General features: G+C 46.5%; 42 protein-coding genes. 21 read left to right on the top strand and 21 right to left on the bottom strand.

The features are described from left to right. Positions 1-518 precede the first annotated feature (518 nt). The 4 genes from QUB39_RS11790 to QUB39_RS11775 all read left to right on the top strand — a co-directional run bounded on the left by QUB39_RS11790 (position 519) and on the right by QUB39_RS11775 (position 4,189). The gene (locus tag QUB39_RS11790; protein WP_333053631.1) at positions 519-1,778 is read left to right on the top strand and encodes an ABC transporter substrate-binding protein; all 1,260 of its coding nucleotides are present in this window, start codon (positions 519-521) and stop codon (positions 1,776-1,778) included. A 162-nt stretch (positions 1,779-1,940) separates the two neighbouring features. Then, entirely contained in the window at positions 1,941-2,891 is a 951-nt protein-coding gene (locus tag QUB39_RS11785) for a branched-chain amino acid ABC transporter permease (RefSeq protein ID WP_333053637.1), read from the top strand. Positions 2,892-3,114: 223 nt separating this feature from the next. Further along, entirely contained in the window at positions 3,115-4,050 is a 936-nt protein-coding gene (locus QUB39_RS11780) for a branched-chain amino acid ABC transporter permease (RefSeq protein WP_333053630.1), read from the top strand. Between the two features lie 10 nt (positions 4,051-4,060). After that, positions 4,061-4,189, top strand: a complete 129-nt coding sequence (locus QUB39_RS11775; RefSeq protein WP_333053629.1) for a hypothetical protein — start codon at positions 4,061-4,063, stop codon at positions 4,187-4,189. 1 nt (position 4,190) lies between these two features. On the opposite strand, the gene QUB39_RS11770 is transcribed toward QUB39_RS11775, so the two are convergent. After that, positions 4,191-4,541 carry a hypothetical protein gene (locus QUB39_RS11770; RefSeq protein ID WP_333053628.1) on the bottom strand — a complete coding sequence of 117 codons (351 nt, stop codon included), beginning with the start codon at positions 4,539-4,541 and terminating at the stop codon, positions 4,191-4,193. 191 nt (positions 4,542-4,732) lie between these two features. Here QUB39_RS11770 and QUB39_RS11765 point away from each other — a divergent pair, with 191 nt between their 5' ends. Continuing rightward, entirely contained in the window at positions 4,733-5,242 is a 510-nt protein-coding gene (locus QUB39_RS11765; protein WP_333053627.1) for a hypothetical protein, read from the top strand. 54 nt (positions 5,243-5,296) lie between these two features. Further along, entirely contained in the window at positions 5,297-5,938 is a 642-nt protein-coding gene (locus QUB39_RS11760) for a Uma2 family endonuclease (RefSeq protein ID WP_333053626.1), read from the top strand. 131 nt (positions 5,939-6,069) lie between these two features. Here QUB39_RS11760 and QUB39_RS11755 read toward each other — a convergent pair whose 3' ends face one another. The 6 genes from QUB39_RS11755 to rppA all read right to left on the bottom strand — a co-directional run bounded on the left by QUB39_RS11755 (position 6,070) and on the right by rppA (position 13,509). Next, complete coding sequence (locus QUB39_RS11755; RefSeq protein WP_333053625.1) at positions 6,070-7,941, bottom strand: serine/threonine-protein kinase; 1,872 nt, start codon at positions 7,939-7,941, stop codon at positions 6,070-6,072. Between the two features lie 225 nt (positions 7,942-8,166). Beyond that, positions 8,167-9,126 carry an aldo/keto reductase gene (locus QUB39_RS11750; protein ID WP_333208873.1) on the bottom strand — a complete coding sequence of 320 codons (960 nt, stop codon included), beginning with the start codon at positions 9,124-9,126 and terminating at the stop codon, positions 8,167-8,169. A gap of 383 nt (positions 9,127-9,509) precedes the next feature. Further along, entirely contained in the window at positions 9,510-10,061 is a 552-nt protein-coding gene (locus QUB39_RS11745; RefSeq protein ID WP_333208875.1) for a DUF3124 domain-containing protein, read from the bottom strand. Positions 10,062-10,103: 42 nt separating this feature from the next. Beyond that, positions 10,104-11,372: a transposase gene (locus tag QUB39_RS11740; RefSeq protein WP_333208877.1), complete on the bottom strand. Its 1,269-nt coding sequence runs from the start codon at positions 11,370-11,372 to the stop codon at positions 10,104-10,106. 160 nt (positions 11,373-11,532) lie between these two features. Further along, complete coding sequence (locus QUB39_RS11735; protein ID WP_333053622.1) at positions 11,533-12,813, bottom strand: HAMP domain-containing sensor histidine kinase; 1,281 nt, start codon at positions 12,811-12,813, stop codon at positions 11,533-11,535. 18 nt (positions 12,814-12,831) lie between these two features. Beyond that, entirely contained in the window at positions 12,832-13,509 is a 678-nt protein-coding gene (gene rppA, locus QUB39_RS11730) for a two-component system response regulator RppA (protein ID WP_333053621.1), read from the bottom strand. A gap of 172 nt (positions 13,510-13,681) precedes the next feature. On the opposite strand from rppA, the gene QUB39_RS11725 reads away from it, so the two are divergent. After that, positions 13,682-14,068 carry a hypothetical protein gene (locus QUB39_RS11725; protein WP_333053620.1) on the top strand — a complete coding sequence of 129 codons (387 nt, stop codon included), beginning with the start codon at positions 13,682-13,684 and terminating at the stop codon, positions 14,066-14,068. Between the two features lie 260 nt (positions 14,069-14,328). Here QUB39_RS11725 and QUB39_RS11720 read toward each other — a convergent pair whose 3' ends face one another. Next, the gene (locus QUB39_RS11720; protein WP_333053619.1) at positions 14,329-14,733 is read right to left on the bottom strand and encodes a BON domain-containing protein; all 405 of its coding nucleotides are present in this window, start codon (positions 14,731-14,733) and stop codon (positions 14,329-14,331) included. Positions 14,734-15,168: 435 nt separating this feature from the next. On the opposite strand from QUB39_RS11720, the gene QUB39_RS11715 reads away from it, so the two are divergent. The 3 genes from QUB39_RS11715 (at position 15,169) to QUB39_RS11705 (ending at position 20,790) form a co-directional block, all read left to right on the top strand. After that, the gene (locus QUB39_RS11715; RefSeq protein ID WP_333485066.1) at positions 15,169-17,883 is read left to right on the top strand and encodes a cation-transporting P-type ATPase; all 2,715 of its coding nucleotides are present in this window, start codon (positions 15,169-15,171) and stop codon (positions 17,881-17,883) included. Positions 17,884-18,180: 297 nt separating this feature from the next. Then, complete coding sequence (locus tag QUB39_RS11710; protein WP_333053617.1) at positions 18,181-18,708, top strand: hypothetical protein; 528 nt, start codon at positions 18,181-18,183, stop codon at positions 18,706-18,708. Positions 18,709-19,158: 450 nt separating this feature from the next. Further along, positions 19,159-20,790, top strand: a complete 1,632-nt coding sequence (locus tag QUB39_RS11705) for a sodium:proton antiporter (RefSeq protein ID WP_333053616.1) — start codon at positions 19,159-19,161, stop codon at positions 20,788-20,790. On the opposite strand, the gene QUB39_RS11700 is transcribed toward QUB39_RS11705, so the two are convergent. The 3 genes from QUB39_RS11700 to QUB39_RS11690 form a co-directional block, all read right to left on the bottom strand. Then, on the bottom strand, positions 20,747-21,463 hold the full coding sequence (locus tag QUB39_RS11700; protein WP_333053615.1) for a TrkA family potassium uptake protein: 717 nt from the start codon (positions 21,461-21,463) through the stop codon (positions 20,747-20,749). The genes QUB39_RS11705 and QUB39_RS11700 overlap by 44 nt on opposite strands. A 205-nt stretch (positions 21,464-21,668) precedes the next feature. Next, complete coding sequence (gatC, locus tag QUB39_RS11695) at positions 21,669-21,950, bottom strand: Asp-tRNA(Asn)/Glu-tRNA(Gln) amidotransferase subunit GatC (RefSeq protein WP_006635952.1); 282 nt, start codon at positions 21,948-21,950, stop codon at positions 21,669-21,671. A 238-nt stretch (positions 21,951-22,188) separates the two neighbouring features. Then, positions 22,189-22,710, bottom strand: a complete 522-nt coding sequence (locus tag QUB39_RS11690; protein WP_333039118.1) for a photosystem I assembly protein Ycf3 — start codon at positions 22,708-22,710, stop codon at positions 22,189-22,191. Positions 22,711-23,340: 630 nt separating this feature from the next. Here QUB39_RS11690 and QUB39_RS11685 point away from each other — a divergent pair. Beyond that, complete coding sequence (locus tag QUB39_RS11685; protein ID WP_333208882.1) at positions 23,341-24,654, top strand: hypothetical protein; 1,314 nt, start codon at positions 23,341-23,343, stop codon at positions 24,652-24,654. 191 nt (positions 24,655-24,845) lie between these two features. Here QUB39_RS11685 and QUB39_RS11680 read toward each other — a convergent pair whose 3' ends face one another. Next, positions 24,846-25,070, bottom strand: coding sequence for a hypothetical protein (locus QUB39_RS11680; RefSeq protein ID WP_015174403.1), 225 nt, complete (start codon positions 25,068-25,070; stop codon positions 24,846-24,848). A gap of 334 nt (positions 25,071-25,404) precedes the next feature. Further along, complete coding sequence (locus tag QUB39_RS11675; RefSeq protein WP_333208884.1) at positions 25,405-26,580, bottom strand: SpoIID/LytB domain-containing protein; 1,176 nt, start codon at positions 26,578-26,580, stop codon at positions 25,405-25,407. Between the two features lie 264 nt (positions 26,581-26,844). On the opposite strand from QUB39_RS11675, the gene QUB39_RS11670 reads away from it, so the two are divergent. The 4 genes from QUB39_RS11670 to QUB39_RS11655 all read left to right on the top strand — a co-directional run bounded on the left by QUB39_RS11670 (position 26,845) and on the right by QUB39_RS11655 (position 32,979). Next, positions 26,845-27,783, top strand: coding sequence for a ribonuclease Z (locus tag QUB39_RS11670; RefSeq protein ID WP_333053612.1), 939 nt, complete (start codon positions 26,845-26,847; stop codon positions 27,781-27,783). A 404-nt stretch (positions 27,784-28,187) separates the two neighbouring features. Next, complete coding sequence (gene secA, locus QUB39_RS11665) at positions 28,188-31,004, top strand: preprotein translocase subunit SecA (RefSeq protein WP_333053611.1); 2,817 nt, start codon at positions 28,188-28,190, stop codon at positions 31,002-31,004. Positions 31,005-31,866: 862 nt separating this feature from the next. Continuing rightward, entirely contained in the window at positions 31,867-32,808 is a 942-nt protein-coding gene (locus tag QUB39_RS11660; protein ID WP_333053610.1) for a hypothetical protein, read from the top strand. Between the two features lie 48 nt (positions 32,809-32,856). Beyond that, positions 32,857-32,979 carry a hypothetical protein gene (locus QUB39_RS11655; protein WP_333208887.1) on the top strand — a complete coding sequence of 41 codons (123 nt, stop codon included), beginning with the start codon at positions 32,857-32,859 and terminating at the stop codon, positions 32,977-32,979. Between the two features lie 184 nt (positions 32,980-33,163). Here QUB39_RS11655 and QUB39_RS11650 read toward each other — a convergent pair whose 3' ends face one another. From QUB39_RS11650 to QUB39_RS11635, 4 genes are all read right to left on the bottom strand, one after another. Then, positions 33,164-33,457, bottom strand: a complete 294-nt coding sequence (locus tag QUB39_RS11650) for a DUF3288 family protein (protein WP_333053608.1) — start codon at positions 33,455-33,457, stop codon at positions 33,164-33,166. A 157-nt stretch (positions 33,458-33,614) separates the two neighbouring features. Further along, a complete protein-coding gene (locus QUB39_RS11645; protein ID WP_333053606.1) occupies positions 33,615-34,577 on the bottom strand; it encodes a hypothetical protein in 963 nt (320 codons plus the stop codon). 55 nt (positions 34,578-34,632) lie between these two features. After that, entirely contained in the window at positions 34,633-35,202 is a 570-nt protein-coding gene (locus tag QUB39_RS11640; protein WP_333208890.1) for a tetratricopeptide repeat protein, read from the bottom strand. 388 nt (positions 35,203-35,590) lie between these two features. Beyond that, positions 35,591-37,636 (bottom strand): serine/threonine-protein kinase, encoded by a 2,046-nt coding sequence (locus QUB39_RS11635; RefSeq protein ID WP_333053604.1) that lies wholly within the window; start codon positions 37,634-37,636, stop codon positions 35,591-35,593. A 497-nt stretch (positions 37,637-38,133) separates the two neighbouring features. On the opposite strand from QUB39_RS11635, the gene msrP reads away from it, so the two are divergent. Continuing rightward, on the top strand, positions 38,134-39,117 hold the full coding sequence (gene msrP / locus QUB39_RS11630) for a protein-methionine-sulfoxide reductase catalytic subunit MsrP (RefSeq protein WP_333053603.1): 984 nt from the start codon (positions 38,134-38,136) through the stop codon (positions 39,115-39,117). Positions 39,118-39,255: 138 nt separating this feature from the next. Continuing rightward, on the top strand, positions 39,256-39,393 hold the full coding sequence (locus QUB39_RS11625) for a hypothetical protein (RefSeq protein ID WP_333053602.1): 138 nt from the start codon (positions 39,256-39,258) through the stop codon (positions 39,391-39,393). A gap of 68 nt (positions 39,394-39,461) precedes the next feature. On the opposite strand, the gene miaA is transcribed toward QUB39_RS11625, so the two are convergent. Continuing rightward, the gene (gene miaA, locus QUB39_RS11620; protein WP_333208893.1) at positions 39,462-40,355 is read right to left on the bottom strand and encodes a tRNA (adenosine(37)-N6)-dimethylallyltransferase MiaA; all 894 of its coding nucleotides are present in this window, start codon (positions 40,353-40,355) and stop codon (positions 39,462-39,464) included. Between the two features lie 257 nt (positions 40,356-40,612). Here miaA and QUB39_RS11615 point away from each other — a divergent pair, with 257 nt between their 5' ends. From QUB39_RS11615 to QUB39_RS11605, 3 genes are all read left to right on the top strand, one after another. Then, positions 40,613-41,896 (top strand): ATP-binding protein, encoded by a 1,284-nt coding sequence (locus QUB39_RS11615; protein WP_333053600.1) that lies wholly within the window; start codon positions 40,613-40,615, stop codon positions 41,894-41,896. A 181-nt stretch (positions 41,897-42,077) separates the two neighbouring features. Further along, positions 42,078-45,323 carry a DNA topoisomerase (ATP-hydrolyzing) subunit B gene (gene gyrB / locus QUB39_RS11610; protein WP_333208895.1) on the top strand — a complete coding sequence of 1,082 codons (3,246 nt, stop codon included), beginning with the start codon at positions 42,078-42,080 and terminating at the stop codon, positions 45,321-45,323. A 709-nt stretch (positions 45,324-46,032) separates the two neighbouring features. Then, positions 46,033-46,749: a heme oxygenase (biliverdin-producing) gene (locus tag QUB39_RS11605; RefSeq protein WP_333208897.1), complete on the top strand. Its 717-nt coding sequence runs from the start codon at positions 46,033-46,035 to the stop codon at positions 46,747-46,749. A 261-nt stretch (positions 46,750-47,010) separates the two neighbouring features. On the opposite strand, the gene QUB39_RS11600 is transcribed toward QUB39_RS11605, so the two are convergent. The 3 genes from QUB39_RS11600 to QUB39_RS11590 form a co-directional block, all read right to left on the bottom strand. Beyond that, positions 47,011-47,676, bottom strand: a complete 666-nt coding sequence (locus QUB39_RS11600; RefSeq protein WP_333208899.1) for an S-layer homology domain-containing protein — start codon at positions 47,674-47,676, stop codon at positions 47,011-47,013. A gap of 120 nt (positions 47,677-47,796) precedes the next feature. Continuing rightward, the gene (gene mfd / locus QUB39_RS11595; protein ID WP_333208900.1) at positions 47,797-51,354 is read right to left on the bottom strand and encodes a transcription-repair coupling factor; all 3,558 of its coding nucleotides are present in this window, start codon (positions 51,352-51,354) and stop codon (positions 47,797-47,799) included. A gap of 12 nt (positions 51,355-51,366) precedes the next feature. Beyond that, the gene (locus QUB39_RS11590; RefSeq protein WP_333278891.1) at positions 51,367-51,489 is read right to left on the bottom strand and encodes a hypothetical protein; all 123 of its coding nucleotides are present in this window, start codon (positions 51,487-51,489) and stop codon (positions 51,367-51,369) included. Positions 51,490-51,872: 383 nt separating this feature from the next. Here QUB39_RS11590 and QUB39_RS11585 point away from each other — a divergent pair, with 383 nt between their 5' ends. Next, positions 51,873-53,207 carry a hemolysin family protein gene (locus QUB39_RS11585; protein ID WP_333053595.1) on the top strand — a complete coding sequence of 445 codons (1,335 nt, stop codon included), beginning with the start codon at positions 51,873-51,875 and terminating at the stop codon, positions 53,205-53,207. The last annotated feature ends 190 nt before the right edge of the window (positions 53,208-53,397 follow it).

Below are 53,397 nucleotides of genomic sequence, written 5' to 3'. Positions count from 1 at the left end.
GTTCATCCTGAGCCAGGATCAAACTCTCCGTGTTGGATTGTTTTTTTTGGCTTAGGTCAAGTTCTTTCTACTCAGCACAAAGGCTGGCTTTTTTCCCTTGACTTTTTTCTCGTTGTTTGCGATATTGAGTATCAGCGATGCCTTTACTCTCAATCTTAATTTTTTGACGAGGTTAATATTGCTTTAAGCTTTCAAACTATTCTTTTTTCTAGGTTCAGTTTTTTACCTTTAGTTCGCGGTTGTTTGAACCGCTTCCCTTCTGGCGCTTTATTAATGTATCAACTCTCCCCAGAGTTGTCAAGCGTTTTGTGAAAATATTTTTGACTTTTTTTGGAAACTATACACACCAAGGGTTTGAGCTACTGATTTCCGATCCTGCCTCCGCTGGCTGACTCCTTTTTCCGGGAAGGGGTCTTTTTTTTGGGCAAGATTGGACTTTTGAGGGGAGTATCTACCGCGCATGGGTAGAATATCTCTACGTGTAGCTGTTTTATATATAGATGTTCGATCGCCCGCTTATGAAAAAACCTACAGCCCGCCCTAGTGGCTTATTCATTACCTGCGCTTCACTGCTGCTGGCTTCTTGCAGTCAGACGAACACTCCCCAAACCTCTACTACAGTATCTCCGGCGACTTCGCCATCTCCCGGTGCTTCCCCAGAGGGTTCGCCTGGGGGGAGTTCCAACACTATATCTATAGGTATTGGGGTGGCGCAAACTAGCAATGTGGCTTTACTGGGTCAGGAACAGGTGGCTGGCGCGAAAATTGCTGAGAAGTATTTCAACGATAAGGGCGGTGTGGATGGGACGCCGATTAGACTGGTGTTCCAAGATACCGGTGGAGACGAACAAGGGACGATCAATGCTTTCAATACTCTGATCAATCAGGATCAGGTGGTTGGTATTGTGGGCCCAACTCTGTCACAGCAAGCTTTTAGTGCCGCTCCGATCGCCGATCGAGCAAAAGTTCCCGTACTCGGCCCCTCCAACACGGCTAAAGGCATTCCCCAGATTGGCGATTATGTGGCCCGAGTCTCTGCGCCTGTGGCCGTGGTAGCACCAAATGCAGTTAAAGCCGCCCTCAAGCAAAATCCCAATATTAAGAAAGTAGCCGTGTTTTTTGCTCAGAATGATGCTTTTAGCAAATCTGAGACTGAAACTTTTCAGACAACGGTTAAAGATATGGGACTGGAATTGGCAACAGTCCAAAAATTCTTGACTACTGATACAGATTTCCAATCTCAAGCCACTAATGGGATAAATGTCAAGCCGGATTTAATCATTATTTCTGGGTTGGCCGCGGATGGAGGCAATTTAATTAAGCAATTGCGGGAGTTGGGTTACAAAGGCGTTATCATTGGGGGCAACGGTCTGAATACTTCTAATGTATTTCCTGTTTGCAAGGCTCTTTGCGATGGGGTTTTGATTGCCCAAGCCTACAGCCCGGAATATCAGAATGAGATTAATAAGGCTTTTCGTGATGCTTATCGCGCCCAATTCAAGAAAGAACCGCCTCAGTTTAGCGCTCAAGCTTTTACTGGTGTACAAGTTTTTGTTGAGTCATTAAAGGCAATTAATGCTAAGTCTAAGGTTAGCGAAAAGCCATTGGCAGAGTTGCGTACAAATTTGAATCAGCAGTTGTTGGGTGGCCAGTACGATACGCCTTTGGGGGAAATTTCTTTTACGCCTGAAGGTGAGATTAATCAGAAAGAGTTTTATGTGGCACAGATAAAAATGGATGCTGATGGAAATAATGGTAAGTTTGAATTTTTGAAATGAAGGCACTACACGGATTCTAACACGGATACACGGATGAGTTATTGAGTGTGAGTCTGAGGTCAACCCCGCTGCCCCTTTGGGGGGAAGTCAGAAATCAGAGTAAAAATTGTATGCTGTTTGTTTTTGAATGATTTAATGTTGATGCCGAATCTCTAACTGGTGATGGACTTAACTCTGTTTTTGCAACAATTTTTGAATGGTTTGTCGATCGGCAGCGTGTATGCTATTTTTGCCTTGGGATACACGCTGGTGTTTTCTATTCTGGGAATTATTAATTTTGCTCACGGTGCAGTATTTACTTTGGGTGCTTATTTCACCTATGCGCTGATGGGAGGTACTTTCGGTTTTAATGGGTTGTGGGCTAATGCTCGAATTCCCCTGCAGTTGCCTTTTGCTGTGGCGTTAATTTTGGGAAGTGTCATGGCTGGTTTGGTAGGAGTAATTGTTGAACGAATTGCTTTTTTACCTTTGCGCCGCCGACTCTCTGATCCTCTGCTGACGGTGGTTTCTAGTTTGGGTGTGGCAGTTGCGATCGCCAATCTTATCCAATATCTTGTAGGGGCGGAAATTTACACTTTTCCTGCTAACACTTACGGCTATTTGCCCGCTGCCATTAACTTTGGGACGGCGGATAAACCAATTCCGATTCGGACTGTTCAAATAGTAATTTTTGCGGTATCAGTTGCGATTGTGGCTGTCTTAACTTACTTAATAAATTTTACTAAATTTGGCAAAGCAATGCAGGCTGTGGCTGAAGATGCTACTACTTCTAGTCTGTTGGGTATTGATACTGATAGATACATTGTTTTGACGTTTTTTGTGAGCAGTTTTCTGGCTGGTTTGGCGGGAAGTTTGGTGGGTTCGAGTGTGAGTATTGCTGGGCCGTATTTTGGTATTGCTTTTGGTTTGAAGGGTTTGGCGGTGATTGTGCTGGGTGGGTTGGGGAGTATTCCTGGGGCAGTTTTGGGTGGGTTTATCATTGGTTTGGTGGAGGCTTTTGTGCCGGGAGATTTTTCGGCTTATAAGGATGCTGTTGCTTTTGCCATATTGTTTATTATGCTATTGGTTAGACCGCAGGGTTTGTTTGGTCGGCGTTTGATTCAAAAGGTGTAAAAGAGATAATTAGGTGATTAAAATTGGGGCGATGGTTCGACGCTTCGCACGCACCAACGGCCACGGGGGATTGCCCCCTAAAGAAACTAATTATATCGGAATGATTTAACCGCAGAGGACGCAGAGAACGCAGAGAAAGAGAAGAGAGAAATGAATTATTATGAGGGGACTGGATTTGAGATGAAGTTGGTATTTAAGTATTTTTATTATTTAAAATAAAATTATGGCTGCATTTTTTACTACTTACGGGTTTTTGATTGTCTCGATGTTGTTGGGTGCAATGTTGGGAATGTCGCTATATTTGCCTTTAATGACTGGACAGTTGTCTTTGGCTAGCCCTGGTTTTTATGCGTTGGGTGGGTATATTGCGGCGATTTTGTCTACGACGGTGTTTAAGCCGACAGGGGGTTTGTTTCCTCTACCATTGCTGTTGGTGGAGATGATAATTGCAGGGGTTGTTTCGGGGTTGCTGGGGATTTTGGTGGGAATTCCGGCGCTGCGGTTGAGTGGGATTTATTTGGCGATCGCAACTATTGCTTTTGTGGAAATTTTGCGGGTTTTATCGCTGAATCTGGATATCACTGGCGGGGCTGTGGGCATTTTTGGGATTCCGCAACCGTTTGGGACGCCGATCGAGTATTTGTGGATTGTACTACCTTTACTGTTGGTGAGTATGGCGATTGTCTATCGGCTGGAACGGATTCGGGTGGGGCGGGCTTTTGCGGCGATTCGGGCTGATGAGTTGGCGGCTGATGCGATCGGCATTAACCCAACTTTTTATAAGGTTTTGGCTTTCACGTTAGGTGCTGTTTTAGCTGGGGTTGTGGGTGCAGTTAGTGCCCATTTTTTGAATACTTGGAACGCGCGTCAAGGGACTTTTGATGCTAGTATTATTTACTTGACTTCTGTGTTGATTGGTGGTAGCAGAACGTTTCTGGGAGCAGTTTTGGGTGGGATGGTGTTTACTGCTTTACCGGAGGTTTTGAGGGGGATGGCGACTATTCAGGGATTGCCGATTTGGTTGGCGCAATTTCTGCGGGATGGGCGGTTAATTATTTTTGGATTGCTGATTGTTTTGGGGACGATATTTTTTCCGCAAGGGTTGGTGACGCCGGAGTTGTTGAAGAGGTGGAGGAAGGGCGATCGTACTTCTGTTTAAAATTAGATTTTTGGTAAAGAAAGGTGCGATCGCATCCCCACTCCTTATCGATCGCCTATCCATAAGAAAAGTAAGGGGCGATCGCCTATCAGTAAAAAAAGCAAGTGCGATCGCCAGAAAACTGAAAATCAGCCAATGAATTAATCACGATCGGGAAATACATCTTCTCCAAATTCGGAGAGCAACCATTCCATATGAGCTACTCCTTCTCGTTCCACATAAATCCTATCAATTTCATTTTCTTCTTGTGCCTTATAAATCATAATAGTTTCATCTTCGACCCGACTAAGTTCAGCCAAGTCTGCTAGATGTTGGGCAGCCTCTTGTTTGTTGAGGAATGTTTGACTCTCGTAGTTATTACTATTAGGTTTAGCTACTAGCCACGAACTGCCTTGTCGAATAATAATGCCTACTTCACTTCCATTAACCAAGACCTCGTACTGCCCACTTTCCGTACCAGTCCCAGTTATGTCTCTGTACACGAAGCTCATGATATGTCTCCAATCTTCTAACGAAGCTGCTTTTTTGCTCTTCCGTATCTTAAACCGATCGCTCAAAACTGCAAAGCGAAAAAAGACGGAAAAAGACGGGTCTTTCTAAAATCGCTATGCAAGGCGGATAAAGACGGATAAAGACGGATAAAGTCGGGTATACTAACTATAGTTCTCCGACCCCCCTACTGATGGACACTGCCCATATCTTGCAATTTGTAGATAAAGTGCTCAGTGCGAAGACAGGCAAACATCTAAATGACTTGCAGCGTAAAATTATCAAGGGAATACTCAATCGACAAAAGTATTCTGATATTGCAGATACTTACGGGTGTACGGCGGGTCATGCTAAGGATGTAGGTTACGAGCTTTTGCAAATGCTATCTAATGCTTTTGATGAACCAGTTGATAAAGGGAATCTGGAATCTGTTCTAGAACGGAAATTAAATCTGAATATAAATTTTGGCGATCGCAACACTACTAATTTTGGTGATAGCAATACAATTAATTATATCAATGGCTGCTCAGAACTACCCACTCCTACCCCAGATAAAAGTCAGCCTCCGACTCCCGACTACCAGGATGGCACGAATCAAGTTAAAATTGAAATGGTTGGTAAATTACGACAGTTGGGATTGAAGGATGAGCAAATTGCAGAGGTGCTAGGGTTGGCCTGGGAGGTGGTGAAGCAGATAGATTGATAATAGCTTTTAGTTGTTTAAAACACACATCCTCAGTCAGGAGGTATAAGTTTTATGTTTGCAGTTGTCACGCCAGAAAAAATTCATTTGCCCCCAGGAACACTTATAAAATTTCCCGCAAACTGGCAGGATTACCAATCACTTGTAGCACAATTGGGCGATCGTTCAATTCCGCGCATCAAATATCGACCAGGAGAGATTTTATTAATGTCCCCTTTACCAGTACACGGAAAACAATCTCATATTATTGCAATGGTGGCAATGGTTTTCCTAGATTACTTGGGGCGAGATTATGAAGCTTTTACACCAATTACGATGGATTTGCCGGAGGTAAGAGGAATTGAACCAGATTATTGTTTTTATATCGATAGTTGTGCGACAATTATTGGTAAAGATCGGATTGCTTGGGGTGTTGAACCGCCGCCGGATCTAGTAATCGAAGTAGACGTAACTAGCTACACGGATTTAGATGATTACTTGCCTTATCAAGTGCCTGAAGTGTGGCTGTTTAAGAAAAATAAGCTCAGAATTTACGACTTGCAAAACGATCGATATGTCGAAAATTCAGTTAGCCGTTATTTTCCCAATTTTAATGTATCAGAAATTGTCGAGGAATGCTGGCAAATGTCGCGCGATCGCCCTACAAGTACAGTCATTCGGGAGTTGCGGCAAAAAATTGAAAGGGAGAACGGTTGAATCATATCGTGTCCGGTGAATTGACCATAATTCCTGTAGGGGCAGGTTCACCAACAATAATCGCCTAAAACCCACAATTATCATAAACCTGCCCCCGCCCACCGACTACAAACAATTTTGATTGCGGGTAATTAAACAAACATGGTATTCTGCCAAATCTTAATACTTTTGTCACTACTGCCGCTAGCCATAAACTCTCCTTCTGGGCTAAAATTAACCGAATAGACAGAGTTATTGTGACCCGCAATATTACAAATTTCTTGACCGTCTTTCACTCGCCAAATTTTAATAGTTTGATTGCTGCTGCTAGCCAGAATCTCGCCATCGGGACTAAAAGCAATAGAATCAACATACCAAGAATGTCCTGTGATAGTTAAAACTTCTTGCCAATCTTTGACCCACCAAATTTTAATAGTATTGTCATGGCTACCGCTAGCCAAAAACTCTCCATTTGGACTAAAAGCTATGCAGCGAACGGAGTCTGTATGACCTGTAAGTGTGCGAATTAGCTTCCCATCTTTAACTCGCCAAATTTTGACGGTTCTGTCCCAACTGCAACTAGCAATAGTTTCGCCATCCGGGCTAAAAGCAACCAAATAAACTAAGTTGGTGTGACCCGCAAGGGTGCGAATTTCTTGCCCGTCTTTGACGCGCCAAATCTTGATTGTTTTGTCCCAACTGCTGCTAGCAATAATTTCGCCATCGGGACTGAAAGCTGCGCTGTAAACTGAGTTAGTGTGACCCACAAACGTGCGAATTTCTTGCCCATCTTTCATCCGCCAAAGTTTGACAGTTTTGTCGTGGCTGCTGCTGGCTAGCATCTTTCCGTCAGGGCTGAAAGCTACTGTATAAACTGAGTTAGCGTGTCCTGTGAGGGTGACAATTTCTTGCCCGTCTTCAACTCCCCACAGCTTGATTGTTTTGTCATCGCTGCCGCTGGCTACAACTTCTCCGTTGGGGCTGAAAGCCACAGAGTAAATTAAGTTTTTGTGGCCTGTTAGGGTGTGAATACATTGCCAGCTATAGGTTTGCTGTTGGGGCTGGGCGGGAGTTTTTCCTGGTTTAACTAACTTGGAACTTGTTTTAGGAATTGCTAGATCGATCGCAACTTGGGGATTAATTTCTTTTAATACTTCAACAGCCGTTTGATAGCGGCGGTTGGTAGCATTGGCAATCATTTTGTCTAAAATTTTTCCGAGTTGTTCACTCACGGGGTTGTTAGCCAAATACTGTCGCCATATCCAGGAATCTTCACCAGGATCAAACAGGTCAAAAGGGGAAACTTGAGTTAGCAAGTACAAACAAGTTACGCCTAAACTGTACAAATCGCTGGTAAAAAATGCTTTGCCTCTAGCTTGTTCGGGGGCGATGTATTCGGGGCTGCCGATGCTGGTTCCTGTTTTGAGTAATGCTGTACCTGTAGCAATTTTGGCAGCGCCAAAGTCTACTAAGACTAATTGTTTGTCGGCGCGGCGAATGATGTTTCCGGGTTTGATGTCTCGGTGAATAACGTTGTGGGAATGGATGAAGTGAAGGACGGGTAATAGGCTATTGAGTAAGTCTTGAATTTGATTTTCTGTAAATCTGCCTTCTGTTTCTACAATTTGTGCTAAATTTTGCCCGTCGATAAATTCTTGGACTACATATTGTCTGCTGTCTTGGATAGAATAGGCTAATAGTTCGGGAATTTGAGGGTGTTTTCCCAACTCGTCTAATCGCATTGCTTCTTGTTCAAAAAGTTCGGCGGCTTTTTTGCTGTTGCGATTGCTTGCTGATGGGATGAGTGGGGTTTCTGCAGGTAAAAATTGTTTGATGACGCAGCGAGGTTTTGAGGGTTTGTCTTCGTCAACGGCGAGGAATGTTCTACCAAAACCGCCTTGTCCGATCGCCTTTATCGCCCGGTAGCGATCGCGCAGCAGCAGTTTTGAACGGCAATGTTTGCATAATTTGACTGCGGGGGGATTTTGCGGCTTGGAACAGTTGGGGTTTAGGCAGTAACTCATTCGATTTTAGATTGCGGATTTTTGATTTTTGATTTTAACTTTTTGAATATTTCCACAGCGCAGTAGATATTATACCTCATTAGCTTTTTAGGAACGGGCTAGAAGCCCATTCCACAAGAAATTCACTCTTTGTGGAATGGGCTTCTAGCCCGTTAAGCGAGAATGGTGATCTGGGCGTGAGTTCCGGGGTACCTTACTATATATGCCAGTTGCGTCAGTTCTGTTTTAGAAATTCCACATGACGGGGTTGTCGTCTAAACGATCGGTGACTGTTCGCCCGATCGCGTCAATTTCTTTTAATTCCTCTTCACTCAATTTTACCTCAGCAGCTTTAGCATTTTCGGCTGCTTGTTCCCCGTCGCGCGCGCCGACAATTGCATTTGTTTGTGGCTGGGAAATCAACCAAGCTAAAGCTAAGTTGCCCAAGCTTGTCTGGTGGCGATCGGCAATTGGCCTGAGTTGATTTAATGCTGTTTGCACTCGGTCGTAATTTTCTTTGATGAACAGCTTATTTTTGGCGCGGTGGTCGCCTTCTTCAAACTTGTGTTCTGGCCCGAATTTACCTGTCAATATTCCTTGAGCTAGAGATGAATAAGCAATAATTGAGATATGATTGTCAACACAATAGGACATAACATCTTTTTCTACCCAGCGCCAAAACAGAGAATAGGGCGGTTGCAGGCTGTCGATGCGTCCGTATTGGGCGGCTTCTTCTATTTGGGCACGGGAGAAGTTGGAAACGCCGATCGCCCGAATTTTCCCCTGTTCTTTTAACTTGTTCAGGGCGTCCATTGTTTCTGCAATTGGCACTAACTCGGAATTCCAACTGCCAGCGGGCCAGTGGATTTGGTAAAGGTCGATATAATCGGTGTTGAGGTTTTTTAGGGATCGATCGCACGCTTCGATTAACAAATCGGGTTTCAGGTGGTTGGCGAAAACTTTGCTAGCATAAACTACTTGCCATCGCACATCTGAAAGTGCTTGACCGATAATTTGTTCCGAATGCCCTTCTCCGTAAACCTCAGCCGTATCAAAGGTGGTAATACCTGCCTCAAAAGCCGCGCGCATTGCTTTGACAGTTTCAGCATCCTCAATTCCCACCCACATCCGCTTCCCAGCTTGCCAAGTCCCCATAATTATCGGGGTAATCTGAATTTGTGATGTCCCCAATTGTCGCTTTTGCATACCCTAAGTCCTCATTTATATTTTTAGTATTCACCCTCAAGCTCTCTAATCTTAACAGAAAACAGTTGGGTAGTCTCCACATTAATGCTATCGTTTTATTTTGCAATAAATAGCGATATACAAAGTTAAAAATTAAAAATGGGATAATCTCGCTTGTGCAGCTAAGGATCGCGAATTAAATAACTTACAATTTTAATTATTATTGTGGAAGTTATTTAATTCTCATTCCTAAGCTAGAAATTGGAATTAGGAGTCAGGATCCAGTAGGAAACAAGTCAGAATGAAGAAGGAAGAAACCAGAATAAGTGTTTTTACAAATATGAGATGCTCCCATTATAAGAGTCTAAACCTACCTTATAAAGCAATAATTTAATCCTCTAAAATCACTTCTGCATCTTGTGTTGCTTGAGAACTTTAGCGGGACTGATAAATGAAATACCCTGAGAAGATGAGGTACTAATCATGACAGCTTCAATGACAGGATCGTAAACCGTTTTTTCTGCAACCCACTCCACAATAAAGTTTGCACCTGAGCCTCCACTTGTATCATCTGCTGCAATAAAAAAGTCTGTGGAAGCAAGGGGCTTGAGTTCTACTGGACTCTTAATGTCGTGCCTAATCAATTTCCCATCGCTATCGTAGTAACGCACCGAAGTAATAATAATCGAATTTGTCAGATCCGTATTGCGGATACTGAGGGTGGCTGACAAATTCATGACTTGATCCTTGCTATTGTAGTGATAAATATGTGAGTAAATAGGGACATATACGGTTTGTCCCATCACAACTTTTGTTTTATCTAACGGGACTGCTTTCAGTGAAATTTCACGTTTTATATCGGGTTGTTGTCTTGGTGAGGTAGTTTGGTCCCAGCAAGAGCTCAGGACGATCGCCCCTAGCGCCCAACCAATCCAGAAATCATGTTTCAACTTCATCGCCATTCATCCAAATACACCACATAGCTGGCAAAAGTATAGTCATTTATAGACATGGGAGGCTTCAAGTCCCTCCCCCTTCGCTTTTACTTTGAGCGGATTGACCCGCCTCGGCTGAACTACGCAGCTCCCTATCCCATCGCTGAAGGCATTTGGGATTGCTTTTCTGAGGATGTTGTACGAAGCGTTGATATCAGAATTAATTAATTGACCAGTCGATGTTTTGTACAAACCCCGCTTAACCCGCTTACCAGTAAACACAGGCTCTTTTTCGGTTTTTCCATAAACAGGAATTGGGTCTAAACCTAAAAAACTGGAGCGGGATGTGTAGGATTCTTCCTGCACAATTACTGTGATTCCCGCCAAGCGAGCTTTGTACTCCAACATTTCAATTAATCGAGAGTGAGGAATACTGACAAAATTTTGGTTGGTTTGTTTACCGAGATTGATATCGGTTTTCCACTGTGCATTTTTGCCGATTACCAGCGTTCCAATTTGGTTCACTACCAAATCGTCAACAATCACACGACTAGCATGATGCAAGTAATTATCAACTTTCTGATTTCGACAGCGAGTTGATCGCTGAATTCTGGGTGAGGTTTGACGATTCCCTTTTAACTGGGATTGTAATCGGGATTTGCGTTTGTTGTAGAACTGGTTAATCGATTTTAATGGTCGCCCGTTGATCAACAAAGGGATAAATCCCGGTTGATTTGAAGTTAACGCCACTAAATTGTCCAATCCTAAATCAATACTAGCTACAGAGTTGGCATTGCCAAGGCTGGACTCCGCTTCATCATAAATCACCTCAATTACATAGGAATCACATTTCGGAACCAGTCTAACTTGACAAATCTGGTTGGGATTGAGTTGGGTTTTAATTGAAAGTTCAGTGCCGGAAAGTTTAATGATTCCTTTCTTCAACTGTTTGCTGCTAATTGATTGAATCGTGTAAACGAGAAGGTTACGCCCTTTAGTCTTATCTTTGTACTTTGGCAATTTTGGGCTACCCGTTAATTTTGAAGAGTCAGCTTTGTAAGCTTTAACGGCTTCAAAAAACGATTTCCAATTCTTGTCTAGCACCATCAAGATTTGCTGACTTACTTTAGCAGGCAAAGCCTTATATGCTTCGTGAGACCTCATCAATCGGTTCATTTCGTTATAACTGACATAACCCCATCCATAAATAAAGCTCTGACGAATGACGTAATTGGCGGCATTGTAGAGGTTTTTGGACTTGAAAGCTAGTTCGTCTATTTGGGCGAAACGGTGTGACGTTGATTTAATGATGTGCCTCTCTGTTAGTTGCATTTGAGACTTGCGTTTTTTGGGCGATGCGTATTCCTTGTTCAACACTCACAACAATAGAATACCATTATTGTTTATAATTGCTTATAAACTCAATGAAGTTTTACAATACATTGCAGTTACGTCTAAAGCAGAGTGCACCTTCTCTCTCGTTTGAGGCGGCTTAGTGATAAGGTTTGAGCGGCAGTTCAACCTGGAAAGTTGAGCCTTTGCCCACTTCACTCGTCACCTGTATTTGTCCGCTGTGTGCCTTGACAATTTGTTCGACGATCGCCAACCCCAGCCCAAAGCCTCCACTATCCTGCGAGCGATCGGTGTCTACTCGATAGAAGCGATCGAAAATATAGGGTAAGTCCACTTCTGGAATACCGATTCCCGTATCGATGATCTGAATGACTGCCAAATGGGAATGAAGAACTAAGCGTATCTTTACAGTTCCGCCAACAGGAGTATATTTACAGGCATTGTAAAGCAAGTTTTCGACTACTTGCCGCAGCAAATCAGGATCGGCCAATAATTCAATCCGTTGTGCCGGTGATTCGCAGGTTAGTTTGATATTTTGGACTTCTGCAAGTGCGAGAAACTGGGTTGCTAAATTGCTCAGCAACTCGTTGAGATTGATTAACTTGAGCGATTCCGGCGCAAGTCGCCCCTGATGACGAGCCAACAGCAGTAAATTATTCACCAAGGCTCCCATGGATTTTGCGCTATCTACAATGTTTTCTAAGGGAGGATGGTAACGTGTATCATCAGCCGCGATCAGCAACCCAAGCTGGGCATTAGTGAGAATGGCAGACAGGGGCGATCGCAACTCGTGAGAGGCATCGGCTGTAAAGCGCTGAAGCTGCTGATAGGCTTGCCGAATCGGTTGCATGGCCAGCCCACTGAGAAACCAACCTGTGAGGGCAATTAAGCCCAGTGTCAGCGGGACAGCGAGAGTTAGCACAATCTGAAGCTCAGTGAGCCTGTTTTGAGTTTCTGTCAGGGGAGTTGCAACCTGAAGATAACCGAGTACCCCTGTTCTACCTTCAACGGGTAATGTCACCTGACGCAGCCAGATTCCTTTTCCCAAAAGTGGATCGGTCGATCGAACTGTGAGATAACCAAAAGGCGTATTTAACTGCTGGGGAGGAGAATTCCCAAAAAAACGAACTAACCGCCCTTGTGCGTTATACCAGCGCACGTAAATCAGATCTTCAGCAAGGGGATGGGAACCACTGCCTAACAAGGAAACATGATTCAGATCGACCTGGTTCTGGTTTTGGCGAACTTCATAATGTACGCTGGCAGCCATGACTCTAGTTTTGTCATACAGCAGTCGATCGAGCGCCTCTAGTTTATCTTTTACCTCAATCTGATAAATCGCCCCAGCAAACAGCACGAGAATGCTTCCCATTGAGAGGGTGAACCAACGAGCCAGATTGCGACGACTTTGATTAAACACGACTTGCCTTTACGATCTTTACTTGAGAGGGGAAGTGAGGCGATAACCCATACCGTAAATGCTCTCAATCCAGTCTGCCGATCCTACAGCCTGCAAGCGTTGGCGGAGTTTGCGAATTAGAACAGTGATCGCATTGCTCTCTGGTTCAGTCCCCCATTCCCACACACCTTGTTCAATCTGATTCCGAGTCAAAACTTGCCGGGGATGACGCATAAAATACTCCAACAACTGAAACTCGCGACTGGAGAGGGAAACGGTTGCACCTTGTCGCTCAACAGTAAGAGTATCGAGGTGGAGGTGCAGATCCTCAAGGCTGAGCGTATCTCCTTGCCAAAGGGGCGATCGCCGTCTTAAGGCCCGCACTCGTGCCATGAATTCAACCAAGTCGATCGGTTTCACCAGGTAATCATCTGCACCTGCGTCTAACCCGGTCACTTTTTCCGGCGTGGTGTCTCTTGCGGTGATCATCAAAATCGGCGCTGTTTTCCCTGCCGATCGATATTGACGACAGAGATTTACCCCACTGATATGTGGCAACATCCAGTCCAAAATCAACAAATCATATTCTTTTTCTGATAACAGCCACTGTGCCGTCTGTCCATCTTTTACCCCATCCACGCTATGTCCTGCTTGAGACAGCACTGTTTGAAGTGGCATCAGTTGCTTTGGGTCATCCTCCACAAGTAAGATTCTCATATTTTTCTTTAATTGGGCCTATCGAACTGAAACATTTGACGCATCGTCCTTGAGTAGGATTTCAGGAGACCGCTAACTCCACTAAAGTGCAAATATAGCAATCCTAAATCATTGGTGAATTTCTTACTCCCTCCCCTTGATAAGGGGAGGGTTGGGGTGGGGTAAAAAATTTATGTGGCAGGTTACTAAACGTTGGCTAAAAGCATCAGGCGCAGAGTTTTGGTTGCCATTGCCGTTTGTGGCGATCGCGTTTTGGGTTTGCTCTAGTTTCCTAATGGCTCAAGAATTACAACAACCCCAGATAGTAAAGAATAAACTTCAGGCAGATACCCAGCTTAAAGCAACGGTGTCTGTCAATATATTGCTGATCAACGCGGTGATTAACCGAAAACAAGGAACCACCCAGGTTGCGGTAGAAACAGCAGAACCCATTTTGAAGCGATTGGAATTAGAATTGCCAATGACTGACGCAACCCAGATAGAGGCAGCGATCGCGCAAGAACTCCAGTTATCACGTCAAAATGTTCGCCAGTTAGTCCGTTACGAAATTGTTGAATAAGTTTAGTGTTTCAATATTGCGATCGTATCCAGTAGACCTCTTGCAAAAATCCTTTTCATCAATTGATGGGACGGGCTATCCGGCCCATCCCACAAGAGTTATTTTTTTTTGTGGGACGGGCCGGATAGCCCGTCCTATTTATTTTTGCGATCGCATCCAGTCAAATAAGGTTGCCAAATCCATAGGTTTCCTGGCTGGGATCGAGCAATTCCTCAAGCACCAAGAAGCGTCCCATACTCTTGCCGCTTGAGGATTAATAACTACTGAGTAACGATTTCGTTAGTGATGGAAACATTCGCTGCAGTTTGCCGAGCAATTTGTTCTGCCAATGCTTTTTGTTCGGCCGTTTGAACGCGCCCTGTTAACACAATCGAATTATCCCGATCGTCTGCGTCCAAATCGAACGGCTTGAGGGTGGTATCGGAGTCCAAGGCATCTTCTACGCGATCGGCAATATCGTCAATGTCTTGATTTTGAGGCGTCTGTGCGGTCGTGGTTGCAGGCGCTGGAGTGGTTGGAACAGTCGTATTTCCAGTGGCAGTTGTGGGAGCAGAAGTAGATGGAACAGTTGTCTGTGGAGTATTGGGGGAGGTGCAAGCACCTAAACCCAAAATAGCAACAGTGCTGACGCTGATTCCTTGCACCAATAGCTTTAATAATTGCATATTCTTTGTTTGTTTGTTTTGTTTGTTGTGAAACGCAATTTTGCCGATAAACCTCAGCATGAAGTCTTTGAGGATTTGAACTCAATATAGCCTTTCGAGCTCTCCTATGAGGTACTCATGGGCATAGGCCTCCGTGGGCATAGGGCATACCTCACTTTTTTGAGAACTCGTATAAGTAAATGTACCATAGTTCATCCATCAAAAGTAATGCTTTTTACAACCCTTTTAATAAAAGGTAACAATAAATCAAATCGAGTGAACTAAGGTTGGCAAGTTTATAAGTTATCTTAATCGGTTCTCTGCCTAAGTATAGGGAGCAAATGTGATCCAAATGTGAGTAACAGAAATCAGTCGCTCACTTTTCCCTCACTTTCATCAATGACGCTAGAAACAAGACGAAATAACAGATAAGCAGTTGGCTTGACAAGAAACGTTATGACTGCAACCAATGTAGAAAAATTAGTAGAACACTCTTGGCATCACATTTCTGTCGAGAAAGTGGCTCGGATTTTAGAGACTGACCTGGAAATAGGTCTATCTTCCGACGTGTCAGCCGAACGGCGCGAAATCCTCGGCCCCAATCAACTAACGGCTCAGAAGCCGCAAAGTGCCTGGTTGCGATTTTTTCAGCAACTGAATCAGCCACTAATCTACATTTTGTTAGCTGCTGGGATAGTAACAGCATTTCTGAAAGAGTGGATTGATTCAGGGGTAATTTTGGGGGTTGCTCTGACGAACGCCACCATTGGTTTCGTTCAAGAGTCAAAGGCAGAGAATGCGATCGCCGCTTTAGCAAAATCTGTTGCAACTGAGGCAACCATTCTCCGCAACGGTCAAAAGCAAGTGGTTTCATCCAGTGAACTGGTTCCTGGCGATCTCGTCTTGCTGTCTTCTGGGGATAAAGTGTCTGCGGATCTGCGGCTGATCGAAGTCCGTGACTTACAGGTGGATGAGTCAGGATTAACGGGAGAATCTGTCCCGGTTCAGAAGCAATCCCAGGCGCTAGAGGCAGACGCTGCACTGGCCGATCGCACGAACATGGCGTATACAGGAAGCCTGGTAACGTTTGGACAAGGACGCGGACTCGTCGTCAGCATTGGTGACATGACCGAGACGGGACACATTTCCCAACTCATGCAGCAAAGTACCACACTGGAAACCCCACTGAGTCGCAAAATTGACAAATTTAGCCAAACCTTGCTCTATGTCATTTTAGGTTTGGCTGCCTTCACCTTTGCTGCAGGCATTGCCCAGAGATTTTCTTGGGTTGAGGTGTTCAAGGCATCTGTGGCGCTTGCCGTCAGCGCAATTCCTGAAGGCTTACCCGCGATTTTAACGGTGACACTGGCGATCGGGGTTTCCCGGATGGCAAAGCAGCACGCCATTATTCGCAAACTTCCGGCAATTGAGACGCTGGGGAGCACCACCGTGATTTGTTCTGACAAAACCGGAACCTTGACTGAGAATCAAATGACTGTTCAAGAGATCGATGCCGGTGGAAAGCGATATCGGGTTAGCGGTGGAGGATATGCACCAGACGGGGAAATTTCTGTAAATGGACATTCCGTTGACTTAACCAATGCACCTGCCTTATATGAATGCCTGCAAGCAGGACTTTTGTGCAACGATTCGCATCTAGAAGTGCAAGATGGAAACTGGACTGTAGTCGGTAGTCCAACGGAAGGGGCGCTGGTTGCGGTAGCCCAAAAAGCGGGGTTAATTACTGAGAAACTGGAGGAATCGCTATCCAGGCTCGATACACTGCCGTTTGAATCTCAGTTTCAATACATGGCAACCTTACATGACGATCGTCCAGAACGGTTGATTTATGTCAAGGGTTCGATCGAGGCAATTCTCAAGCGGTGTCACCAGATGCTCGATGAAGAGGGAGAGGCGAGATCCCTCAACGCCGCGCCGATCGAGGAAACTGTGGACAGAATGGCGAAAAAAGGGTTACGAGTTCTGGCACTTGCCAAGAAAGTTGTACCCGCTTCTCAATCTTCAATTGACCATTCTGATATTGAGCAAGGGTTAACTTTTCTGGGGTTGCAAGGCATGATCGACCCGCCTCGCCCCGAAGCCATTCAAGCGATTCAAGCCTGTCGATCTGCAGGAATTCAGGTCAAGATGATTACGGGCGATCATGCCAAAACAGCAGCAGCGATCGCGCACCAAATGGGACTAAATCAAACCCAAGAGGCTCCCGTTTTTACCGGTCAAGAACTCGCTCAAATGAATCAGCAGCAATTCGCCAATGCTGTTGAACAAAGCTGCGTGTTTGCTCGTGTCGCACCAGAGCAAAAGCTCCGCATTGTCGAAGCACTTCAGTCTAAGGGCGAGATTGTGGCGATGACTGGAGATGGAGTTAACGATGCTCCCGCCCTGAAGCAAGCTGACATTGGGATAGCGATGGGTATTACAGGCACCGAAGTTACAAAAGAAGCAGCGGATATGCTGTTGACAAACGACAACTTTGCTTCGATCGAGAAAGCAGTTGAGGAAGGGCGCACGGTTTATAAGAATCTGCTGCGGGCGATCGCCTTCATCCTGCCCGTGAATGGTGGAGAATCCATGACCATCTTGATTGCCGTACTTCTGGCAACCCCGCTACCCATTTTGCCAGTACAAATTCTCTGGCTGAATATGGTCAGTTCAGTGGCGTTGAGCTTACCGTTGGCATTTGAGCCGCCCTCTCCCGATGTCATGCAACATCCACCTCGACCGGCAAATGAACCGCTGCTGTCTCGCAGGCTGACGGCTCGCATTCTGACAGTTTCAGTATTTAACTGGATTGCGATCTTTGGGATGTTTGAATGGATCGTCCAAACCACAGGTAATGAAGCTCTAGCCCGGACGATGGCAATTCAAGCATTGGTGGCGGCCGAAGCTTTTTACCTGTTAAGCATCAGTCGCTTCGTTCCGGCGATCGTCGCCAAACTACGCGGTAAAGATGAATCAGTTGGGTATGCTGTGGCGATCGGCATTGGGGCTATTTTCATTCTCCAATTCCTGTTTAGCCAATGGGGCATTATGAATCAGTTATTCAACACTGAAGCTTTGAACCCAATCCAAGGCTTAATTTGTATCGGATTCGGACTGCCAATGATTCCTTTGTCAGCTTTGCTAAAGCGTTTTGCACCTCTGAATTAATACTAAATCCTGGTTTGTCATTCTGTAGATCGATCGGCGGTTAAAACCGCTTCTATACAAACACAGTCTGCCTGCGCCGACTAAAGAATAACAGAATCTCCAAACCCGGATTCGGTATAAGTAGATCGATCGGCGGTTAAAACCGCTTCTATACAAACACAGTCTGCCTGCGCCGACTAAAGAATAACAGAATCTCCAAACCCGGATTCGGTATAAGCAGTTTTTGTGATGCGGTCATTCAAAGCGGCTTTACACACTATTTACCAATTTTGTAGCGTTGAATATTGAATATTTATCATGACTTCCCAAAATCTCAAACGTGCTAGCGGCCTATTTACTAATCATCGAAATGTAAAGCAGGCGCTTGTTGAGCTAAAAAGCAGGGGCTTCCCCATGCACAAGATTTCAGTGATTGCTAAACCTTCTGACAATAATGATTTGGACTCTCTGGGGGTGCAGCAAATTGTAATCACAAGAGCAGCAGGCGCACAATTAGGCGCGATATACGGCAGCATACGACTAGGTGCACTAGCCTTAATTGTTGGACTCAGCAGCCTGCTAATTCCCGGTATTGGTCAGGCATTAGCGGTGGAAAGCCTTTTAGCAACTTTCGCTGGAAGTGGGATTGCTGCAACTGCTGGCGGTCTATATGGCGCACTTCAAGGATGGTTGGTGCCAGAAGAACAAGCAAGAATTTACAACGACAGATTTAACCAGGGAGATTATTTGATCGTCATGGAGGCAAGAGAAAATGAGATCGTGATTGCTGAACCTGTCCTTAAACGTTGGGAGATTCTGACGTGGCGTGTCTGTGATGCCACATAAATTCAAGGTAAGAAAGGACGATTACCTTCGAGGAATTTATTCCCGCGAATCAGAACGTCCAAAAATAGTCCTAATTTTGACTATTGATGACTTTGGGCGATCGCTCTCCTATTCCTCACAGATGGCTCGACAACTTCCATTACTCGCCGATTCGACAACCGCGATCGGGTCTGCCATGCTTCAGAAGAGACTGTTCAAAAAAGAAAAGCCAGCACAATTAAGACGAATTAGCATTTTGTAAGGGTTGGGAAATTATCCAGAACTCTACCAAAAAAATTGCACTCTAAAAACGCCCCTAGCGCCCAACCAACCCAGACATCCTGTTTCAGCTTCATCGGCATTCATCCAAATACACCACATAAATTGCAGTTCCGCCTACAGCATAGTGAACCGTTTCCTGTAGACTAAAACCGTAGTTAATCTGTCAATTTCTGTGAGGAAAACGAATTTATGACAGGAATATCGGCGATCGAGTCGATTGTAGCGCAAGCACCTCCCTTGGGCAGCGATCCTGCTACAAATAGCCAAACTGCAGGAGTTATTTCTGAATTGGTCATCATCTTGATCATTCTGCTGCTGATTGCAACTGTTGTGGCACTCGTAACCCAACGGTTGCGAATTCCCTATGTGACGGGCTTAGTGTTAGCAGGGTTGCCCATTACGGAGGTATTGTCGCGTCGAATAGGTTTAGACCCATCTTTAGTATTAAATCTTTTTCTACCAATTCTGATTTTTGAAGCAGCTATCAATACTGATATCAGCCGTCTCCGCAGCACCTTTAAGCCGATCGCCCTGCTGGCGGGCCCAGGCTCGATCTTTTCCTCAGCAATTATCGCTATTCTGGTTAAATTTGGGCTAGGACTAGACTGGATTCCGGCGTTGCTGATCGGAGTCATTCTGGCAAACACTGATACAGTCTCAATGATCGCGGTTTTTAAAGAGATTCGTGTGCCTTCCCGGCTATCCACCATCGTGGAAGGAGAAACCCTGTTCAATGATGCGGCTGCCCTGGTTTCATTCAATTTGATTCTAGTCGTTTATGCTACAGGTTCTCTTACCGTCGTAGGAGGACTTAAGGAACTGCTCGTGGTTGCCTTGGGTGGGGGACTCGTGGGTGTCATCTTAGGTTACTTGAGTCTGCCGATATTTGTTCGATTAAATGACCCGTTGAGTAGTCTCTTGCTGACCGTGGCGCTGGCGTTAGGAACATTCCAAATCGGGCAATTTTTGGGGGTATCCGGTGCGGTGGCGGTGGTGATCGCCGGACTTATTTTTGGCAATCTGGGGCTTTCTCGCACTACATCAGCCTCGGATCGAATTACGCTACTGAGCTTCTGGGAGTACGCTGGTTTTGGGGTCAATACATTTATTTTTCTGCTGATCGGCATTGAGATTAACCCGCTGACACTGTGGAGAATTTTGCCATCCATTCTGTTCGTTATTTTGGCGTATCAACTGGCACGGATTCTCTCGGTTTATCTGTTGTTAGCGGCGCTGCGGTGGTTCGATCGTCCGATTCCCCTGCGCTGGCAGCACGTTCTGTTTCTGGGAAACATCAAAGGCTCACTCTCGATGGCACTGGCGCTTAGTATTCCTCTGGGATTGACAGGACGAGATAACATCATTGCGCTGGTTTTCGGTGCAGTTTTATTCTCCTTGGTCGGACAAGGATTAAGTTTACCCTGGCTAGTAAAACGGTTACAAATTAGCCGTGTTTCTGATGTAATGCAGGAAGCAGGGCAGTTACAAATTCAGTTGATTGCTTCCAAAGCGGCTCAAGATGAGCTAGATAGTTTGCTGAAATCTGGCGTGTTGCCGAAGGCAGTTTACGAGGAATTATGGGCATCGTATCAAGCACGAGTAGCGCACTCTGAGCGAGTGCTGCGCGATCTCTACAATCAACATCGGGCCGGGCAAGTACAGGGCGATCGCAGCGGGCTAGATACGATTCGACGGCGATTGCTTCTAGCAGAAAAAGGAGCAGTTAGCGATGCCCTCCGCAAGCGAATTGTCCCAGAGGATCTGGTTCATCCTTACATCAAAGATTTGGATGAGAAACTTCTAACGTTGGCAGATGACTAGCGCGAATGCCGAGGTAATCAATCATTTGGTGAACTAGCTCTGGACGGGTGACGACCAAGATGGTAGAACCTGCTTCAAGAACAGTATTGCCGTTTGGAATCTCCAGATTGGCGCAGGCATGGCATTGATAACCAATAATCAGCGAACCTGTTGGAAAACGGGGGTCTTGAGCAATTTGAGCAACGGTGCTACCTGCCACCTTGCAATCGCCTGGAACTGGCAGCTTTAGTACCTCGACTTGCCCGTGTTCAAAGTGCATCATCGACTCGATTTGGGGATATTCAATCGCATTCGCCATTGATGCAACTGCCAAATCAATAGTGCTGATGATGTGACTGGCTCCGGCAAGTCGATAGGCTTCCAGGAATTCGCGATCGCGCATTCGCACCACAATATGGGAAATGCCATAGCTTCTGGATAGGGTGATCAGCGCTAAATTCAGTGCATCATCCCTGAGTGCTGCAACGACTGCGTTTGCTTGTTTAATTCCCGCTTCCAGAAGAACCGTTGTACTCACCGCACTGCCTTCAAATGCCATTACTCCGATTTTTTCACGAGCAAAGCGACAGGCCAGCGGGTCGGCATCGATGATGGCAACCGTATGACCGACTTTTAATAGCTGCTGGGCTAAACCCAGCCCCATCATTCCTGCTCCACCAATTAATACGTACATGACTATTTGTCACCCCAAGAATGAACGTTACAGATTTATCCCTATGAGTGAGATTGTTTTGGGTTTTTATCAGTTTAATCTGGTGGGGTGGCTTATACCGGGCTTACTTATTACCTGTTCCACACTTAGTTTAATCTGCTTGTGTGGTTGGCATGGGAGCCAGCCCCACAAGTGATTTTCCTCAGTTAGCTACGCAGCGGGAACCCTACATAATCTTAGGCACTTTGAAAAACTCCCCATCGCGATCGGGAGCTCCCTCCAAAATACTTTCTCCCTTAGCAAAAGGTTGCAAATCGTCCGATCGCATTACATTACTAACATCGATCGCCCGCGTTGTCGGCTGCACCTTACTCGTATCCAGTTCGCTCAACTGCTCGAAATAATCCAAAATACCGTTAAGTTGACCAGTAAACTGCTCTTCTTCTTCCGGCGTTAATTCCAATCTCGCTAAATTCGCTACTTTCCGAACTTCTTCTCTGTCAATCATAAAAATCTGTAATTGGAAATTGGGAATTGGGAATGGGGAATGGGGAATGAGGAATGGGGAATTGGTTATTAAGAACAATAACAAACAACAAACATATGGCAATCCTCGCATCATTTGTGAATTTCTTACTCCCTCCCCTTGATAAGGGGAGGGTTGGGGTGGGGTAAAAAGTTTACGACTCCTGCATGGATTGCTATAGAACAAATAACTAATGCCCCATGCCCCATGCCCATCCTAGTTAAAAATACACATCAATTTGCGATCGGCCTGTCGTCTTCAGCCAATTTTGCACTTCAATGTAATTGTTTGGGGCCAAGCGAATAGCCTCCTTCCAATAATCCGCAGCTTTATCAAACAGCCCTTCCGCCCCTTCAATATTGCCAGCTTCCTTTTCCTTTTCCCCTTGATAGTGGTAAATTACAGCAATATTATTCAGTGCTTGTGGCATTCTCGGATTGAGATCCAAAGCCTCGCTGTAATATTCCAAAGCTTTATCGTGTTCGCCGTTGCTAGTATGGATCAGCCCCATATTGTACAAGACATAACTGCGATCGTAAGGATCTTCCTCCAGCTTCAGCGCTTCATGATAATTGTCGAGCGCTTCAGCATATTCGCCATCTGCTTGAGCTGACATACCATCCCGGTAATAAGCAAAAGCTTCCTTCGCCTGCTTTTTAGCCGGCATAATCTTGAGGATGATATCAGCCATTACCGTGAAACTTTTGTCAATAAAGTTATCGTTGCGTTGAGTTCTTGGCATATGCGATTCTTTGGTTAGTGGCTAATCAGAAAAATTAGCCTGTAAAGTTTTCCTATTAATAATTGCGCCACTGTTGTAGTGGGCCGTTGTGTTGAGGGCGCTAAAAAGTTTAGTCGATCGCACCTGCGAACCTTAAAACACGCCCTTGGGTTTAACACCCGCGCAAGCTCTATCTATTTTATATAAGTCTTGCAAGACTGGCAAAAAAACTAGATTTCTTTAACATATCTCTGGCACTCTACACAAAACTTACAAAAACCCGCGCCGAAGGGAAAAGTTATGCTGGAGGGTGCAGGGGCGACCCTTTTCTATGGCTTTCGTTCGGATTGCTTTGCTAACGCCAACGGGCGATCGCACACCGTACCTTACTAACTGTACCCATAATCCCCCCTCCTTGACCCTCAGAGCAAACAAGCAAATAGCCTGCCGAGAAGAAATTCAATCACAAAGTTTTATTAAGTTATCCGAGTTCAGCCCATACTTAAAAGTTATTCGGCAAAACACTAGCAATATTTGGCCCCAAAGTCAAGGGCAGCCTCAAAAAAAATCAGAAACGCGATCGCCAAAACCAGCTCGAATTCCCGCAATATATAATAAAAATAACCGGGTAATTTTCACAGAGAGAAACCTATGGCTCCGAATCCCACCATTATGCAAGCCGTCGAACAACTTGGCTACCGCGTTACGGTTGGAGACGTGGCGGCAAAAGCTGGATTAGATGTCAATTTTGCCCAGCGAGAACTGTTAACCCTCGCCTCCGAAGCAGGTGGCAACCTGCAAGTAGCAGAATCCGGCGACATTGCCTACCTATTTCCCAAGAACTTTCGAGATATTTTGCGAAACAAATTCTTGCGATTGCAGTTGCAGGAATGGTGGCAAAAAATCTGGCGCATTTTATTTTATCTGATTCGGATATCTTTCGGCATAGTGCTGGTAGCTTCTATCCTCTTAATTTTTGTTGCTATCACGATTTTACTCTCCAGCGGCGATAGCAATAACAACGGGGGCGGCGGAGACGGTGGTGGCGGGGGCGGCAGAGGCGGCGGCTTTTCCTTTTTTCCCTACTTCTGGAACGACTTAATCTGGATATTTTACTGGAACCATGACCAACCATACTACCAGCAGCGATCGCGCTTAACTGGCCAAAAACCCCAGATGAGTTTTCTAGAAGCAGTTTTCTCCTTTCTCTTTGGAGACGGCAACCCCAATAACAATCTAGAAGAGCGCAAATGGAGCGATATTGCCGCTGCAATTCGCAACAACCGAGGCGCCGTCGCCGCCGAACAAATTGCTCCATATCTAGACAATCTCGGACAAGGATACGCCCGAGAATACGAAGAATATATGTTACCGGCTCTCGCCCGTTTTGACGGCCGCCCCGAAGTCAGTCCCGAAGGGCAAATAGTCTACCATTTTCCGCAATTGCAAACCACAGCCACCGAGAGAAATTCTGAACCAGTAGCAGCTTATTTGCGAGAAATGCTGTGGCGTTTCAGCAACGCCAGTTCCGGCAAAATCATGCTCGCAGCAGGGTTAGGAGCCGTCAATCTTGTCGGTGCGTTAGTTTTGGGGAATCTATTAACTAATAATTTAATCGCAGGTGGATTTATCGGTTTCGTCAGCGCTGTTTATCCCATGATCCTGATTTATGGCGTCGGATTTCTCGCAATTCCTTTAATTCGCTACTTTTGGATTCAGTGGAAAAATAGCCGGATAGAATCCCGCAATCAAGAGCGTCAGCAGCGAGCAATGTTATTAAACGAACCCGATGCCAACTTACTCAAAAAACTGGCATACGCCCAGGAATTTGCAGCAGAAAACGTTCTGACTGGAGAAGACTTAGCTTATACAACAGAAACAGAATTAACCCAACAAGAACTAGAACAGTCACCCAAAATAAATGCCGAGTGGCAGCGCCGGATCGATCGATCCGAAAACTTGTAATACGAATGAAAAAAACAGTTGTTTGTTGTTAAGTTAGGTTGCTAAAATCTTGCACCCTTTTCAAGAATAGACAGAATGCCTGTTCCACAATAAAATATCTTTGTTGGGGAACGGGCTTTTAGCTGGTGGCTAAGAATTATGGAAAATATCAATCTTTATGGATGTCATAATTTTTTCTAATCCGAGTTTTATTAAATAAGCTTAGGGCGTTTAAAAATTAAACAATTTTGGTCATACTTCGAGTCATGATCCAGAGCCACAAGTTCCCATCCTTCCTCCCCCAAATGATTGACAAATAGATGCAGCGAGCCTTGTTTCCAATCTCGCTGTTCTTCACCGTTTACATATAAACTAATCAGCTTGTTTCCAAAAGGATACATATTCGCATCCACAAATAAATACTCCCACTTTTGCATAGCAATCCTTAATGTAGTTAGTCATTAGTCATTAGTCATTAGTCATTAGTCATTAGTCATTAGTCATTAGTCATTCCCAATTCCCAATTTCCAATTTCCAATACTTCGGCTACGCGGTTTCTGGCCTGCCACTACGCGGTTCCCGATCGTAGTCGAAGGGCCGTACAAGTTCCCAATTCCTTGTATTCAGGACACGGAAGTCAGAGATACAGGAATAGTTGTTTTTCCGTTCTTCCTTCTTCCTTCTTCCTTCTTCCTTCTTCCTTCTTCCTGACATCCGTTACATCCGTTACATAATCCGTTGCCGAACTTCTTTCTTGCCCACTCCCAGCAGTTACTGGACTGCAATTCTAGCCAAAGTAGCACCTCGGTAATAGTGCAACAAAATTTGCTGGTAGCCGTATCCTTGTCTGGCCAAATTGTAGGCACCCCACTGGCTCATTCCTACAGCATGGCCGAAACCTTTGCCAGCAACTTGAAAACCGGTAGGAGCTTGGCCGCTGTTCCTTGAGTTCCCACCGCCCCCATATTGAGGAATCACGGTGAACCGCGTACTCCTCAAATTTAAAACCCGGCGTAAATCTGCGCCAGTCATGACCCTAGAACCGCCATCTCCGACTACTTTCATCCTCAAAACGCTGCCGTGAGCGGTAGTGCGTTCTGGCTTCATCGAGATCACATTGCCCACGCCAGAAATCTTACTGCTGATTTGAGCGCGAGAAAAATTTTCTTTCCATTGATAAACCGGGGCCCCTTGGTCGAAGTCAGGAACAGCACGCAGGTAAGGCAGAGGTTCCGTCCAAACATCCTCGACATTTTCAGTATGTCCCCCAGAGGCAGAGTGGAAAGCGGCTAAAATAATTTGACCGTTGTAGGCCAAAACTTGACCGGCGGTTGCATCGACTGCGGAATAAGTGCCAGAAGATTCTGTTTGCAGTCCTTTGTAAACTTGGGAATACTGAGTGCTGTCCACGTCGTAAAGGTCGGTTTCGCTTTTGAGGCGCTGGTGGATAGCGTAGGAACGGGCGGCGACTGCTTGGGCTTTCAAAGCCTCTTGAGGCCAATTGCCACTCATCTCTGCGCCGAGAACGCTGTAGAGATATTGTTCGATATTGACGTAGTTGATGGCAGTCAAGCCTCCTTTTTGGGGAACTAGAAGGGTGCGTCCCCGATACCAACGATCGCCAATCCAGACATAACCGTTCCCCGTCGGCTCGATCCAAACTTGGTTGGCGGCCCAGCGACCAATTGCCACTGTTCCCGATCGAAATTGAGCCGACTGAGAACTGTTTGCCGGCAGTTCGCCCAAATTGCGCCCGCTACCGTCGCGGATTGCAGCCTTAGTAGAACTGCCGACTTTTACCTGACTGGCCCCGTCTTGTACCGCCACTCGCAAGATCAGTGCGGCCTGTGCTGGGGCTACCATTGCCAGCCAAAACAACAAGGAAATCCAAAAGTAGCGTTTTTTTAATGTCGAAAGAACGGAAACAAAGAATACTCCTGACTGCATTTGAAAATTTTCCTCCTGTGCTGTGTGAGTTTAAGAATTTTTAAGGGAAGGGAAGGGAAAAAGGAAGGGGAACGGAAGAAAGAAAACGTTAGAATTGGGTTTGGCACTCTGTGCGCTTGTCGAAAATGATTTTAGCAAGTAGATGTTCCCAGGAACAGCGATTTATCCCGGTTCCTGCCTGCGACTATTTCCTGTATGTCGGATCAGCCGCACTCTGGATATATGTAACATATTTTTTAAGACTTAATTGAGGTGATTTGACTCTTGCAGATTACATTTCTCGGAACTAGCTCCGGCGTACCCACGCGATCGCGCAACGTTTCCAGCATCGCCCTCCGCTTGCCCCAGCGAGCGGAACTCTGGCTGTTTGACTGCGGCGAAGGAACTCAGCACCAGTTTCTCCGCAGCGAGCTCAAAGTCAGCCAACTAAGCCGCATTTTCATCACTCACCTGCACGGCGACCATATTTTCGGCTTAATGGGTTTGCTGGCTAGCTGCGGTTTGGCGGGGAATGTCAAGCGCATCGATCTTTACGGGCCTCCGGGACTTGAAGAATATTTGCAAGCTGGCGTTCGCTATTCTCAAACTCATTTTTCTTACCCGGTGAAGGTACACAAAATCCATGAGGGAGTTATCTATGAAGATGACGAATATATTGTTAGTTGTGGCCCTTTGAAGCACCGAGTTACTGCTTTTGGTTATCGCGTAACTGAGAAAGATCGTCCGGGACATTTTGATGTAGAAAAAGCGAAGGCAGCGGGCATTCCTTCCGGGCCAATTTACGGGGAGTTAAAACAAGGAAAGACGGTAAAGTTAGAGGACGGGCGAGAGTTTAAAGGTACTGATTTTTGTGGCCCGGATCAAGTCGGGCGGAAGTTTGTTTACTGTACCGACACGGTTTTTTGTGACGGGGCCGTGGAATTAGCAAAGGATGCTGATTTGTTGGTGCATGAAGCGACTTTTGCTCATCAAGATGCTCAAATGGCCTTCGATCGCCTGCATTCGACTTCCACAATGGCGGCTCAAGTGGCTTTGATCGCTGGGGCGAAACAGCTAATTATGACGCATTTTAGCCCGCGTTACGCTCCGGGGAATGCGATCGTCCTGGATGATTTGCTAAAGGAAGCGCAGGCTATTTTTCCGAATACGAAAATGGCCTATGACTTTTTGACTTACGAAGTGCCGAGGCCTGTTTCAAACTAGGGTTAATCTGACCTGAGATGTTACAGCTTTTTCCATAAGGGCGATCGGGGCGGGCTCTGGGGCCCACCCAACAAAAACATTAATCTATTGTAAAACAGGCCGAAAAGCCTGTTGCTGAAATTAATCCAACAAAAACATTAATCTATTGTGGAACAGGCTTTCGCACCTGTTACGCCCTGCAATTGTCAATAAGCACATATACCTGAGCTGCGATCGCGACCCACCTTCACCAACTTCAATCTAAAATCTAAAATCGAAAATCTAAAATCGGTCGATCGCCCCCAGCGACGGCCCAGGAGACCCAATGGTTGCTACAATCGGGGAGGGTATATGTTGTGGCTAACACTACAGCCCGTAACCCTGAAAGCTAATAGCTAAATTATTAAAAATCTGCCTCTCCTGCCATGTTTAAAAATCTGCTAGGCGATCCCAACGCGCGCAAACTGAGAAAATTTCAGCCTTGGGTAGCTGATATCAATATTTTGGAAGAAGACTTCCGCGCACTCTCAGACGACGGCCTCAGAGGAAAAACGGCCGAGTTTCAACAACGTCTGGCAAAAGCTAAATCTATCAACGAAGAAAAAGAGATCCTAGACGAAATCTTGCCGGAAGCTTTTGCAGTGGTGCGGGAAGCGGGACAGCGGGTTTTGGGACTGCGCCACTTTGATGTCCAACTCCTCGGCGGCATCATCCTGCACAAAGGCCAAATTGCCGAAATGAAAACCGGTGAGGGCAAAACTTTGGTGGCGACGCTACCGGCTTACCTCAACGCCCTCAACGGTAAAGGCGTACACATCATCACCGTGAACGATTATCTCGCAAGGCGGGATGCGGAATGGATGGGACAGGTGCACCGCTTCCTGGGATTGACTGTGGGACTGATTCAGCAGGGCATGGATCAGGTGGAACGAAAGAAAAATTATAACTGCGATATTACCTACGCCACGAACAGCGAAGTCGGCTTTGACTATTTGCGCGACAACATGGCTACTGTCATGGAAGATGTAGTGCAGCGTCCTTTTAATTTTTGCGTGATTGACGAGGTTGACTCGGTGCTGATTGATGAAGCACGGACGCCTTTAATTATTTCCGGCCAGGTGGAACGCCCCAGTGAGAAGTATATCCGGGCGGCTGAGGTGGCTGCTGCTCTGAGAAAGGAAAATGAAGAACATTACGAGGTTGACGAAAAAGCTCGGAATGTGCTATTGACCGATGAAGGCTTTGGTGAAGCTGAGCGGTTGTTGGGTGTTACGGATTTGTACGACCCGGCTGACCCTTGGGCGCATTACATTTTTAATGCGATTAAGGCGAAGGAATTGTTTATTAAGGATATTAACTACATCGTCAATGCCGATCGCGAAGTGGTGATTGTGGATGAGTTTACCGGGCGGGTGATGCCGGGACGGCGCTGGAGTGACGGTTTGCACCAGGCGATCGAAGCTAAGGAACGGGCGGAAATTCAGCCGGAAACTCAGACGCTGGCGACGATTACTTATCAGAATTTCTTTTTGCTTTATCCGAAGCTGTCGGGGATGACTGGGACGGCGAAGACTGAGGAGACGGAGTTTGAGAAGATTTACAAACTGGAAGTGACGCTGATTCCCACTAACCGGATTACCAGCCGTACTGACCTTTCGGATATGGTTTATAAAGGGGAGCCTGGGAAGTGGAATGCGATCGCCCAAGAATGCGGGGAAATGCACGAGATCGGTCGGCCGGTGCTGGTGGGCACTACGAGTGTGGAAAAGTCGGAGTTGCTGTCGCGGCTGCTGCAGGAGAGGAAAATTCCTCACAATTTGCTTAATGCTAAACCGGAAAATGTGGAGCGGGAATCAGAAATTATTGCTCAAGCCGGACGCAAAGGCGCTGTGACGATCGCGACCAACATGGCGGGACGCGGTACTGATATTATTTTGGGCGGTAATTCTGAGTACATGGCGCGCCTCAAGTTGCGGGAGTATTTTATGCCCCGGATTGTGCAACCCGAAGATGAGGACGGGTTTTCGCTGGTGCAAGTACCCGGTATTGGCGGCCGCCCCGCACCTCAAGGTTTTGGTCAAACTGCGAAAAAGGTAAAGTCTTGGAAAGCTTCGGCGCAGATTTTCCCGACGCAGCTATCGAAAGATGCCGAGCAAATGCTCAAAGCGGCGGTGGAATTGGCGGTGAAGGAGTACGGGGAGCGATCGCTCACGGAATTGCAAGCCGATGATATCGTGGCTATAGCTTCGGAAAAAGCGCCGACAAAAGACCCCGTAATTCAAAAATTGCGGGAAGCTTACAATTTAACTCGCAGGGAGTACGATGCTTTTACCAGCACCGAACACGATGAAGTCGTGCGGTTGGGAGGCTTGCACGTCATCGGTACCGAACGCCACGAATCGCGCCGGATCGACAATCAGTTGCGCGGCCGGGCGGGACGCCAAGGAGACCCGGGTTCTACGCGGTTTTTCTTGAGTTTGGATGACAATTTGCTCAGGATTTTCGGCGGCGAACGGGTTGCCGGTTTGATGAAGGCTTTCGGTGTTGAGGAAGATATGCCGATCGAATCTAAAATGCTGACTGGTTCCCTCGAAGGCGCTCAGAAAAAAGTCGAAACCTACTATTACGATATCCGCAAGCAGGTCTTTGAATACGACGAAGTGATGAACAATCAGCGTCGAGCAATCTATGCGGAACGTCGCCGAGTATTGGAAGGTTTGGACTCCAAGGAACAGGTAATTAGGTATGCCGAACAGACGATGGACGACATCGTGGGAGCATACATCAACCCCGACTTACCTTCGGAAGAATGGGAACTCGACAAACTTGTGAGCAAGGTGAAGGAATTTGTTTATTTGCTGGCTGACATGACACCGGATCAGCTAGAAGATTTGTCCGTTGAGGAAATTAAAACTTTCTTACACGAACAAGTCCGCAACGCTTACGACATGAAAGAAGCGGAAGTTAATGCAATCCGAGCTGAATTGATGCGCGATGCGGAACGGTTCTTTATTTTGCAGCAAATTGATACTTTGTGGCGGGAACATTTGCAACAAATGGATGCTTTGCGCGAGTCGGTAGGGCTGCGCGGTTACGGCCAGAAAGACCCGTTAATCGAGTACAAAACTGAAGGTTACGAGCTGTTTTTGGACATGATGACGGATATCCGCCGCAATGTGGTTTATTCGCTGTTCCAGTTCCAGCCGCAGCCGGCAATGCAAGTTTCACCAGAGATGGTTTGACGCAGTTGAAAATTGAAGGAAAATGAGATCGCGCAGTCTCCACCCATAATCTTTGATTTGGGTGGGGTTAGCGATATGCAACCAATAAAAGCGAACCAACAATCGTCTGAGTCAAAACTCTCATCTGTTTCTGCCAAGAAGTCTGTTAAGAAAAAGGGCGATCGTGCCAGAAAGAAGTTATATCAAATCCGGTTAAATCGGAATCATGCAGTATAGAGTAGTGCGAGCGTCTCGCTCGCACTGACCATCCAAATATATAAATAATTCCGTTCCAACCGGAAACGATATTAGCCATTAAAGAAGCTAGAATACATCAGAAAATAGCTCCGTCTGGCTCATCCCATCACTATATCGGAAGCCCCAACCATAATTTTTATTGGGTGGGGATACATCACAAATAGTGGTGCAAAGTAAGGGTATTACAATTTAGTGAATTCTTGAACTTTGACTGTCGCTCTTTCATTTTAGCCTAATTTTTAACCGCCTTTGCTATCGCAATACTCCGGACAGTTTTTGGAACGAGACTACAAGCTTACGCGGCGCAAGGATCATAAATAAAGTCCCATTAAATGCAACGAGCGGGGTGGAGCTGACATTGATTTAATTATCCACAGGGGCTGCGAAGTCCTACAGAATAAGCCATTGGGCCATATAAAAACTGGTGTTGCTGATTCTGGCGTATGAATCAACTTTTCGCTTGATGTTACAAAACTCACCCTCCCGGGTCTTATAGCAATTGGGAAATGTGAATTCCTACCTAAATTCAGCAACGCCTAAAAACTGTCCGGATTATTGCTATCGGGGAGTGTAAAAAATATCCCCTGACGATTGACCAGAATCATCACAATTGAGAGGTTTAGTTATGAAAAATAATGTGTGGATTGCCAGCGGTTTAGCGCTTTCTCTTATCACTAGCACTTTGACTGCTAGTGCTGCTTCTTTTCGCAATGACATTACTGGCGTAAAAAATGCTCCTAATGCCACACCTTGGGGAGGATGGTCTACCGCAATTTATTGCCCTGGTGGTAGCTACGTGGGTGGATATTCGATGAGGGTTGAACCGAATCAAGGTGGGGGCGACGATACTGCACTCAATGCTGTTGCCTTATATTGTTACGATCGTGCGGGAAACATGGTCGAGCGGATTGTACCACATCCGGGATTTTGGGGGAATTGGGGTGAAGGAGCTAATTGCCCGAAAGGAAGTTATGCAACAGCATTTAAACTGAAAGTAGAACCACCACAAGGCAATGGTGATGATACAGGAGCAAATTCTGTAACTTTTGGCTGTAGTAATAGTAATAGCACTGTAATTGAAGCATCTGGTGGAGCTCAATGGGGAGCTTGGACACCAAATTGGGTAACAGGTCCGCCGAATTCGGCAATTTGTGGTGTTCGCGCGAAAGTTGAAGGTCAGCAAGGAAGGGGAGATGATACTGCTTTGAATGATTTAGAGTTTAGCTGGTGCAAATTACCACAACCGATTAGCCAAGGTACACCACAGCCTAAACCACCAACTCCAACGCCAAATGCCGGTAACAGTGGCATCCGCCTTTTTGAAAATCCTGTCGGTGAAAATGGTATCCCAATTGATGTAGCGCTAAAAGGTGCTAATGGGCTAGATCCTAACGCACGCCAATTGGGGGCAGATACGTTTTGTCGGTTGAGGGGATATGGAAAGGCTGTGAACTTCCAATTGGCAAGTGGAAGCAACAGGGGTACATTGCAATTCGATCCAAGCACAGGAAGCTGGACATCCTGCCCGAGTTGTGGGATGTATTTTACGAGGGTAGCTTGTCAATAAATAGCAGTACGGGCGATTTAGTGGTTAGAAACTAATGAAGCTGTAAGTTTGAATCTGAATGGAGGAGTTGCTGTCAGTGCTACGGCAATTAACGTCGGCACTAACTATTTGGGTATGGTTGAAGCGGTTGCTCAAAGCGATATTACAACAAATGTTTTTGTTGTAAGGTAGTTTCTGTAGCGCGGGCTTTTCGGGCCTAGTTGAGTGGAATTAAGTGCGATCGCCTTTGAGTTTGACTTGAGGCGATCGCACTTTGCTTTAATAGTCGTAGACGCACGACTGGTCACAAACAGGCTTTTTTTACGAGAAGACGCGTTACAGCCCGCAGAAACTGCCAAAAACCCGGTTTCTAAAGTTAGACCCAATCTTCTTGATCGCTTTTTTGTCGCCTGTAAACCTCACCTGTAGCGTGAATTTTACGGGTTTGTTCGTAAAGAGTTTCTTCGGTATAATTCCATTTTTGCAGGACTTTTTTTAAGTCGGATTGAATATCTCTAGCGCCGGGAAAGCCTCGGTAGCGAATTATTAATCTTGCTAATTCCGATAAATTGTATTCGGTTGCTTCTCCTGCTAATAAAGTATCGACACTGGCTCGATCGCGCTTGTATTGCGGATGCTGCTGATCTTGAGTTTTTTCTAATGAATCCATATTAAGTAAGTGGGTAGAAATAAACATTACATGGGAGCGGGCGGGTTTATAAGATTATTAGTCTTAGGCTATTATGGTTGGTAAAACCCGCCCCTACAATTCAGGTTGTTCTAGGATTATTTTTGGTGTTTAACTACATATTTATATTTCCCAATCATCAGAATACCAAAAACTTCGACTTCTTGAAAAAGTCAAGATTCTGATTATTTGCTTGTGTTGTCGCTTCAGTCATCCCCAGAAATTTTTGTGTTTGTTGAGTAATACCAAATAGTCGATCGCCGTGACAAAAGATTTCCCAGGCGCGAATTCCCATAAAACCAATACCTGCAACCGCCAAGGGCATCGCTGCGGCACCTAAAAGCGCAGCAATGGGGGGAAATATCATGCACAGTGTTAATAGAATGCCAGTAATAACACCGCCAGCAATGCCAGCTTTGGCGGTGGCAGTGGCGACTTGTTCGACTAACTCTGACTGGGTAATTTTGCCTTCAACGCACAATAGCGAGTTTTCTAAGATAGAAAATATTAACTCAATTACTGCTGCTGCGATCGCCCCTTTCATTGCAGCCCCAACGATTTCCGCAACTGCTGCTTTAAACGCTGCATCCGCTAAAACTTGCTTAGCGACTGCTAATTCAGCAGCAGTCATGTCTACACCACCGCGAGCACGATTCACCCAAAAATATTCAAAAATCCCGTTAGCAGCTTCGCTTCCGCCTCCATTGACGTGCGCTTGGATGTGACTCCAATCTTTATCTTGACAGAAGTTGCGAATTGCTTCTGGGCCTTGGGCACGAATTTGGGCGGGTATGGATTCAAATACTTTTGCTGCTTCTTGAACATTTCGCATTCCGTCACGCATCCCAGCCCTAGCAAATTTCGATTGCAGATTTCTTGGCAGGTTCTCAAAACGGATGTTATGTGCTATTTTAAAAGCTTCTTGAGTGGCGATCGCCCCAGCACTAACCATTGAACTTGGCGCTGATTGTACCCACCCTGTTAATACAGTTGCACTTTCCTCAACTTTAGCAGCGATTTCGTTGGCTAAGTTTTGGGTATCGGCAACAGTTTCTTGTACTTTAGCCGTTAGGAATTCGAGCGGATTCTGGCTAATTTCCATGTTGATCCAGCTTGCATCGTTAATGATAGAATTATTCCGACTATAACATTCCTCTTCAGTAAGTGTGATTTTTTACTGAATTGCTTCTAGCTTCTAACTCCGGCTGTAAGTTGAAAGCTTTTTTTTGATAAAATAAACCTTCATTGATTCGACCTTGCTCTTCCAAACTTTTGCCTAAATTCCAATAAGCGACGGCTAAATCTGGTTGAATAACGATAGATTTTTGATAGTAAGTTATGGCGTCATCGAGCTGGCCTTGTTTGTAAAACATACTGCCCAAGTTAACATAGGCTTCGACAAAATTAGGATCGAATTCGATCGCCTTGGAGTAGGCACGAATTGCCGCGTCTATTTTGCCTTGGGCTTGCAGGATATTGCCTAGGGTTTTGTAGGCGGCGGCGAAATTGGGTTGCTGACGAAGTGCTTGGTAACAGGAGGCGATCGCCTCTACATATTTCTGTTGCGTATAATAAATTTCTGCTATCTTGTTGAGTGCGATCGGACTATCGGCTTGAATGGCTAGTAATTTTTGATATTGAGCGATCGCCTCCTCAAGCTTTCCTGATTTCTGAAGGCTATCGCCCGCTGACAAATACTGCTCTGCTAACTCGGAATTTGCGGTCATAGATTTTACTTTAACAGCCAAAACTACTTTACCACAACTGTTAGTTAGCAACCGCGATTTCTAGGGATATTCTGACTATTGTCAATTTTAAATTTGTTTCTGTACCAACAGTTCGGACAGTTTTTGATTACCAACCGTAGCATAGAGGTTTTAGGGCACCCCGATTAAAACAAGATAAAAGTCAGCAAAGTTCTGGACGCACTTTTGACGATCTGAAACCCGGTTGCTGACTATATTTCTTGTTCCTGTTAGCAAAACTCATAGAAACCGGGTTTCTCGCCACCCCATGCGTGGGCATTGAAACTGTCCGAAGTGTTGATAGATAAATTAGCTAAATGTTCGATCGCCCTAGCTGTTCAAAAATCGATCGAACGGGCGATCGAAAAAATTAAGGAGACAGTCGCCACACCTTAATCGTGTCGTCAAAACTGCCACTGATCAGAGTTTTGTCTTGAGGATTAAAAGCCAAATCCACCCAGGTAGAATGACCCTTCAGCGTGCCCGCCATTTCGCCGGAACTCATGCGCCACAGCTTGATAGTGCCGCTCAAATCGGCGCTAGCGAGTTTGTCTCCGTCGGGAGTGAAAGCCAAGGACTTAACCTTGTCGGAATGGCCGCTCAAAGTCCGTAGCAGAGAACCGTTGGGCTGCCCGAACTGATTATTTGCGCTGATATCCCACAGCTTCACCGTCTTGTCCCAACTGCCGCTGGCGAGAGTTTGACCATCCGGGCTGATGGCCAGAGACCAAACCGCCTCAGAATGACCCCAAAGAGTTTCTTTGAATTCCCCAGTCTGCCAGTTCCACAGGTTGATCTTACCGTCGCTGCTGCCGATCGCCAAAGTTTCTCGATCGGGACTGAAAGCCACCGCCTGCACCTCGTCAAAAACCCGGTTGAGAGTTTCCAACTCGGCCCCGCCTTCGACTTGCCACAACTTCAAAGTTTTGTCCTTACCGACACTGGCCACAGTCCGGCTATCGGGACTGAAAACCACCGAGAACACGCCGTCTTGGTGTCCGTCCAAAGTCCGAATTAACTTGCCAGAATAGAAATTCCACAATTTAATCGTACCGTCAACGCCACCGCTGGCGATCGTCCTGCCGTCGGGGCTGACAGCCACCGACCACACAGGCCCCAAATGTCCGGCTAAAACCTTGAGCAGCTTGCCGTGACGCTTGTGCCGCAAGTGAATTGTACCGTCGTTATTCCCGCTGACGATCGCGCGGCCCTGGGGAGCAACTGCTACCGTCCAAACCGGGTTTTTGTCTAGATCCGCCAGAGTGCGTACAGCAGGCCGGGACTGCGATGCATCACCGTTGAAATCCTGCATCGGGGGCGGATTGAACCGAATTTCGGGAATGCTAGAAACAGGCTCACCAGAAGTGAAAGCCTGCGGTGCAGGAGAAGGCAAGCGAGAACCCAGCACTACGGACAGCAGGGCAACCGCAGTTCCTCCCCACATTGCCAAAGTCCACTTGGGTTTGCTGAGAATCACGTCTACCGGTGCCGGGCCGTAATTCATGTCTGTGAGAATTGCCTCGGTCGATCGATAGCGTTTTGATGGTTCTCGCTGCACCATTTTATCCAGAATGCGGCCGAGTCGCGCCGAAACTGGTACTTTCAAATAATGTCTCCAAGCCCAACTTTCGGATTTGATGTCAAACAAATCAAAGGGCGACATTCCCGTTAACAAGTGAATGCAAGTGACGCCCAAACTGTAGATGTCGCTGCTCTGAATCGCTTGGCCTTTAATTTGTTCCGGGGCCGCGTATTCTGCTGAACCTGTCACCGTTTCTGTTTTGATCGGGCCACTATTAGCCCGAATTGCCGCGCCGAAATCGACTAAAACTAGCCCAGAGGAACTTTCCTGAGACACGGAATGTAAACCCTCTTTCCCTGCCCAAGCTGGGGATGCTTGGGGATTTTTGCGGTGAATAATATTCGACGGTTTGATATCTCCGTGAATCAGTTGATTTTCATGAACAAATTGCAGGACTGGCAACAATTCGCTCAGCAGATACCAAATTTGAATTTCTTTAACAACACCTTTTTCTGAAAGCCGATCGGCTAAATTGCGGCCTTCGATGTATTCTTGCACTAAATACTGGCAGCCTTCGAGTTCAAAAGATGCCAGCAGTTTCGGTATTTGGGGATGTTGGCCCAACTTGTCGATAACTGAGGCCGAGCGGCGAAATGCCCAGTTTTCTTGTGTGGAACCTGCAGCAGGCGCGCAGAACTGTTGAATGACGCAGCGGGGTTGCGAAGGTTGGTCTTCATCGACAGCTAAGAAGGTGCGGCAAGTGAGACTTTGACCGAGGGTGTGAAAAACTCGGTAGCGGCCTTTTAGCAGCAAGTTCGACTCGCAACTTTTGCATACTGTCGCGCGATCGAGATTTTGGGGATTCTGGCAATGGGGATTGATGCAGTAACTCATTTGTCTTTCCGCTGGAGACCCCCGTCCGACATTCGGTGGGGGAGGAAAGCGGGGCGGTGCGTGCCGCTTCCTGTGGACAAATTAAATAATTGGAATCTTTGCTTGATCATAATTGTTTCCCAGATTTTCGCCACAATTGCTGCGGTCGATCGCACGTAAATAATTGCTGACTTTCCTGCGAGCGAGGTTTAATAGGTCGATCCTATGGGCGGGCAGGATGCCTACCCCACAAGAAAATCATTCTTTGTGGAACAGGCCGGAAAGCCTGTTGTTTAGAATGGTGCAATATCTCAGTTATTACCGAATTACGCTATACTGTCATTGCCAATACTTGCATTGCGATCGCAGCAAAGCAATGGCGAGGTCTTGCCAAACATCGGCGATTCTTTGTTCTATGGAGTGAATCTAAAAGTTCAACTTTCTAATGTCAAATCGACTAGCTGATTAAAACTTAGGCAATTTTTGCCAAACGAACTACTAACTTTTAACTATTACTTATGCCCTTAATTCGCGTACCCAAACCTTGGGAAATTCTCGAACCCCAAATTACCCCAGAAACAGCCTTTCTCAACCGCCGCCGCTTCATGACCAATTTAATTGGCGCCGGCGTGACTGCTTCCCTGCTGCCGCTGATCGGCTGCCAAAGCAATGCTAGCTCAAAAACTGCTCTGGATCAAAGCTCAACCCAAGCATATGCGGGATTGAGCCGGAATCCCGACTTTGCGAAAGTCGATCGAGCGATTACCGACGAAGCCTTAGCTACAAAATACAACAATTTTTACGAATACGGCGGCACAAAATCTATTTGGCAAGCCGCTCAAGCTTTGCCAACAGAAAACTGGAAAGTAGAAGTAGGAGGTTTAGTAAAAAATCCCCGCACTTATGATATTGACGACCTCAACAAAAAATTTCCTATCGAAGAACGAGTTTATCGATTTCGCTGTGTAGAAGCCTGGGCGATGGTAGTTCCTTGGGTAGGATTTCCCATGAAATTACTGATGGCTGATGTCGAACCGCAATCGAAAGCTAAATTCGTTCGCTTTACCTCATTTTACGATCCCAAAATAACTCCCGGCCCCGGTTTGATGTCGCAATTTTATCCTTGGCCTTATACCGAAGGTCTGCGAATTGAAGAAATGGCAAACGATTTAGCATTTTTTGCCACAGGCTTGTATGGCCGAAGGCTACCAAAGCAAAATGGTGCGCCGCTGCGGCAAGTGATTCCTTGGAAATACGGTTTTAAGGGCGCAAAGTCGATCGTAAAAATTGAATTTGTCGAACAACAGCCCGCCACTTTTTGGAATACAATCGGCCCCAACGAATACGCCTTTGAAGCAAATGTCGAGCCCGACAAACCGCACCCCAGATGGTCGCAGGCCAGCGAACGCATAGTCGGCCCCGGTAACAGTTGGTCGTGGGAAACTCGCCCAACTTTGCCCTATAACGGTTACGGCGAATATGTGGCGAGTTTGTACAGTTAATTGACGGATTTCCCCTCGTTTCTAGGCTCAGCCTAGGAACGCAGATCCGGAGGCTCTGCCTCCCTATTTGTGCGAGGCAGAGCCTCGGATTCAGGCATTCCCAGGCAGATCCTGGGAACGAGAAAAGGGAAATATGAAATGTGCGATCGCAGTTTAGCATTTCCCTTTTTACCAGTTGCTGAAATTCCCGGTTTCATCGAACAAAGCAGAACAGTCGGACAGCGTGCTGCTGTGCGTTTGTTTCGGCAAAGAATTAGAGAAATTTTGCCAAATTAAAAATAACACTTACATCTCTCCTTACTCTTTCTCTGTGCCCTCTGCGCCCTCTGCGGTAAAAAAACTCTTTATTGTTCACAAAACTCTGCAACCCTCCGCCAAACTCGATCGCACAAATCGGGTATGCTAACATCGAACCATTCAATTTCAGGATAGGCTCGAAACCATGTCCGCTGACGCTTCGCAAATTGCCGCGTGTGCAAAATTGTTAATTCTTTCGCTTCTTCAAGCTTAATCTCGCCAGCCAAATATTGTTTCATTTCCTGGTATCCCAGCGTGTTCAACAGTGGCAAGTCGCAGCCGTATTTTTTACACAAATATTCTACTTCAGCAATCCAACCGCGTTCTAGCATTTGTTCGGTGCGCTGTTTGATCCGATCGACCAAAACATCGATCGCGCAATCCAACCCAATTTGTAAAATAGGATAATTGGGAGGATTTTCGCCCTGCTGTTCGGAAATAGGGCGACCGGTCGCATAAAATACTTCCAGTGCTCTTAAAGTTCTTACTGGGTCATTGAGGTGAATTTTCTCGGCGGCAGAGCGATCGACCTGCTGCAACATCGCGTAACATTGAGATTGTCCGAGTTCTGCTAGTTGCGATCGCAATTCGGGCATCGGCGCTACCCTCGGAATTTTTAAACCGCGCACGATCGATTTAATATATAAGCCCGTCCCTCCAACCAACAACAGAGGAGAATCAACAGCAGCTATTAAATTTTGAGCTTGTTGCTGGTAATCTGCTAGTGTCAGAGTTTGTGTCGGATCGCAGATGTCAATTAAGTGATGCGGTACACAAGTGCGATCGACCGCCGTCGGTTTTGCGGTTCCGATGTCAAATTCGCGGTACACTTGACGGGAGTCCGCACTCAGAATCGAAGATTGCAGTCGCGAAGCCACAGCCACAGCCACTCCAGACTTCCCAGTTGCCGTCGCCCCGCAAATCGTAATTAATCTAGGCATAAGCTGTCGCACATTTCCCTATAAAAACTCTCAAATCCTCTCCTATCAATGCTTTCCCCTCTCTCCTACACTGATTCACCGCGATCGGCCTGGGCAGTCCTCCAGCAATCTCAAAACTATTCCCCTCCCTCCCCCTAATAAATTTCCATTCAGAAAGCCCTAGCATCGCCTTTAACGGTTTTGTGCTATAATTTTAGGAGTTTTCCCATTTTAGAAGCTTTTGGGGCTTTAAGCCTCATTATTGGAGGTATTGTTGTATGACCAGCAGCTACAGCGCCGACCAAATTCAAGTTCTCGGAGATCGCGAAGCAGTTCGCAAACGACCGGGGATGTACATCGGTAGCACGGGCCCGCGAGGACTCCACCATTTAGTTTACGAGGTTGTTGACAATTCCATCGACGAAGCGCTGGCCGGTTACTGCACTCGCATCGAAGTTGACCTCAACGCTGACGGTTCCGTTACCGTGACAAACAACGGCCGGGGAATTCCCACCGAGATTCATTCCAAAACTGGCAAATCATTCTTGGAAGCAGTTTTAACGGTTCTCTGCTTTGTCGGCAGGAGTGGCGACGGCTACAAGGTTTCTGGAGGTATCCACGGAGTTGGGATAGCAGTTGTCAATGCTTTGTCTCAATGGTTGCAGGTAACTGTTTGGCGCGAGGAGCAAATTTACAGCCAGCGTTTTGAGAAAGGCATCGCTGTTACGCAACTGACAGTTAAACCCAGTTCCGAAAACCGCACGGGTACGTCGATTTGTTTCAAACCAGATGTGGAGATTTTTAAGAATGGCATTGAGTTCGATCGCCCGACTCTCGCCCTTCACCTGCGGCAGCTTGCTTATCTCAATCCCGGTTTGAAAATTATATTGACTGACAACCGCTTGGAAATGCCAGGCAGTAGTTCTCCCTCAATTGAAACTTATTGTTACCCCGACGGCATCCGGGAATATGTCGCCTACCTGAACTCTGATGTCGAACCGCTGCACGAAGATATTATTTACATTCAGGGCGATCGAGACGACGTACAAGTAGAAATAGCTTTTCAGTGGCACGTTCCGAGCCAAGATAATTCCTGCGGCCGACTGTTAGGTTTTGCCAACTGCGTCCAGAACATTGACGGCACTTTCTTTAACACCTTCCAATTGATGACTCGGCGCACGGTGAGCGCGATCGCCCGCAATCTGGGCAAGCTCAAAGACACAGACCCAATTTTAGATTGGACTCAGGTTTTAGAGTGTGGCTTCACTGGCATCATTGCCGTTAAAGTATTGAATCCCGTGTTTGAAGGGTCGATTAAAAATCGGTTAGCCAACCCGGAGGTACAAGAAATCGTTAAATCTTTGGTGGAAAACGAGTTGATTGAGTATCTGAACGCCCGCCCCGAAGTAGCTGGGGCGATCGCGCAACAGGCGATCGAGATTCGCGACGCAATTGTGGCAGCACGCCAAGCGCGGGCATTGCTGCGAAGCCACAATAGCTACAGGACAGTTATTCGCAGCCGCCGACAACGGGGCGATCGCACTTCTCAATGTTCCAGCTAACAGCCCCGCAACAAAATGTCAATAGATACCCAAGTCAAACTATAAAGGGTACGTCCCCCCGATAAATTTCCCTTCAGAAAGCCCTAGCATCGCCTTTAACGGTTTTGTGCTATAATTTTAGGAGTTTTCCTATTTTATAAGCTTTCGGGGCTTTAGGCCTCATTATTGGAGCTATTTTTGTATGACCAGCAGCTACAGCGCCGACCAAATTCAAGTTCTCGAAGGTCTCGAAGCAGTCCGCAAACGACCGGGGATGTACATCGGTACCACCGGCCCGCGAGGACTCCACCATCTAGTTTACGAGGTTGTGGACAATTCCATCGATGAGGCGCTGGCTGGCCACTGCACTCACATCGAGATTGACATCAACGCCGACGGTTCCGTTACCGTGACAGACGACGGCCGGGGTATTCCGACCGGCATCGTTGCCAAGACTGGCAAATCGGGAATAGAAACAGTAATGACTGTACTCCACGCCGGCGGTAAATTTGGCGGTGGTGGCTACAAGGTTTCTGGAGGATTGCACGGTGTAGGTATTTCTGTTGTTAACGCGCTGTCCGAGTGGGTAGAAGTGACAGTTTGGCGCGACCAAAAAGAACATTTACAGCGCTACGAAAGAGGCAATCCAGTTACTGAACTTACTGCCAAGCCCAACAAAGGCACTCGCACCGGCACTTCAGTTTCTTTCTTGCCAGATACTCAAATATTTAGCACTGGCATTGAATTTGATTACACTACACTCGCGGGGCGCTTGCGAGAATTGGGTTACTTGAATGCGGGCGTGAGAATTACGTTTAGCGACCACCGTTTGGAACTGCTTAAAAGTAGCGAACCTCGCATCGAAACATACTGTTACGAGGGCGGAATCAAGGAATATATCGCCTACATGAACCGCGAAAAGCAGCCTCTGCACGAAGAAGTGATTTACGTGCAAGGCGAACGCAATAACGTGCAGATAGAAGTGGCTTTGCAGTGGTGCGTCGATGCTTTTAGCGACAACGTTCTAGGTTTTGCTAACAACATTCGGACGATCGACGGTGGCACGCACTTAGAAGGTCTGAAGGCAGTTTTGACGCGGACGATGAATTCGATCGCCCGCAAGCGCAACAAAATCAAAGAAAACGAGCCCAACCTCGCCGGCGAAAACGTGCGCGAAGGTTTGACAGCAGTGATTTCGGTCAAAGTCCCAGATCCGGAATTTGAAGGTCAAACTAAAACCAAGCTAGGAAATACAGAAGTTCGGGGAATTGTCGATTCCTTGGTAGGCGAAGTATTGACAGAATATTTAGAGTTTCGCCCCCAAGTAGCCGACGCTATTTTGGAAAAAGCAATTCAGGCATTTAAGGCCGCTGAAGCCGCCCGCCGTGCCCGCGATTTAGTGCGCCGAAAATCAGTCTTAGAATCGTCTCCTTTGCCTGGAAAATTAGCGGACTGTAGCTCCAGAGACCCCGCCCTGTCTGAGATCTACCTCGTCGAGGGGGATTCCGCGGGGGGCTGTTTTTTTTCATCTCAGGAAATAAAATTAGCTGACGGTACGACAAAAACTATCAAACAGATAGTTGACGAACAAGCAGAAGGTAAAGAACACTTTTGCTACACCATTCGCGAGAGTGGAAACATCGGGTTTGAGCGAATAACTAATGCTCGGATGACTAAAGCAAATGCTGAAGTTGTCAAACTGACATTAGACAATGGGGAGACAATAACTTGCACTCCCGACCATCCATTCATGTTGCGGGATGGCACTTACAAAGCAGCAGCCCTGCTGACACCGGAAGATTCATTAATGCCGTTCCACCGCAAGTTGTCGGAAAAAACCAAACAGGGCCAGGGACTTAACGGTTACGAAATGGTTTGGAATCCCAACAGTGATAAGTGGATTTACACCCATCTTTTAGCGGATTTCTACAACCTAAAACACGGTGTCTATCAAGCATCTGAGGGCAATCACCGCCACCACGTTGATTTCAATAAACTCAACAACAATCCGACAAATATTCAGCGAATGTCGGCTGAGGATCACTTGGCTCTTCACCGCGCGAACCTTGAGAAAACCTTGCACAGGCCCGATGTCATTGAAAAGAGCCGTCAAGCTCACATGACTGATGAATTTCGGGCGATGATGAAAGAGCGGATGCGGCAGCCTGAAACGCGACAAATTCTTTCGGAACAGGCGAAAGCTCAGTGGGAAGATGAAGAGTATAAAGCTTACATGATGAGCAAGTGGCGGGAGTTTTACGATAGTGATGAAACTTATCGCCAGCAAAATAATGAACTGCTGAACCAAGCCCAGCAAGAGTATTGGAGTAGTGAAGAAAACCGTTTGGCTCAGTCGGAACGGGTGAGTAATCATTTTGCTAACAATCCTGAAGCACGGGAGACTCATTCTCAACTTGCTAAAGAACAGTGGCAAGATGAGAATTTGTTGGAGTGGCGGCGCGAAAAAACTAAGGAACAGTGGACGCCGGAGTTTCGCCAGAAACGTAAAGCGACTTTGAAGGAAACTTATTACCGCCAGACGCTGGAAGCTTTGAAGACAGTCCACCTGAAAGAAGGTTGGATGAATGTAGATGCTTACAATCTTTATCGCCGCATGAAGGGTGATAAGACTTTGTTGAAGTTTGAGACGTTTTGCGATCGCTACTTTAATGGTGATGAAGTATATGCTCGCCAAGCGGTTCGGAATTACAACCACCGCGTTGTGTCGATCGAACATTTGGAGGAACGCTACGATGTTTACGACATCGAAGTGCCCAACAGTCACAACTTTGCATTAGCTGCGGGAATTTTTGTCCATAACAGTGCCAAACAAGGGCGCGATCGCCAATTTCAAGCAATCCTGCCTTTGCGCGGTAAAATTCTCAACATTGAGAAAACCGACGACGCCAAAATCTACAAAAATAACGAAATTCAATCGTTAATTACAGCCCTGGGTTTGGGCATCAAAGGCGAAGAATTCGATCCGGGTCAATTGCGGTATCACCACATCGTAATTATGACTGACGCTGACGTGGATGGTGCCCACATCCGCACGCTGTTGCTGACTTTCTTCTACCGCTATCAGCGGGCACTTGTAGAACAAGGTTACATCTATATTGCTTGTCCTCCTCTCTATAAAGTGGAACGGGGACGCAATCATTACTACTGTTACAGCGATCGCGAAATGAACAATCTCATCCGCAATGAATTTCCGGCGAATGCTAACTACACCATTCAGCGGTTCAAAGGTTTGGGTGAAATGATGCCGACACAGTTGTGGGATACGACGATGAACCCAGAAACTCGGACGCTGAAACGGGTGGAGATTGAAGACGCTGCTGAGGCCGATCGCATCTTTACGATCTTAATGGGCGATCGTGTCGCCCCCCGCCGCGAATTCATCGAAACCTACGGCCCCAAACTCAACCTCCTCGACTTGGACATCTAAATTAATCATGAGTCCTGAGTCGTTAGCTAGCAGCTAATGACTCAGGACTCATGACTAAACTTTTGCGGCCCTGATGCCTTCTGCCCTTTCGGGCGATCGGGCATCAGGGCCCTTTGATGTTTCTAGGTTTTGTTATAAAAATTAATACAATCTCTCATCAAATCGATCTAAGGTAAACACTTAGGTAAATTTTAGATTTTTGGCGCATCCATCAGCTACCACAAAAATAGAAGGTTGGACAAATAGAGCGTCAACGACCCAGGTCTAAAGAGATTGGGCTTCTAGCCTAAGACTTAAACCGCAGTTGACCAGACTCAGTACCTTGGTACTACGTTAACGGTAAGAGTTAAAGACCTACCAGGGAATGCGAAGCTAGTTCCTTGCTCTAGAAATTTAGGATTAAACAGACTTATTGGGTTAAATCAGTGTCCTAGATATAGTACCGGCCGTTAACTTTGTCGAAGCTAACATCACCCCGAAAGGGAGGCTCGAAAGAGCAAACATTATGCGATCGCGGGTTGCCAAATTTGAGAGGGTAATTTCGATGCACGCTCCCCTAGCTGAAGTGTCCCATCGAAATTACATTACATTCATTACACTCCCATCTAGCAATCCTCGTGTAATGCAAAGATTCACGGCGGTTTCGACCGCCGAGCCGTTTCCATCTCAGGTCTAAAGACGCTGAGTTTCCCACTTACCGAATTTTTTTATGAGCATCAATTTAGCGACCAAATTGCGTGAGGGAACCAAAAAGTCCCACACAATGGCAGAAAACGTCGGTTTTGTCAAGTGTTTTTTAAAAGGCGTTGTAGAAAAAACTTCTTACCGGAAGTTAGTAGGAAACCTCTACTTTGTCTACTCGGCAATGGAAGAGGAAATGGAACGCCAAAAGCAGCATCCGGTTGTTTCAAAAATTTACTTTTCTGAGTTGAATCGCAAACACAGCTTAGAGCAAGATTTATTTTACTACTACGGTGCGAATTGGCGCGAACAAGTAGGTCCGTCAGCAGCAGCTAAAGCTTATGTGGAGCGAATTCGCGAGATTTCGGCGACCGCACCAGAACTGTTAGTAGCTCACTCTTACACTCGCTACTTGGGCGATTTATCCGGCGGACAAATCCTCAAGGGAATTGCCCAGCGCGGGATGAATCTTTCCGAGGGAGAAGGCACTGCTTTCTATGAATTCCAGGATATTCCTGATGAAAAAGAATTCAAGGGTAACTACCGTCAGGCAATGAATGAACTGCCGATTGACGAAGCAACAGCAGAGCGAATTGTTGACGAAGCTAATGCAGCTTTTGGCATGAACATGAAGATGTTCATGGAGTTAGAAGGCAATTTGATTAAAGCAGTCGGTCAGATGCTTTTCAATACCCTGACTCGGAAGCGCGGTGGTGCCAGTACCGAATTGGCTACTGCTGAGTGAGTTAAAGCTCACTGGGGATAATTTGAGCCTCGTTTAAGAGGGAAAACTTAAATCCTGGGGGTTTGATGGCTGCTTTTACAGTCACCAAATCTCCGGGATTTTGCATGGTGTTTGAATGGCGGGCGATCGACTTTTTAACTCATATCGTTTCCGGTTGTATCGGGATTATTTAACCGCAGAGGGCGCAGAGAACGCAGAGGGAGAGAATACAGAGAGGAATAATTCGGATGCTACCGGATTTGATATCACAACTTAACACTATCACCTTCCCACGCCGCGATCGGGAGGCTCCTCGTCCGGGACAGGCAAAGAAGTGGGCCTTACTTGCCGTTCTAAATACTTGCTCAAAGCGTAAGCGATATCCCCACGAGTCATCGGTTTCAAAGGATTAATCTTATTAGTTGCGACATCAACATTAACGAACCCTTCATAAAGTGCAGTAGCTATAGACTTTCTAGCCCAATTAGGAATTTCGCCTGCATCGGGATACTTAGCTAAAATCTCGGAAATGCTGGGTTCGGGAAACTGAAAAACCCCGTAAGCCTGAGCAAAAATCGCCAAAGCTTCAGCGCGAGTCACCCTTTGATTTGGGAAAAACATTCCGTCGCGATATCCACTCATCGTTCCCGTTTTCAAAGCAGTTTGAATCGCACTGTAAGCCCAGTAACTCTTCGGTACGTCCGGCACTTCCCTATCCGGTTTCTGAGCTGTTTTCCGGCGTTCCAAACCAAAAGTTTTCACTAAAATCACCGCCAAATCGGCGCGACTGACAAGGCCATCAGCATTAAAATTGCCACTGGCATCTTTATTCATCAATCCAGCACTCACAACCCGATCGATCGGGTCAATTATTTGTTGAGATTGAACCGCCATTGGGACTCCTTGCATTAGCGCGATCGCCAAAAAAATACTCACTAACTTTTTCACGATTTTAATCCTTTCTGTCGCTAAAACCATCATGAAAACAGCAGTAAGATTTTTTATGGTTCCATCGGTATTATTCTGTGGTTTCGGCGGTGCGCTAGATTTGGGGATTATATATTAAAATCAAACATTTGCTTCCGGCAAAGCGCCCTGCATTTTACCCAACCAATCAATCAAATTATCCAATTGCTTTTGGGCCGTCAAAACCGCCATACCTCGAATAGTAACCTTCCCCTTGCTGTAGACAAAACGAGAGCGCAAATGTTCCGGCAAATTAGCCTTGAGCAAATTCCAAGCAGGCTCTTCCATCGCAGTTTCCAAAACTATGTTCTGCTTATTCTCCGGTTTGATCCGAGAAAAACCGATTTTTTTAGCAATTTGTTTGAGTTCGACAACACGGATAAGTTGCTGGGCTGGCAGAGGAATTGGCCCATAGCGATCGCACCAATCAGCCTGAATCTGCTGTAATTCTTCAGGGGTATTAGCAGAAGCCACAGACCGGTAAGCGCTCATCTTTTGATCCAAATCTGCGATGTAATCGGCAGGAATAAACGCCGTCAAAGTTAGGTCAATTTGCGCGTCCTCAACTTTCGGAATTTCCTGACCCTTAATTTCCCGAATAGCCTCCTCTAACATTTCAGCATACAAATCAAAACCGATCGCCTCCATTTGACCAGATTGTTCAGTACCCAAAACATCACCCGAACCGCGAATTTCCATATCTCGGACAGCCAACTGATAGCCCGAACCCAACTGGGCAAACTCTTGAATAGCCCGCAGCCTCTGCCTTGCAGCATCAGACAGTTGGTTCTGCTTCGGATAAAACAGCCAAGCGTGAGCTTGAATCCCCGCGCGTCCCACCCGTCCCCGCAACTGGTAAAGCTGACCCAAACCAAACTTCTGCGCGTCTTCAATTAAAATTGTATTGACTCGCGGAATATCCAAACCCGACTCAATAATCGTCGTGCACACCAAAATATCAAACTCCGCCGCACTGAAAGTCAGCATGATTGATTCTAGTTCCGACGCCTCCATTTGACCGTGGGCGATCGCAATTCTGGCAGACGGAACCATCTCCTGCAACTGAACGGCCAACTCATCAATCCCCTCAATCCGTGGCACCACGTAAAAAACCTGGCCGCCCCTGTCCAATTCTTGACGAATTGCCGATCGCACCACTTCCGGGTTATAGGGAGCCAAATGCGTCTGAATCGGGCGTCTGGAAGGAGGCGGAGTCGAAATCAAACTCATCTCGCGAATCCCCGACAGCGACATATACAAAGTCCGGGGAATCGGCGTTGCTGTCAAAGTCAGAACATCTACCTCTGTTTTGAGAGATTTAATTGCTTCCTTTTGCTTAACTCCAAACCGCTGTTCTTCATCCACCACCAACAGGCCCAAATCCCGAAATTTAATGGCTTTGCTCAAAACAGCTTGAGTACCGACAATCACATCTAATTCCCCAGTCGCCAAACGCTTGTGAATCTCTCGGCGCTCGGTTTCAGTGCGAAAGCGATTGAGCAAACCAACTTCGATCGGATAAGGGGAAAAACGCTCCGAGAGCGTGTGATAGTGCTGTTGGGTCAAAATCGTCGTCGGCGCGAGCAAAGCCACCTGCTTGCCCGCCGTAACCGCCTTAAAAATCGCTCTCAGAGCCACTTCTGTCTTACCAAAACCGACATCGCCGCAGACCAAACGATCCATCGGTCGATCGCCCTCCATGTCGCGTTTCACATCCTGAGTTGCCTTCAACTGATCCGGGGTTGGCTGGTAAGGAAAAGAATCCTCTAATTCTTGTTGCCAAGGCATATCAGGAGGAAAAGCGTAACCTGTTTGTTTAGCTCTTTTAGCATAAAGATTCAGCAAATCCACTGCCAATTTCTTAACAGCTTTGCGAACCTTTGTTTTAGTTTTTTCCCAAGTTTGGCCTGTCAGCTTGTTTAAATCCGGTACTTTATCGCCTACAGTCCGAAACCTCGACAAAGCGCCCAATTGATCGGCCGCCACCCTCAGAGTACCGTCAGCGTATTGAATCAATAAATATTCGCGAGTTTCCCGATCGATCGTCAAACGTTCCAACTTGATAAATTTACCCACTCCGTGCTGGCGGTGAACCACATAATCACCAGGGCTTAATTTATTCGGGTCTACTTGCTTAGAAGCAGCACGACGGCGCTTGCGGACGTAGCTAAAAGTAGCGAGAGAATGCTGACCGTAAAATTCCCGATCGGTAATTAACACAATCCGAAAAGTCGGCAGAATAAAACCTTCTAATTCTGCCAGCCCGCTGTACTTCAAAGCCACCGGAATGTGCTGCAATTGCAACTTGTCGATCGCCAAATAATCGCGCGGATTCACCACAAACTGAGCCGGACAGTCGTGTTCCGACAGCAGAGAAACCGATCGACTCGGTTGAGCAGAAACCAGAAAAATGGTAAACCCCCGATCGCGCTCTTCCCTGAGCATTTGAGACAGCTTTGCAAATTGGTGAGGCATCACCGGCACAGGCCTAGAAGCCAAATTAATCGCAGACGGTAGCTGGTCGCCCTCCGCAGAGCTTTGAAGTTTTTTAGCCGTAGAATCTTCTGCCAATTCTGAAAGTTCTAGCCTCTCGAAAGCTGCGACATCTGCCATAGATTCAGCAAAAGTGCGGTGAATTTTTGGAACTTTCAAATTAGCAATTGGCAATTTTTCTGTTTCCTCACCAGTAACTGCCGATTCCCGATTGCAATTATTCCACTGTTCCTGTGCATTCTCATACCAGCGGTCGCTGTGACCTTCGCACCCTTGGGGTTCGTCAATAACAACTAAAGTATTTTCAGTCAAATAATCCAACAAAGATGCAGGTTGCTCGAACGCTAAACCCAACAGCCTGCGGACAAATTTTTCGCCTTCATTTTCTGTGTCAACCGAGCCTATGTGGTTGATTTCGTCAACCTTTTTTTCAGATAAAACTGCTTTAATAATTGTGTTAAAATTAGTAGGGGTTAAAACTAACCGATCGACCTTATCGAGCGATCGCTGGGAAGACGGGTCAAACTCCCGAATTTGCTCCAAATCATCCCCAAACCATTCCAGCCGCACTGGCAACTCCGCCGCTACCGGAAACACATCGACAATATCGCCCCGGCGACTCCACTGGCCCTCCATTTCTACCAGAGTCACTCGATCGTAGCCCATCGACACAAGTTGGCGGTCAAGTATCTTCGAGTCTTGAACCGCACCTCGCTTCAGCGTCAGACAGTAGGGTTCAAAAGCAGCAGGCGGGGGCAAGTGACACTGGAGAGCTCTTTCGGTGGCTACAATCGCGATCGGCTTAGAATTAGGGTTTGTTTCTTGTTTCTCGACCAAATCCGCCAGCACCTGCATTTGTCCCCACGTCATTTCGTTCTCGTCGGAGTAAGATAGCTCGTAGGGCGAAGCCTCGGAAGTTGGGTAAAAATGCACAGTCTGCCAGCCCATAGCCTCTAGCCCTGCCACCCAACGGCCGGCTTCTTCTAGAGTTGCTGTCACTACCAGTAAACTCCGCCCTTCTTGCTGTGCGAGGGCGGAAGCTACTAAACCTTTGGGCAAACGGGCTACGCCGGACAGTTGCACGTAGCGATGGCGCTTGAGCTTGTTGAGGAGTTCTGTTGCTAGGGGCGATCGCCCCAGGGTACGAATTATTGAAGAGAAAGTCATGCGCTTTTAATTTTAATCCCCGATCGGCGAAGGCTCTTTCCCTTTGCCTGTTAAGGAGATTGTACGACAAACATCCCTGATTGTGCCGCTCTGCTGTTGACCGAAAGCATCCAGGATACCCGCCACGTGATTCATCTCGCGCAAGTCAAGGCTTCAATCTAAAATCTAAAATCTAAAATCGCGCAATCGATTGACGCCTGGGAACTTAACTGGAGATAGATTTGTGCTTTAATATGTCGATCCGGCGATCGCGATCGAGCCAGTTCCGTTAATATAGGGCCAGGTTTAGAAAAAATTTCGATTTTGCGATCGAGATTCGCAGCTTCCAGACCTCTCCTGTGACTGCACCCAAAGACGGATACCCTGCCACGTACTCAAGTTGTGAAGATGGAAGAATTTTAGACATTAGGGAAATCCCCCAGATACTGGCGGCGTCGTCAATCTAAAATCTAAAATCTAAAATCTAAAATCGACTAACCGGGCAGAGCGCTTCGCCGTTACTACCGAAAATTTTAGAAATGTCCTCAAATATAGACCTTCTGATTGTTCTCCTGCTGGTTTTCCTCAATGGCTTGTTTGTGATGTCAGAGATGGCCATCATCTCTGTACGGAAGGTGAGACTGCAACAGATGGCCAACCAAGGTTCGATCAATGCCCGTGTAGCCTTGGATCTGGCGAATGCCCCCAATCAGTTCTTGCCGACAGTTCAAATCGGGATTACGATGCTAGCCATTCTGTCGGGCGCTTTTGGGGAAACGACGGTTGCTAAAAGGGTAGAGCCTTTGTTACGGTTGATTCCTGCCTTGGGACCCTATTCTCAGACGATCGCCTCAGTAGTAGCAGTTTTAACCATCACTTATCTGACCTTAATTATCGGGGAACTCGTGCCGAAGCGGCTGGCACTCAACAACCCAGAGCCGATCGCCTCAAGCGTAGCAATTCCCATGCGAATGCTCTCAAAAATCGGCGCTCCTGCGGTTTATCTGTTAAGTTATTCCACTGACTTAGTGATGCGGATCATGGGGATTGTGCCTTCTACAGAACCGCAAGTTACAGAGGAAGAAATTAAAGTTTTAATCGAGCAAGGAACAGAAGCCGGAACCTTTGAAGAAGCCGAACAAGATATGGTGGAAAGAGTGTTTCGTTTGGGCGATCGGCGAGTCAGCGCCTTAATGACCCCGCGTCCCGATCTTACCTGGCTCGATCTGGATGATTCAGTGGAAGAAAACCGCCAAAAAATGCTCGGCAGTGGTCATTCTCGGTTTCCTGTGTGTCAAGGAGGACTCGACAACGTTGTCGGTTTAGTACACGTTACTGATATGCTGTCTCGGACTTTAACTGGTCAACCCCTAGATTTAAGCGCTTCTTTACGACGACCGTTATTTGTACCGGAAAGCACGCGGGGTTTAAAAGTATTAGAACTTTTCAAACAATCGAGCAATCAAATTGCCTTGGTAGTAGACGAATACGGCGTGATTCAAGGATTGGTTACAGTCAACGACATTTTAGTCGAACTCGTTGGCGACTTTCCCTCGATTGAAGATGCTGACGAACCTCAAACCGTGCAGCGCGAAGACGGTTCTTGGCTGTTAGACGGAATGCTAGCAGTCGAAGATTTTTTTGAGCTATTTGGAATCGAAGAGTCAGCCGAACACAAAGGAAGTTACCACACAATGGGCGGTTTTGTGATTACAAATTTGGGGAAAATTCCCACAGCAGCCGAGCATTTTGAGTGGAACGGTTTGCGCGTGGAAGTAGTCGATATGGACGGCAACCGAGTTGATAAAATCTTGGTAATGCCGATCGACTCAACGGGCGATCGCTCCCCCAGCCAGCCAAAAACCCAAAACTAAAAACCATGTAATTTTAATCCATCGACATCATACCCGTAGGGGCGGGTTCACCAACCATCATCGCCGGAAACAAACAATCTCAAAAACCCGCCCCCACCCAACGATAAATCATCTCGACTCAACGGGCGATCGCTCCCCCAGCCAGCCAAAAACCCAAAACTAAAAACCATGTAATTTTAATCCATCGACA

This window comes from Microcoleus sp. AT8-B5 (assembly GCF_036705565.1).
GTDB lineage: Bacteria > Cyanobacteriota > Cyanobacteriia > Cyanobacteriales > Microcoleaceae > Microcoleus.
Note: the sequence above shows the minus strand (reverse complement) of the source record. Positions and strands in the feature narration are given on the sequence as shown.

Excerpts from the sequence above, each read along its gene's own strand:
- QUB39_RS11790 (WP_333053631.1), top strand. The coding sequence starts at position 519 with ATGAAAAAACCTACAGCCCGCCCTAGTGGCTTATTCATTACCTGCGCT.
- QUB39_RS11785 (WP_333053637.1), top strand. The coding sequence starts at position 1,941 with ATGGACTTAACTCTGTTTTTGCAACAATTTTTGAATGGTTTGTCGATC.
- QUB39_RS11780 (WP_333053630.1), top strand. The coding sequence starts at position 3,115 with ATGGCTGCATTTTTTACTACTTACGGGTTTTTGATTGTCTCGATGTTG.
- QUB39_RS11770 (WP_333053628.1), bottom strand. The coding sequence starts at position 4,541 with ATGAGCTTCGTGTACAGAGACATAACTGGGACTGGTACGGAAAGTGGG.
- QUB39_RS11765 (WP_333053627.1), top strand. The coding sequence starts at position 4,733 with ATGGACACTGCCCATATCTTGCAATTTGTAGATAAAGTGCTCAGTGCG.
- QUB39_RS11760 (WP_333053626.1), top strand. The coding sequence starts at position 5,297 with ATGTTTGCAGTTGTCACGCCAGAAAAAATTCATTTGCCCCCAGGAACA.
- QUB39_RS11755 (WP_333053625.1), bottom strand. The coding sequence starts at position 7,941 with ATGAGTTACTGCCTAAACCCCAACTGTTCCAAGCCGCAAAATCCCCCC.
- QUB39_RS11750 (WP_333208873.1), bottom strand. The coding sequence starts at position 9,126 with ATGCAAAAGCGACAATTGGGGACATCACAAATTCAGATTACCCCGATA.
- QUB39_RS11745 (WP_333208875.1), bottom strand. The coding sequence starts at position 10,061 with ATGAAGTTGAAACATGATTTCTGGATTGGTTGGGCGCTAGGGGCGATC.
- QUB39_RS11740 (WP_333208877.1), bottom strand. The coding sequence starts at position 11,372 with ATGCAACTAACAGAGAGGCACATCATTAAATCAACGTCACACCGTTTC.
- rppA (WP_333053621.1), bottom strand. The coding sequence starts at position 13,509 with ATGAGAATCTTACTTGTGGAGGATGACCCAAAGCAACTGATGCCACTT.
- QUB39_RS11725 (WP_333053620.1), top strand. The coding sequence starts at position 13,682 with ATGTGGCAGGTTACTAAACGTTGGCTAAAAGCATCAGGCGCAGAGTTT.
- QUB39_RS11720 (WP_333053619.1), bottom strand. The coding sequence starts at position 14,733 with ATGCAATTATTAAAGCTATTGGTGCAAGGAATCAGCGTCAGCACTGTT.
- QUB39_RS11715 (WP_333485066.1), top strand. The coding sequence starts at position 15,169 with ATGACTGCAACCAATGTAGAAAAATTAGTAGAACACTCTTGGCATCAC.
- QUB39_RS11710 (WP_333053617.1), top strand. The coding sequence starts at position 18,181 with ATGACTTCCCAAAATCTCAAACGTGCTAGCGGCCTATTTACTAATCAT.
- QUB39_RS11705 (WP_333053616.1), top strand. The coding sequence starts at position 19,159 with ATGACAGGAATATCGGCGATCGAGTCGATTGTAGCGCAAGCACCTCCC.
- QUB39_RS11700 (WP_333053615.1), bottom strand. The coding sequence starts at position 21,463 with ATGTACGTATTAATTGGTGGAGCAGGAATGATGGGGCTGGGTTTAGCC.
- gatC (WP_006635952.1), bottom strand. The coding sequence starts at position 21,950 with ATGATTGACAGAGAAGAAGTTCGGAAAGTAGCGAATTTAGCGAGATTG.
- QUB39_RS11690 (WP_333039118.1), bottom strand. The coding sequence starts at position 22,710 with ATGCCAAGAACTCAACGCAACGATAACTTTATTGACAAAAGTTTCACG.
- QUB39_RS11685 (WP_333208882.1), top strand. The coding sequence starts at position 23,341 with ATGGCTCCGAATCCCACCATTATGCAAGCCGTCGAACAACTTGGCTAC.
- QUB39_RS11680 (WP_015174403.1), bottom strand. The coding sequence starts at position 25,070 with ATGCAAAAGTGGGAGTATTTATTTGTGGATGCGAATATGTATCCTTTT.
- QUB39_RS11675 (WP_333208884.1), bottom strand. The coding sequence starts at position 26,580 with ATGCAGTCAGGAGTATTCTTTGTTTCCGTTCTTTCGACATTAAAAAAA.
- secA (WP_333053611.1), top strand. The coding sequence starts at position 28,188 with ATGTTTAAAAATCTGCTAGGCGATCCCAACGCGCGCAAACTGAGAAAA.
- QUB39_RS11660 (WP_333053610.1), top strand. The coding sequence starts at position 31,867 with ATGAAAAATAATGTGTGGATTGCCAGCGGTTTAGCGCTTTCTCTTATC.
- QUB39_RS11650 (WP_333053608.1), bottom strand. The coding sequence starts at position 33,457 with ATGGATTCATTAGAAAAAACTCAAGATCAGCAGCATCCGCAATACAAG.
- QUB39_RS11645 (WP_333053606.1), bottom strand. The coding sequence starts at position 34,577 with ATGGAAATTAGCCAGAATCCGCTCGAATTCCTAACGGCTAAAGTACAA.
- QUB39_RS11640 (WP_333208890.1), bottom strand. The coding sequence starts at position 35,202 with ATGACCGCAAATTCCGAGTTAGCAGAGCAGTATTTGTCAGCGGGCGAT.
- QUB39_RS11635 (WP_333053604.1), bottom strand. The coding sequence starts at position 37,636 with ATGAGTTACTGCATCAATCCCCATTGCCAGAATCCCCAAAATCTCGAT.
- msrP (WP_333053603.1), top strand. The coding sequence starts at position 38,134 with ATGCCCTTAATTCGCGTACCCAAACCTTGGGAAATTCTCGAACCCCAA.
- QUB39_RS11625 (WP_333053602.1), top strand. The coding sequence starts at position 39,256 with ATGTGCGATCGCAGTTTAGCATTTCCCTTTTTACCAGTTGCTGAAATT.
- miaA (WP_333208893.1), bottom strand. The coding sequence starts at position 40,355 with ATGCCTAGATTAATTACGATTTGCGGGGCGACGGCAACTGGGAAGTCT.
- QUB39_RS11615 (WP_333053600.1), top strand. The coding sequence starts at position 40,613 with ATGACCAGCAGCTACAGCGCCGACCAAATTCAAGTTCTCGGAGATCGC.
- gyrB (WP_333208895.1), top strand. The coding sequence starts at position 42,078 with ATGACCAGCAGCTACAGCGCCGACCAAATTCAAGTTCTCGAAGGTCTC.
- QUB39_RS11605 (WP_333208897.1), top strand. The coding sequence starts at position 46,033 with ATGAGCATCAATTTAGCGACCAAATTGCGTGAGGGAACCAAAAAGTCC.
- mfd (WP_333208900.1), bottom strand. The coding sequence starts at position 51,354 with ATGACTTTCTCTTCAATAATTCGTACCCTGGGGCGATCGCCCCTAGCA.
- QUB39_RS11590 (WP_333278891.1), bottom strand. The coding sequence starts at position 51,489 with ATGAATCACGTGGCGGGTATCCTGGATGCTTTCGGTCAACAGCAGAGC.
- QUB39_RS11585 (WP_333053595.1), top strand. The coding sequence starts at position 51,873 with ATGTCCTCAAATATAGACCTTCTGATTGTTCTCCTGCTGGTTTTCCTC.